54 protein-coding genes, 1 tRNA gene and 2 pseudogenes (1 of these 57 only partly in view) are annotated in these 55,677 nt (G+C 62.8%); 29 read left to right on the forward strand and 28 right to left on the reverse strand.

Translation table 11 applies throughout. From position 1 onward, the window contains the following. Positions 1-322 precede the first annotated feature (322 nt). Together BHD06_RS11785 and cueR are read left to right on the forward strand one after the other, a co-directional pair. The gene (locus BHD06_RS11785) at positions 323-2,782 is read left to right on the forward strand and encodes a heavy metal translocating P-type ATPase (RefSeq protein ID WP_080457213.1); all 2,460 of its coding nucleotides are present in this window, start codon (positions 323-325) and stop codon (positions 2,780-2,782) included. Next, positions 2,779-3,207: a Cu(I)-responsive transcriptional regulator gene (gene cueR / locus BHD06_RS11790; RefSeq protein ID WP_080457214.1), complete on the forward strand. Its 429-nt coding sequence runs from the start codon at positions 2,779-2,781 to the stop codon at positions 3,205-3,207. Before BHD06_RS11785 ends, cueR begins: the two co-directional genes overlap by 4 nt. A 50-nt stretch (positions 3,208-3,257) precedes the next feature. On the opposite strand, the gene ggt is transcribed toward cueR, so the two are convergent. The 3 genes from ggt to BHD06_RS11805 are packed head-to-tail and all read right to left on the reverse strand — an operon-like array spanning position 3,258 to position 7,144. Next, positions 3,258-5,024: a gamma-glutamyltransferase gene (gene ggt / locus BHD06_RS11795; protein ID WP_080457215.1), complete on the reverse strand. Its 1,767-nt coding sequence runs from the start codon at positions 5,022-5,024 to the stop codon at positions 3,258-3,260. Between the two features lie 13 nt (positions 5,025-5,037). Beyond that, the gene (locus tag BHD06_RS11800) at positions 5,038-6,150 is read right to left on the reverse strand and encodes a class I SAM-dependent RNA methyltransferase (RefSeq protein ID WP_080457216.1); all 1,113 of its coding nucleotides are present in this window, start codon (positions 6,148-6,150) and stop codon (positions 5,038-5,040) included. A gap of 7 nt (positions 6,151-6,157) precedes the next feature. Continuing rightward, on the reverse strand, positions 6,158-7,144 hold the full coding sequence (locus BHD06_RS11805; protein ID WP_080457217.1) for a D-glycerate dehydrogenase: 987 nt from the start codon (positions 7,142-7,144) through the stop codon (positions 6,158-6,160). Between the two features lie 103 nt (positions 7,145-7,247). Here BHD06_RS11805 and BHD06_RS11810 point away from each other — a divergent pair, with 103 nt between their 5' ends. Both BHD06_RS11810 and BHD06_RS11815 read left to right on the forward strand, forming a co-directional pair. Further along, positions 7,248-7,748, forward strand: coding sequence for an SH3 domain-containing protein (locus BHD06_RS11810; RefSeq protein ID WP_080457218.1), 501 nt, complete (start codon positions 7,248-7,250; stop codon positions 7,746-7,748). Between the two features lie 84 nt (positions 7,749-7,832). After that, positions 7,833-7,907: transfer RNA gene (locus BHD06_RS11815), tRNA-Gln, on the forward strand. 280 nt (positions 7,908-8,187) lie between these two features. Here the strand turns inward: BHD06_RS11815 and BHD06_RS11820 are convergent. The 3 genes and pseudogenes from BHD06_RS11820 to BHD06_RS11830 all read right to left on the reverse strand — a co-directional run. Further along, entirely contained in the window at positions 8,188-9,129 is a 942-nt protein-coding gene (locus tag BHD06_RS11820) for a TerB family tellurite resistance protein (RefSeq protein WP_080457219.1), read from the reverse strand. A gap of 1 nt (position 9,130) precedes the next feature. Beyond that, positions 9,131-9,610, reverse strand: coding sequence for a hypothetical protein (locus BHD06_RS11825; RefSeq protein WP_080457220.1), 480 nt, complete (start codon positions 9,608-9,610; stop codon positions 9,131-9,133). Between the two features lie 245 nt (positions 9,611-9,855). Next, positions 9,856-10,026 (reverse strand): annotated as a pseudogene (locus tag BHD06_RS11830) (transposase); the annotation flags it as partial. Between the two features lie 131 nt (positions 10,027-10,157). On the opposite strand from BHD06_RS11830, the gene BHD06_RS11835 reads away from it, so the two are divergent. Genes BHD06_RS11835 through BHD06_RS11850 form a run of 4 tightly spaced genes read left to right on the forward strand, consistent with a single transcriptional unit; the run spans position 10,158 to position 12,210 of the window. Further along, positions 10,158-10,487, forward strand: a complete 330-nt coding sequence (locus BHD06_RS11835) for a helix-turn-helix transcriptional regulator (RefSeq protein ID WP_254892393.1) — start codon at positions 10,158-10,160, stop codon at positions 10,485-10,487. Next, positions 10,484-11,542, forward strand: a complete 1,059-nt coding sequence (locus BHD06_RS11840; RefSeq protein WP_080457221.1) for a permease — start codon at positions 10,484-10,486, stop codon at positions 11,540-11,542. Before BHD06_RS11835 ends, BHD06_RS11840 begins: the two co-directional genes overlap by 4 nt. 42 nt (positions 11,543-11,584) lie before the next feature. Beyond that, positions 11,585-11,821: a thioredoxin family protein gene (locus BHD06_RS11845; protein WP_080457222.1), complete on the forward strand. Its 237-nt coding sequence runs from the start codon at positions 11,585-11,587 to the stop codon at positions 11,819-11,821. Beyond that, positions 11,818-12,210, forward strand: a complete 393-nt coding sequence (locus tag BHD06_RS11850) for an MBL fold metallo-hydrolase (protein ID WP_080457223.1) — start codon at positions 11,818-11,820, stop codon at positions 12,208-12,210. Before BHD06_RS11845 ends, BHD06_RS11850 begins: the two co-directional genes overlap by 4 nt. Here the strand turns inward: BHD06_RS11850 and glp are convergent. The 6 genes from glp to BHD06_RS11880 form a co-directional block, all read right to left on the reverse strand. Continuing rightward, positions 12,207-13,295, reverse strand: a complete 1,089-nt coding sequence (glp, locus tag BHD06_RS11855) for a gephyrin-like molybdotransferase Glp (protein WP_176214340.1) — start codon at positions 13,293-13,295, stop codon at positions 12,207-12,209. The genes BHD06_RS11850 and glp overlap by 4 nt on opposite strands. A 65-nt stretch (positions 13,296-13,360) precedes the next feature. After that, positions 13,361-15,826 carry an arsenate reductase (azurin) large subunit gene (locus BHD06_RS11860; RefSeq protein ID WP_080457225.1) on the reverse strand — a complete coding sequence of 822 codons (2,466 nt, stop codon included), beginning with the start codon at positions 15,824-15,826 and terminating at the stop codon, positions 13,361-13,363. Positions 15,827-15,839: 13 nt separating this feature from the next. After that, positions 15,840-16,361, reverse strand: coding sequence for an arsenate reductase (azurin) small subunit (locus BHD06_RS11865; RefSeq protein ID WP_080457226.1), 522 nt, complete (start codon positions 16,359-16,361; stop codon positions 15,840-15,842). A gap of 157 nt (positions 16,362-16,518) precedes the next feature. Further along, positions 16,519-17,748, reverse strand: a complete 1,230-nt coding sequence (locus BHD06_RS11870) for a sigma-54 dependent transcriptional regulator (RefSeq protein WP_080457227.1) — start codon at positions 17,746-17,748, stop codon at positions 16,519-16,521. Then, positions 17,741-19,168, reverse strand: a complete 1,428-nt coding sequence (locus tag BHD06_RS11875; RefSeq protein ID WP_080457228.1) for a sensor histidine kinase — start codon at positions 19,166-19,168, stop codon at positions 17,741-17,743. The genes BHD06_RS11870 and BHD06_RS11875 overlap by 8 nt, the downstream gene beginning before the upstream one ends. Continuing rightward, on the reverse strand, positions 19,169-20,020 hold the full coding sequence (locus BHD06_RS11880; protein ID WP_080457331.1) for a PhnD/SsuA/transferrin family substrate-binding protein: 852 nt from the start codon (positions 20,018-20,020) through the stop codon (positions 19,169-19,171). It lies immediately after the preceding gene. 509 nt (positions 20,021-20,529) lie between these two features. Between BHD06_RS11880 and BHD06_RS24300 the strand changes: the two are divergent. The 3 genes and pseudogenes from BHD06_RS24300 to BHD06_RS11890 form a co-directional block, all read left to right on the forward strand. Beyond that, positions 20,530-20,637, forward strand: a pseudogene (locus BHD06_RS24300) (IS110 family transposase); the annotation flags it as partial. Between the two features lie 111 nt (positions 20,638-20,748). Next, positions 20,749-20,898 carry a DUF6525 family protein gene (locus BHD06_RS24305; protein WP_254892394.1) on the forward strand — a complete coding sequence of 50 codons (150 nt, stop codon included), beginning with the start codon at positions 20,749-20,751 and terminating at the stop codon, positions 20,896-20,898. A 394-nt stretch (positions 20,899-21,292) separates the two neighbouring features. Further along, complete coding sequence (locus BHD06_RS11890) at positions 21,293-22,189, forward strand: isopenicillin N synthase family oxygenase (protein ID WP_080457229.1); 897 nt, start codon at positions 21,293-21,295, stop codon at positions 22,187-22,189. A gap of 272 nt (positions 22,190-22,461) precedes the next feature. On the opposite strand, the gene BHD06_RS11895 is transcribed toward BHD06_RS11890, so the two are convergent. The 5 genes from BHD06_RS11895 to glnH form a co-directional block, all read right to left on the reverse strand. Continuing rightward, entirely contained in the window at positions 22,462-23,328 is an 867-nt protein-coding gene (locus BHD06_RS11895) for a MurR/RpiR family transcriptional regulator (protein ID WP_217805659.1), read from the reverse strand. A gap of 46 nt (positions 23,329-23,374) precedes the next feature. Continuing rightward, the gene (locus BHD06_RS11900; protein WP_080457230.1) at positions 23,375-24,394 is read right to left on the reverse strand and encodes a C45 family peptidase; all 1,020 of its coding nucleotides are present in this window, start codon (positions 24,392-24,394) and stop codon (positions 23,375-23,377) included. Next, on the reverse strand, positions 24,387-25,112 hold the full coding sequence (glnQ, locus tag BHD06_RS11905; protein WP_080457231.1) for a glutamine ABC transporter ATP-binding protein GlnQ: 726 nt from the start codon (positions 25,110-25,112) through the stop codon (positions 24,387-24,389). The genes BHD06_RS11900 and glnQ overlap by 8 nt, the downstream gene beginning before the upstream one ends. Continuing rightward, complete coding sequence (glnP, locus tag BHD06_RS11910) at positions 25,109-25,765, reverse strand: glutamine ABC transporter permease GlnP (protein ID WP_080457232.1); 657 nt, start codon at positions 25,763-25,765, stop codon at positions 25,109-25,111. Before glnP ends, glnQ begins: the two co-directional genes overlap by 4 nt. A 77-nt stretch (positions 25,766-25,842) precedes the next feature. After that, positions 25,843-26,670 carry a glutamine ABC transporter substrate-binding protein GlnH gene (gene glnH / locus BHD06_RS11915; protein ID WP_217805660.1) on the reverse strand — a complete coding sequence of 276 codons (828 nt, stop codon included), beginning with the start codon at positions 26,668-26,670 and terminating at the stop codon, positions 25,843-25,845. 35 nt (positions 26,671-26,705) lie between these two features. Between glnH and BHD06_RS11920 the strand changes: the two genes are divergently transcribed. The 5 genes from BHD06_RS11920 (at position 26,706) to BHD06_RS11940 (ending at position 30,773) form a co-directional block, all read left to right on the forward strand. Continuing rightward, entirely contained in the window at positions 26,706-28,031 is a 1,326-nt protein-coding gene (locus BHD06_RS11920; protein ID WP_176214346.1) for an aspartate aminotransferase family protein, read from the forward strand. A gap of 71 nt (positions 28,032-28,102) precedes the next feature. Next, positions 28,103-28,603 (forward strand): 3-keto-5-aminohexanoate cleavage protein, encoded by a 501-nt coding sequence (locus BHD06_RS11925; RefSeq protein WP_307718127.1) that lies wholly within the window; start codon positions 28,103-28,105, stop codon positions 28,601-28,603. Then, on the forward strand, positions 28,603-28,782 hold the full coding sequence (locus tag BHD06_RS24675; protein WP_307718128.1) for a 3-keto-5-aminohexanoate cleavage protein: 180 nt from the start codon (positions 28,603-28,605) through the stop codon (positions 28,780-28,782). The genes BHD06_RS11925 and BHD06_RS24675 overlap by 1 nt, the downstream gene beginning before the upstream one ends. An 816-nt stretch (positions 28,783-29,598) precedes the next feature. Then, positions 29,599-30,108, forward strand: a complete 510-nt coding sequence (locus BHD06_RS11935; protein WP_080457235.1) for an antitoxin Xre/MbcA/ParS toxin-binding domain-containing protein — start codon at positions 29,599-29,601, stop codon at positions 30,106-30,108. Beyond that, positions 30,105-30,773: an RES family NAD+ phosphorylase gene (locus tag BHD06_RS11940; protein WP_217805661.1), complete on the forward strand. Its 669-nt coding sequence runs from the start codon at positions 30,105-30,107 to the stop codon at positions 30,771-30,773. The genes BHD06_RS11935 and BHD06_RS11940 overlap by 4 nt, the downstream gene beginning before the upstream one ends. 782 nt (positions 30,774-31,555) lie before the next feature. On the opposite strand, the gene BHD06_RS11945 is transcribed toward BHD06_RS11940, so the two are convergent. Beyond that, positions 31,556-33,199 carry an ABC transporter substrate-binding protein gene (locus tag BHD06_RS11945; RefSeq protein WP_080457236.1) on the reverse strand — a complete coding sequence of 548 codons (1,644 nt, stop codon included), beginning with the start codon at positions 33,197-33,199 and terminating at the stop codon, positions 31,556-31,558. A 264-nt stretch (positions 33,200-33,463) separates the two neighbouring features. Here BHD06_RS11945 and aroC point away from each other — a divergent pair, with 264 nt between their 5' ends. Then, positions 33,464-34,567, forward strand: a complete 1,104-nt coding sequence (gene aroC, locus BHD06_RS11950; protein ID WP_080457237.1) for a chorismate synthase — start codon at positions 33,464-33,466, stop codon at positions 34,565-34,567. A gap of 53 nt (positions 34,568-34,620) precedes the next feature. Here aroC and BHD06_RS11955 read toward each other — a convergent pair whose 3' ends face one another. From BHD06_RS11955 to BHD06_RS11965, 3 genes are all read right to left on the reverse strand, one after another. Continuing rightward, positions 34,621-35,490 carry a DMT family transporter gene (locus BHD06_RS11955; protein ID WP_080457238.1) on the reverse strand — a complete coding sequence of 290 codons (870 nt, stop codon included), beginning with the start codon at positions 35,488-35,490 and terminating at the stop codon, positions 34,621-34,623. Between the two features lie 133 nt (positions 35,491-35,623). Further along, positions 35,624-35,911 carry an HU family DNA-binding protein gene (locus BHD06_RS11960; RefSeq protein ID WP_080457239.1) on the reverse strand — a complete coding sequence of 96 codons (288 nt, stop codon included), beginning with the start codon at positions 35,909-35,911 and terminating at the stop codon, positions 35,624-35,626. Positions 35,912-36,042: 131 nt separating this feature from the next. Continuing rightward, positions 36,043-37,527: an AMP nucleosidase gene (locus BHD06_RS11965; protein ID WP_080457240.1), complete on the reverse strand. Its 1,485-nt coding sequence runs from the start codon at positions 37,525-37,527 to the stop codon at positions 36,043-36,045. Positions 37,528-37,611: 84 nt separating this feature from the next. On the opposite strand from BHD06_RS11965, the gene BHD06_RS11970 reads away from it, so the two are divergent. Together BHD06_RS11970 and BHD06_RS11975 are read left to right on the forward strand one after the other, a co-directional pair. Further along, on the forward strand, positions 37,612-38,055 hold the full coding sequence (locus tag BHD06_RS11970; RefSeq protein WP_080457241.1) for a glyoxalase: 444 nt from the start codon (positions 37,612-37,614) through the stop codon (positions 38,053-38,055). After that, the gene (locus tag BHD06_RS11975) at positions 38,052-38,807 is read left to right on the forward strand and encodes a class II aldolase and adducin N-terminal domain-containing protein (protein ID WP_080457242.1); all 756 of its coding nucleotides are present in this window, start codon (positions 38,052-38,054) and stop codon (positions 38,805-38,807) included. Before BHD06_RS11970 ends, BHD06_RS11975 begins: the two co-directional genes overlap by 4 nt. A gap of 22 nt (positions 38,808-38,829) precedes the next feature. Here BHD06_RS11975 and BHD06_RS11980 read toward each other — a convergent pair whose 3' ends face one another. Continuing rightward, positions 38,830-39,348, reverse strand: coding sequence for a glutathione peroxidase (locus BHD06_RS11980; protein ID WP_080457243.1), 519 nt, complete (start codon positions 39,346-39,348; stop codon positions 38,830-38,832). A 126-nt stretch (positions 39,349-39,474) separates the two neighbouring features. Here BHD06_RS11980 and msrB point away from each other — a divergent pair, with 126 nt between their 5' ends. The 3 genes from msrB to BHD06_RS11995 are packed head-to-tail and all read left to right on the forward strand — an operon-like array spanning position 39,475 to position 41,405. Continuing rightward, on the forward strand, positions 39,475-39,924 hold the full coding sequence (gene msrB / locus BHD06_RS11985; protein ID WP_080457244.1) for a peptide-methionine (R)-S-oxide reductase MsrB: 450 nt from the start codon (positions 39,475-39,477) through the stop codon (positions 39,922-39,924). Further along, on the forward strand, positions 39,921-40,433 hold the full coding sequence (gene msrA / locus BHD06_RS11990) for a peptide-methionine (S)-S-oxide reductase MsrA (protein WP_080457245.1): 513 nt from the start codon (positions 39,921-39,923) through the stop codon (positions 40,431-40,433). The genes msrB and msrA overlap by 4 nt, the downstream gene beginning before the upstream one ends. 18 nt (positions 40,434-40,451) lie before the next feature. Next, positions 40,452-41,405, forward strand: a complete 954-nt coding sequence (locus BHD06_RS11995; protein WP_080457246.1) for a DMT family transporter — start codon at positions 40,452-40,454, stop codon at positions 41,403-41,405. Positions 41,406-41,646: 241 nt separating this feature from the next. Here the strand turns inward: BHD06_RS11995 and BHD06_RS12000 are convergent, their stop codons facing one another. From BHD06_RS12000 to BHD06_RS12020, 5 genes are all read right to left on the reverse strand, one after another. Next, positions 41,647-42,972 carry an FAD-binding oxidoreductase gene (locus BHD06_RS12000; RefSeq protein WP_080457247.1) on the reverse strand — a complete coding sequence of 442 codons (1,326 nt, stop codon included), beginning with the start codon at positions 42,970-42,972 and terminating at the stop codon, positions 41,647-41,649. After that, entirely contained in the window at positions 42,969-43,784 is an 816-nt protein-coding gene (locus BHD06_RS12005) for an ABC transporter permease (RefSeq protein WP_080457248.1), read from the reverse strand. Before BHD06_RS12005 ends, BHD06_RS12000 begins: the two co-directional genes overlap by 4 nt. Positions 43,785-43,863: 79 nt before the next feature. Beyond that, positions 43,864-44,754: an ABC transporter permease subunit gene (locus tag BHD06_RS12010; RefSeq protein ID WP_080457249.1), complete on the reverse strand. Its 891-nt coding sequence runs from the start codon at positions 44,752-44,754 to the stop codon at positions 43,864-43,866. Then, the gene (locus BHD06_RS12015) at positions 44,751-46,136 is read right to left on the reverse strand and encodes an ABC transporter ATP-binding protein (RefSeq protein WP_080457250.1); all 1,386 of its coding nucleotides are present in this window, start codon (positions 46,134-46,136) and stop codon (positions 44,751-44,753) included. Before BHD06_RS12015 ends, BHD06_RS12010 begins: the two co-directional genes overlap by 4 nt. Before the next feature lie 71 nt (positions 46,137-46,207). Continuing rightward, positions 46,208-47,302 (reverse strand): polyamine ABC transporter substrate-binding protein, encoded by a 1,095-nt coding sequence (locus BHD06_RS12020; protein ID WP_080457251.1) that lies wholly within the window; start codon positions 47,300-47,302, stop codon positions 46,208-46,210. Positions 47,303-47,449: 147 nt separating this feature from the next. Between BHD06_RS12020 and BHD06_RS12025 the strand changes: the two genes are divergently transcribed. Further along, a complete protein-coding gene (locus BHD06_RS12025; protein WP_080457252.1) occupies positions 47,450-48,145 on the forward strand; it encodes a GntR family transcriptional regulator in 696 nt (231 codons plus the stop codon). 87 nt (positions 48,146-48,232) lie between these two features. Continuing rightward, entirely contained in the window at positions 48,233-49,630 is a 1,398-nt protein-coding gene (locus tag BHD06_RS12030) for an aspartate aminotransferase family protein (RefSeq protein ID WP_080457253.1), read from the forward strand. A 55-nt stretch (positions 49,631-49,685) separates the two neighbouring features. Here BHD06_RS12030 and BHD06_RS12035 read toward each other — a convergent pair whose 3' ends face one another. Further along, the gene (locus BHD06_RS12035) at positions 49,686-50,870 is read right to left on the reverse strand and encodes a M24 family metallopeptidase (protein ID WP_080457254.1); all 1,185 of its coding nucleotides are present in this window, start codon (positions 50,868-50,870) and stop codon (positions 49,686-49,688) included. Positions 50,871-51,035: 165 nt separating this feature from the next. Here BHD06_RS12035 and eutB point away from each other — a divergent pair, with 165 nt between their 5' ends. From eutB to BHD06_RS12060, 5 genes are all read left to right on the forward strand, one after another. Continuing rightward, positions 51,036-52,037, forward strand: a complete 1,002-nt coding sequence (gene eutB, locus BHD06_RS12040) for a hydroxyectoine utilization dehydratase EutB (protein ID WP_080457255.1) — start codon at positions 51,036-51,038, stop codon at positions 52,035-52,037. After that, positions 52,027-53,016: a cyclodeaminase gene (locus tag BHD06_RS12045; RefSeq protein WP_080457256.1), complete on the forward strand. Its 990-nt coding sequence runs from the start codon at positions 52,027-52,029 to the stop codon at positions 53,014-53,016. Before eutB ends, BHD06_RS12045 begins: the two co-directional genes overlap by 11 nt. Then, complete coding sequence (locus tag BHD06_RS12050; protein ID WP_080457257.1) at positions 53,013-53,777, forward strand: nitrilase-related carbon-nitrogen hydrolase; 765 nt, start codon at positions 53,013-53,015, stop codon at positions 53,775-53,777. Before BHD06_RS12045 ends, BHD06_RS12050 begins: the two co-directional genes overlap by 4 nt. A 7-nt stretch (positions 53,778-53,784) precedes the next feature. Continuing rightward, positions 53,785-54,258: an Lrp/AsnC family transcriptional regulator gene (locus tag BHD06_RS12055; RefSeq protein ID WP_080457335.1), complete on the forward strand. Its 474-nt coding sequence runs from the start codon at positions 53,785-53,787 to the stop codon at positions 54,256-54,258. Between the two features lie 108 nt (positions 54,259-54,366). Further along, positions 54,367-55,677, forward strand: the 5' portion of a protein-coding gene (locus tag BHD06_RS12060) for an NAD-dependent succinate-semialdehyde dehydrogenase (protein WP_080457258.1). The gene runs 165 nt beyond the window's last position; the window shows 1,311 of its 1,476 coding nt (coding positions 1-1,311); it begins with the start codon at positions 54,367-54,369; its stop codon lies off the right edge, out of view.

Consider the following 55,677-nt stretch of genomic DNA (forward strand, 5'->3'; position numbering starts at 1 on the left):
TCGAAGCAAAACCAACCGGAAGCGCCAATCTACCTAGCGCAACCCGCCAATCATACCTCAGATATTTCTAACCGCTTCCCCTCTCAAGACATCCGCCTCAGTCCGGTCCGCGTCCCAGAAGCACATCAGCGCCGCCGGTGAAGGGGCTTTTACGGTTAGCCCCAAAGAGTCGCAAGAGGTTTTTTTCACAAAACTGCAATTTTCTTTCTCCCGCCGGATTTTTCCTCGAAAAGCCCGGTTTTCGCGCAGGTAGCCTCTTGCACCCCTTGACCCTCCAGTGACTGGAGGGCCTATCTGGCAGGGAAATACGCAAGGAGAGGTCATGACCGCCGAAACCACATTGAGAATCGAGGTTCAGGGGATGAACTGTGCGGCCTGTGCCGGGCGGGCTGAACGCGCACTCGGCGCGCTGCCCGGACTCCACGATGTTTCGGTCAATTTTGCCAGTGGTCAGGCGCGCATGGTGGTGCAGGGCACGCAGGCCAGCGACGTGGCCGAGGCCCTCAAGGCCGTCAACTATCCGGCGCGCGAGGCAACGGTGACCCTGAGCGTCTCGAGCATGAGTTGTGCCTCATGCATCAACCGGGTCGAGGCCGCTCTCAAAGCGCTGCCTGCCGTGATCGAGGCCCGCGCCAATCTGGCCACTGAGACCGCACAGGTGCGCTTCCTGCCCGGCGGCACTGATGCCCTGGACCTGGCGCGCAGGCTGAGCGAGGCGGGCTATCCGGCACGGGTAAAGGACGAGGAGGGCGAGGATCAGGCCGCCCGGCGGGCTGCCGAGGTCGACGAGGCCCGCAGGAAAGTCTGGATCGCGGGCCTTCTGACCCTGCCGGTCTTCGCGCTGGAAATGGGTAGCCATGTCATCCCGGGCCTCAACGGGTTGATTGCCGGCACGATCGGCATGGGCACGTCCTGGCTGGTGCAATTCGTGCTGACCACGGCTGTTCTCATTTGGCCGGGGCGGAAATTCTACCGACTGGGCGTGCCTGCGCTGCTCAAGGGCGCGCCGGACATGAACAGCCTCGTGGCTCTGGGCGCAAGCGCCGCCTGGGCCTATTCCACGGTCGCGCTTTTTGCCTCCGGGCTTTTGCCCGAGGGCACCCGCGCGGTGTATTTCGAGGCAGCGGCGGTGATCGTCACGCTGATTCTCACAGGCCGCTGGCTTGAGGCGCGGGCCAAGGGGCGCACGGGGGCCGCGATTCAGCGCCTGATCGGATTGCAGCCCAGGACCGCACGAGTCGAACGAAACGGCGAGATCCGCGAACTGGCCGTCGAGGAGGTGGCGGTCGGCGACCTGCTCCACCTGCGCCCCGGCGAACAGGTGGCAATCGACGGCGAGGTGACCGAGGGCAACTCGTATATCGACGAATCGATGATCACTGGCGAGCCCGCGCCGGAGGCCAAGGGCCCCGGCGACACGGTCGTGGGCGGCACCATCAACGGTGACGGCGCGCTCAGCTTTCGCGCGACGGCAGTGGGGCGCGACACGGTGCTGGCGCGGATCGTCGCGATGGTCGAAGAGGCGCAGGGCGCGAAACTGCCGGTGCAGGCGTTGGCCGACCGAGTGGTGCGTGTCTTCGTGCCCATCGTCATTGCCGTGGCGCTGGTGTCGGTGGCGGTCTGGCTGATGGTCGGCCCTGCCCCGGCCCTGCCCCATGCGTTGATCGCAGGGGTTTCTGTACTGATCATCGCCTGCCCCTGCGCCATGGGGCTGGCCACCCCCACCTCGATCATGGTGGGCACCGGGCGCGCCGCCGAAATCGGGGTGCTCTTTCGCAAGGGCGAGGCGCTGCAACGGCTCGATGAGGCACGCGTGGTCGCCTTTGACAAGACCGGGACGCTCACCCAAGGCAAGCCCGCCGTCACACAGATCACGGTGAGCGATAACTGGGACGAGGCGACGGTGCTGCGCATCGCGGCGGCGGCGCAGGGCAAATCCGAACACCCGATCGCCCGCGCGATGGAAGATGCAGCGACGCGGCAGGAGCTGGCCCTGCCCAAGGTCCAGAGCTTCAACGCCATCGCCGGACACGGGATCGAGGCCGAGGTCGATGGCTACAAGCTACTGATCGGCGCGGCCCGCCTGATGACCCGCGAGGGGATCGAAATCGGCAGGTTTGAGTCTGCGGCGCAGGATCTGGCCGATAAAGGGCAAACCGCGATTCACGTCGCCATCGACGGAGAATACGCGGCCATTCTGGGTATCGCCGATGCGGCCAAACCCTCCAGTCGGGCGGTGATCGAGGCGCTGCATGCGCGCGGCCTCAGGACCGCGATGATCACCGGCGACAGCTGCGCGGCGGCGCAGGCCATCGCCGATGAGCTTGGCATCGACCATGTCGAGGCCGAGGTACTGCCCGAGGGCAAGGTCGATGCGCTGCGCGGCCTGCAGAACCGTTTTGGCGCCACCGCCTTCGTCGGCGACGGGATCAATGACGCACCGGCCCTTGCACAAGCCGATATCGGCATTGCCGTGGGCACCGGCACCGACGTGGCCATCGAATCGGCCGACGTGGTGCTGATGTCCGGCGATCTGGCCGGAGTGGTCAACGCGCTCGACCTGTCACATCGCACCCTGCGCAACATCCGGCAAAACCTCTTTTGGGCCTTCGCCTACAACACGGCGCTCATTCCGGTGGCGGCGGGGCTGCTTTACCCGGTGACAGGGCTCATGCTCTCGCCGATGCTGGCGGCGGGTGCGATGGCGCTGTCCTCGGTCTTTGTTTTGTCAAACGCGCTGCGCCTGCGCGGGCTGCGCCCTGTGATGGAGGGGCACGCATGAACATCTCGAATGTCGCGAAAAAGACCGGGCTGCCGCCCAAGACAATCCGCTACTACGAGGACATCGGCCTGATCCGCCCGATGCGCGGCGAAAACGGCTATCGCGTGTTCCGTGACAGCGATGTCCACAAGCTGGCCTTTCTCGGCCGCGCCCGCGCGCTCGGCTTTTCCATCGAGGATTGCCGCACACTTCTCGCGCTCTACGAGGATCAGGACCGCGCAAGCGCCAATGTCAAGCGGGTGGCGCAAGACCATCTGGACAAGATTGAGGACAAGATCACACAGCTGCAATCCATGCGGGCGACCTTGCAGCATCTGGTCAGGGAATGCGCGGGCGACAACCGGCCCGATTGCCCGATCCTGAGCGATCTAGCCACGGGCCGAGCCCCGGGGGCGCTGCCCACCCCGGACCTCCGGGATACTTGAAGCCAGAGGAAACATGATGGATTTCTTCTTGGTGAAAATACTCAAATCCTTCACTCACCATAGGCAATCCCCTCACGGCGGGGATCGGCCCCGCCTTGCAGGGTCTCGCCAATCTCGATCATGTGCAGCCCCGAAGTGAGATCGCGCAGCGTCACCTCGTAGCCCATGTCCCGCAGCGGCGCGGCAAGGCGCGACTCTTCCAGAACATAGGGCCCGAAGCGGTTGACCAGATGCGGCAAGGCCACGGCCTCTTGCACATTCATCCCCCAATCGGCCCAGGCGATGATGGTCTTGGCCACGTAGCCGATGATCATGCTTCCCCCCGGACTGCCCAGAACCAGCACCGGCGCGCCGTCCCGGCGCAGGATGGTGGGCGCCATGGAGGAGCGCGGGCGCTTGCCCGGCTCCACCCGGTTGGCGATGGTGCGCCCCTCGTCATGGCTGGCAAAGGAGAAATCCGTCAGCTCATTGTTGAGCAGGAAGCCCCGCACCATGAGCCGTGAGCCGAACCCGTTCTCGATGGTCGTGGTCATGCCGAGCGCGTTGCCATAACCATCGACAATCGAGATATGCGAGGTTGAGGGCAACTCGATGGATTGGTCGTCGGCCCAATTGAGCGCATGTTCGAACTCCGGTCGGCCCGGCGCGACCTGCGGCAGCGCGTCGTCGCCGCGCAACAATTCCGAGCGCGATTTCAGGTAATCCGGGGCCAGCAGCCCCTTGAGCGGCACCGGCACGAAATCGCTGTCGGCGAGGTAACGCCCCCGGTCGGCAAAGGCCAGACGGCTGGCCTCGCCAATCAACCGCCACGCCTGCGGATCATCGGGGCCAAGCCCGGCCAGATCGAACGGCGAGAGCAAACCGAGGATCTGCCCGACGGTCGAGGCGCCTGACGAGGGCGGGCCCATCCCGCAGACCTCATAGCCGCGATAGGGCACGCAGAGCGCAGGCCGCTCCTTGACCCGGTAGATCGCCAGATCGGTCTCGCTCAGCACACCCGGATTACCCGCCGCACCCTGCACCGTGGTCACGATATCCGCCGCGATCTTACCAGTATAAAAGGCGCGCGGGCCATGTGCGGCGAGGGCACGCAGTGTCTCGGCATAGGCCGGGTTGCGTAGCCGGTCGCCCACGGCGAGCGGCACGCCACCGGGCAAGAAATAGTCGCGCGTCGCAGGAAAGCGGGCAAGCCGTTCGGCATCGCCTTCGACCAGCGCGGCCAAACGCGGACTGACCGGAAATCCCTCCTCGGCCAACCGGATCGCATCCGCGAAAAGCCCCGGCCACGGCGCCTGCCCCCACCGGTCATGCGCCGCCTTCAGCAGCGCGGGCGTGCCCGGCGTGCCCACCGAGCGCCCGCCCACCACCGCGTCGAAGAACTCCAGCGGCTGGCCCGTTCCATCCTGAAAGAGTGTCGGCGTGGCATCCAGCGGCGCGGTCTCGCGCCCGTCGAGCGTGGTGATCTCGCCGCTTGTTCCGTCATGCCAGACAAGGAAGGCACCGCCGCCCAGGCCAGAGCTTTGCGGCTCCACCAGCCCCAGCACCGCCTGCACCGCCACCATGGCGTCCGCCGCCGTCCCGCCCACGCGCAGCACCTTCGCACCGGCCTCGACCGCCAAAGGGTGCGCCGCCGCGATCATCCAGTTTTCGGCCTCTACCGGGCGGCCCGCATCCTTGGCCACCTGCGCGTCCGCCAGAAGGGCGGGCACCTGCAAGGCCCCTGTCCCGGCCCCTTCCGGGGCGACGGTATCCGCCGCTTGCTGCGCGTGAAGCGGAGCGCACAGACCAATCCCCAAGGCTAGAAACAGCACGCGCATGTGCCAAACCCTCCTAAAGCGGATCGGTGCGCCAGAGCGTCACCTTAAGCCCACCATGCGCCACCGGCGGCCCGGCTGGCAAGAACCGCAAGCCGGTGGATTTCGCCAATCCTCCGTCGCTGGTCACAAGCCCCACCCGCCAGCCCGTCATCTCGCGCCGCAACACCTCACCAAGGCTGGCATAGAGGCCAAACAGCAGCTTGCGATTGCCGATTCGTGCGCCGTAGGGCGGGTTGATCATCACCAGACCCGGCGGGCCTTCGGGGCGGGTGAGCGCCGAAATCGGCTGACAGGCGAATCGCGTGATCCCTCCCACCCCGGCGCGGGCGGCATTGTCGCTCGCCATGCGCACCGCACCCGCGTCACGGTCAAAGCCGTGGAACCGCAGGGGCGTCTCGCGCGGATCAGGCCCGGCTTTCATCGCCTCCCAGGCCTGCGCATCGAACCCCGCCAGATCCTCGAAAGCGAAACGCCGCGCCCGTCCGGGCTTCAGACCCGTCGCGATTTCCGCCGCCTCGATGGGAAAGGTGCCCGAGCCGCACATCGGATCAAGCACCGGCTCCGACCCGTCATACCCGCATTGCCGCAGGAAAAGCGCCGCCAGCGTCTCGCGCATCGGGGCCTTGCCCACGGCCTCCTTGTAACCGCGCCGATGCAACGGCGCACCCGAGGTATCAAGGCTGAACGTCACCAGATCATCCTCGATCCGGGCCATCAGGCGCAGCGCCGCATCGTCACGCACCTCGACCCCGAGCACCTCGGTGAGTGCGCCGGTGATCCGCTGCGTCGCCGCCCCGGCATGGTAGATTTTTGATTTGCGGCAGGTCACCTCGACCCGCACCGGAACATCGGCACGCAAATGCGCGGCCCAATCGAACTTGCGCGCCCGCTTGTCGAGCTGAGCAAGGTGAAACGCCCGAAAAGAGCCGATCCGCGCCAGCACCCGCCCGGCCCCGCGCAACTCAAGATTGGCGCGCCACACGTCGGGCCATGTGCCCATGACACTCACCCCGCCGGGCAGCGCGGTGACCGCGCCAAAGCCCGCCTCGCGCGCCTCCTCGGCAAGGACGGCTTCATGCCCCGGCGGGGCGGCGAGGAAAATCTCGAAAGGCGTGGGCTGGCTCAATGCAAGGTCACAGCATGGCTGGCACGACCTGATCAGGCGGGCGGTGGCCGTCGTCAAAGGTCTTGATATTGATGATCACCTTCTCGCCCATCTCGATACGACCCTCGACCGTGGCCGATCCCATATGCGGCAATAGCACCACGTTCTTGAGCTCCCGCAGGCGTGGGTTTATCGCCGCGCCGTGCTCGTAGACATCGAGCCCCGCCCCCGCGATTTCTCCGGCGCGCAGCATACGGGTCAGCGCGTTCTCGTCGATCACCTCACCCCGGCTTGTGTTCACGATCACCGCGTCGGGCTTCATCAGTTTCAACCGCCGCGCGTTCATCAGGTGAAAAGTCGAGGGTGTGTGCGGACAGTTGATGCTCAGCACATCCATCCGCGCCACCATCTGATCGAGGCTCTCCCAATAGGTGGCTTCCAGTTCCTGCTCGATCTCGGGGCGCAGGCGGCGGCGGTTGTGGTAGTGCACCTGCATGCCGAAGGCGGCCGCGCGCCGCGCCACCGCCTGACCGATTCGGCCCATTCCAAGGATCCCCAGACGCCGCCCCGCGACCCTCCCGCCCAAGAGCGCCGTGGGCGACCAGCCCAGCCACTCCCCCGATTGCATCCGCGCCAGCCCTTCAGGCAGGCGGCGGGTGACACTGAGAATGAGCGCCATGGTCATGTCGGCGGTGTCATCGGTCAACACGCCGGGCGTGTTCGACACCAGAATGCCATGCTGGCGCGCTGTGTTCACGTCGATATGATCCACCCCCGCGCCGTAATTGGCGATCAGTTTCAGCCGGTCGCTCGCTTGCGCGATCAGCCCGGCGTCGATCCGGTCCGACAGCGTCGGCACGATCACATCGGCCTCGCGCATGGCGCGGGCAAGCTCTTCGCGGCTCATCGGCGCGTCATCCTCACGCAGCGCAACATCGAACAATTCGCGCATCCGCGTCTCGACCGGCTCGGGCAGGCGTCGCGTCACGACAACACTCAGGCGGGCAGATGGCATGAAACGCCTCCTCAAGCTTTCATTTCTCGCGCGTTGCTGCCAGAGTGGCGCAGGAAAGAGCGAGGCACAAGAACCCGCTTGCAGTTTGACGGGCAGAAATCGAATGGCAGTGATGAAATCACGTGGCTTGGCGACGCTTGCGCTGGCGTTCTGGCCGTTTTTTGCCGGGGCTGCGGATCGCGGCCCGGTGACCAACCTGCCACTTCCGCGCTACGTGTCGATGAAGGCATCCGAGGCCAATGTGCGGCGCGGACCCAGCCTGACGCACCGGATCGACTGGGTCTTCAAGCGACGCGACATGCCGCTGATGATCACCGCCGAATACGGCCATTGGCGGCGCGTACAGGATCGCGACGGTGCGGGAGGCTGGATGCATTACTCGCTTCTGTCCGGCGTACGCACGGCCATCGTCGAGGCCGAAATGCTCGACATGCTGGCCCGGCCCGAACCCGGTGCGATGGTGGTCGCAAGACTGGAACAGGGTGTGATAACGCGCCTCTCCGAATGTGGCCCGGACTGGTGCGAGATCTCCGCGCAAGGCTATGACGGCTGGGCCCCGAAGACGGCACTTTGGGGGATCGAAGCGGAGGAAACGCTCGACTGATTCATCCCGCCCCACGAAAGCCGCATATTTTTTACTTTCCGCTCTTGAACCGCGCGAGGCTCCAGAGTAATTAGCGCGGCACGTTGGGGTGTAGCCAAGTGGTAAGGCAGCGGTTTTTGGTACCGTGTACCGTAGGTTCGAATCCTACCACCCCAGCCAGTCACTCGCAGAGCTCGTGACGTCTTGCGCTGCAAGGATCTTTCCCGACTTAATCCCCCGAAGATGCCCCATGCGCTGCCCCAGGTTTGGAGTGGCTTGGATCGAGTGTTGCGTCGCTTTAGAGAGGCGTTTTTGTCCTAGTCCGGGTTCTCGCCGACCTTCTTATCTTTGTTGCCACGTGCTCGTCTGGCATCGCCCCTGAGAGCAAACACTCCCCGTATGAAGGTCAGCATCAGCACCCACTTCAGACCCTTACCGATAAACCAGAAAAGACCTTGCATCACTGCTCCTTGTCGCGCTTCAGGGGTTTACGGATCGCTGATGTGATGCCAGAGACTACCCCGCCCGCAACTTGAGAAGCTGTCTTTACTGCCGTCGTGGCTGCGCGTGAGGCCGACTTGATTCCAGCTCCAACACCGCTCGCCACCTGCGAGGCTGCAGTTCCAACAGGGGCAACCGTCCGCGACACTGAGAACCGCATTTCGTCATTCAATACCTTTTCGATGCGCTCGATCGCCATTTCTTCACGCTCGTCGATTCTGCCGTCCGCTTCCATGACTTCACGGAGGAAAGCCAGGATGTCGGCAAGCATCCTGTCCGCCCTGCAGTCGGGGTTGTCACGGGCAAACGCCCCAAGGGCCGCAGCGGCGGTCTTGATGTGGTAGTCGCCATGTTTCGCGCTCACAAAAGCAAGACCCCGCTCCACGAATGGCTCGGAATACCCCCACGTCCGCACAAAGTATTTTTTGATTGCGGCAAGTTCACTGTCGTCCACGTGCCCATCCACGGCTGCCACCTTGATCGCCAGAGGTGCTATCAGGTCAAAGAGCCCCAATCCGAGCACATCTAGGGGAGTGTTGATGAACTCCGGGATCACTTTGACCTTGCCGCCGTCGTCCTTCAGATACCGGGTGATACCAAGCCAAGCCCCGCCCGAGATGACACTCGCGGCAACGACCCAGCCAATGGGTGTGGCTGCGGTTGCAGTTCCAATTCCGATGGATGCCAGCAGGCTGGGTGCCGCAAAGAACTTCTGTGCAACAAGGGCAGAGCTTGCAAGCTGAGCGCCCGTGGCCGCCACGCCTGCGACGTCCCAAGCTTCGAAGACCGCTTTCTTCAGGCGAGTTGATGTGTAGGCGTCTTCCCCGATGCCGAGCTTCACCTTGAAGCGAAGTTCGTCCTCGACAACATCATTGACACCTTCGAACCAACTCTCGCTCATATCACCCCGCCGACTTCAGGTTTTCGAAAGACGCCATCGAAGTCCTGATCCGGCGCTCAAGTGCTTTGTTTCCAAGATCTTGCATCGCTCCAGCCGCGAATCCGAAGGCGATCGCCAGCGTTCCCACGAAGGGACCGAAAATAAAGCCGATGAGCGGGACGGATGTGACAAGGTAGCCGAATATCGCGCCGAATACCGTCCCCATGCTGGTCATGGGAAATTCGCCAAGCAGAGAGATGATCACGTCCAGAACCTTCCTGCCGATCCTGATGATGAAGTCGCCGACCTTGATCGTGGTCTTGGCGATTGTGAACAAGATCGACTTGGCATCAGCCGAGATGGCGAGGTTGTCCAGTCGCCTCTTCAACGCTTCTTCGGAAAGATCAAAGGAAAGTAGGTCGCGGATTTCGTCATGACTCTCAGCCACGCAATCCATCTCGATGGTTTTCCCGGTCTCGGGGTCGACAGCCTCGACTTTCATGAAATGGAATCCTCCATTAGATTGAGACTATGGCTAGATGCATTCTGCAATGCAAGTGACGGCACTGTGAGCCATTGCAGGATTGTCAGCAAGTGCAGCTTGGTATGCCCGACGGGCGTGGACAAGCCTGGACCTGTCGCGGTTTGATGCCGCTCCTCTGATGTAGCTTGTTACTTTATTGGTGGTTGTGCGTCGAAAATGCCTGATGCTGTGGTCTGCCCCCACTGAGTGATCCGGTGTAAATGCTAGTGCATGGTCGGCCTTTGGTCTATCGGAACGATGCTTTCGGGCGCTGGTGGGCGGTATCCCAGAGCACTGTACGGTCTGACTGTGTTGTAGTGGCGGCGCCACTTCTCGATCAGAATCTGGGCCTCGCGTAGCGAGTAGAAGACCTCACCGTTCAGAAGCTCATCCCGGAAGGGTGCGCCACGCGATTATTTGATCTCCGTTAAAGAAAACACTCCTTGATTGATCTCGATCAAAGAATTGGTCACTTCACATATGCGCACATACGCATATGTGCAGTGACCAATATGAGCTGCGGCCAATGACGGCCTTTGATCTGGATACAAGAAACATGTGGAGCACAATGCAAGAGATTCTGACGGCCCTGTGTGATCCGACCCGTCGTGCAGCCCTTGCCATTCTTTGTGATAGTGGCGAGCACTGCGTTTGCGAATTGATGGCGCGCCTCGACGTGAGCCAGAGCCGGATGTCACGGCACATGAAGGTGCTGCGTGAGGCCGGCCTCGTGCTGGACAGACGCGACGCGCAATGGGTGCGCTACCGCCGGAACCCCGACCTTGCGCTGGAATTCTCGGCAGTGATCGACGCTGTGCTGGCTGCCGAATTCAATCTTGGAAGGAAGGTCGCATGACCGCTCAAACACATGACCCGGCCCCGCATCGCGGCGCGCCCGACTGGCTTTGGTATATCGGCGTGCCCTCCGTGGGCGTGGTCCTCTACCTGCTCTATGGTCAGCTGATCCCGATCTCGGAATGGGTGACGGCGCTGTTTCCAGTGGCGCGCGACAGCCACACGGGCGAGGCCATCGCCTTCTTCGTCTATGACGTGCCGAAGGTACTGCTGCTGCTCACGGGCATCGTCTTTGTCACCGGCGTGCTTCGTAGCTGGTTCAGCCCGGAAAAGACCCGCGCGATCTTGGCGGGCAAGAACCAGATCTGGGGCTATCCGCTGGCCTCGCTTCTGGGCGTGCTGACGCCATTTTGCTCGTGCTCCTCGGTGCCACTCTTCATCGGCTTCGTCTCGGCGGGCATCCCGCTCGGCGTGACCTTCTCCTTCCTGATCGCGGGGCCGATGGTGGGGCCGGTGGGCCTCGGGCTGCTCTACGGCCTCGTCGGATGGGAGATCGCGACGATCTACCTTGTCTTCGGTTTCACCATTGCCACCGTGGCGGGGTTCATCCTCGGCCGCATGGGGCTGGAACGCTACCTTCAGGACTGGGTGCGCGAACTGAACGCGGGCCCCGTCGGCGATCTGCCTGAAGAACGGCTGACGCTGGTGGACCGGTTGAAGATCGGTGTCGAACAGGTGCGCGAGATCGTCGGCAAGGTCTGGATCTGGGTGCTGGTCGGCATCGGCATCGGCGCGGCGATTCACGGCTACGTCCCTGAAGAGATGATGCTGCGGATCATGGGCGGCGAGGCCTGGTGGTCGGTTCCCGCCGCCGTCGTCGTGGGTGTGCCGATGTACACCAATGCGGCCGGCGTTATTCCCATCGTGGAGGCGCTGTTGGGCAAGGGTGCCGCGCTTGGCACGACGCTGGCCTTCATGATGTCGGTGATCGCGCTGAGCCTACCCGAGATGATCATCCTGAAGCAGGTGCTGAAACTTCGCCTCATCGCGATCTTTATCGCGGTTGTCGCGGCCGGGATCCTCGCCACCGGCTCTCTCTTCAACTTCCTGCTGTGAGCGATCCTCCGGGTCGACGCAATTCTCTGAAAGGACAAGCACATGAAAACCGTCAAGGTATACGGCCCCGGCTGCAAGCGCTGCGAGACGACCGAAGCCATGGTCAAGGAGGCCGCCGCAAAGATCGGCGTTGCGGTCGAGGTCGAAAAGGTCACCGATGCGCGATCCATCGCGATGGCTGGCGTCATGTCCACGCCGGGCATCTCGGTCGACGGCAAGCTCGTCCATGCCGGTGGCCTGCCGGATGCGGGGAAGCTCGAAGGCTGGCTCCGCGCATGATCCGCGCTCTGGTCGCCGCCGTTGCCGTCCTCGCTTTTCCAACCGTCGCCCTGGCGGATGTCCTCGAGGCCCAGCCGGTCACGGATGATGTCTGGGCGATCGTCGGCCCACTGGAGCAGCGCAGTCCGGAAAACTTCGGCAACAACGCCACCTTCGGACTGGTCGTGACGCCCGAGGGGGCGGTGCTGATGGATCCGGGCGGGTCATGGCAGGGTGCCGAGATGCTGCACGCGGCCATCCGCACCGTCACCGACCAGCCGGTGAAATACGTCATCAATACCGGCGGACAGGACCACCGCTGGCTGGGCAACGGGTATTGGAAGGTCCAAGGGGCCACCGTGATCGCCTCGGAAGCGGCGGTCGAGGATCATCGCGCCCGCGCCGACTAAGTGACCGGCACATATTCGCAGCGGCCGGTCCGGCGGGCATAGGCAAAGGCCGCAACGGCGGGAATCCATGTGTCCGGCACCTCGCGCAACCCAGCCACCCGGCGCAAGGTGGGGCGCACGATCTGCGAAAAGGTGACTGCCGCGGCATATGGGTTTCCCGGCAGGCCAAAGAAAAGCGCTCCCGCCACGCGGCCCACGGTCAGCGGTTTGCCAGGGCGGATCGCCACCTTGAGCACATCAAGCGCGGCATTCTCGGCCCGAAGCGCATCAAGAATGTGATCCTCCTCGCCCGCCGAAACGCCTCCCGAGGAAATCACCACGTCATGGCCGCGCGCGGCCTCGCGGATCGCGCCCCGAATAGAGGCGGGATCATCGGGCAGTATACCCAGATCGGTGACCTCGGCCCACGATGCAGCCAGAAGTGCGCGCAGCATGACCCGGTTGGAATTGTAGATCTGCCCATGGGCCAGAATACCCCCCGGCTCCACCAGCTCATCGCCGGTGGACAGGATCGCAATACGCACCCGGCGACGCACGATCGCCGCGGACAGTCCACAACCCGCCAGAAGGGCCAGACGCGGCGGTGTCAGCGCAACGCCTGCCGCAAGACATCTGGCCCCCTCGGCCACGTCCTCACCGCGACGGCGGATGTTGGCGCCCGGTGCTGGCAGGGTGTCCAGAATGATCCGTCCGCCCTGGCGGTGCACCGCCTCCTGCATCAACACGCAATCGGCCCCTGCAGGCACCGGTGCGCCGGTGAAAATGCGCGCAGCACAGCCCGGGGCAAGCGCGGTGCCCCCTGTGTCGCCCGCGGCAATCCGGCCCGCCACGGTCAGCGACCACGGCCCCTTGCCGCGCAGCGCCGCGCTGTCGAGCGCGTAGCCGTCCATGGCGGAATTGTCGAATGGCGGCAACGCGGAGTGCGCCGCAGTCGCGTCCGCAAGCACCCGGTCGAGCGCCATGTAGAGGGGGAGCGTTTCGGTCTCGGAGACGGTGACGGCCACCGCTTCGGCCCGAAGCCGCGCTGCATCAACCGACATCGGCGCGCCCGGCTTGCCGGCCGAGCAGGTTGCTGGTTGTCCCATGGCGCCCTCCCTGACGCTTGGGCCCCGCCCCATATTGCGGGGCGGGTCTGTCCTGTCTCGCCAGATCAGAGCGTGACTTCTTTCGACTTGAAGGTGATCCCCGCTGTTTCATGGGTGGCGTTCGAGATCTTGCGGATATCACCCCAGCAGTGCTTGTAGTTCGGCAGCACCAGCTCGTTGACACCCGGGTTAATCACATTGCCCTGGCTGCCCGCCGGTGACCCGAAGACCATCGCAACCTGCCCCCGCTTGGCGGTGGCCGTGGGATAGGCCATGCCCTGCGTCACGCCGTTATCGTTGATGATCTCGATGAGGTCGCCGGGGTTCAGACCCTCATCGACCATGTCGTCCGGGTTCATCTCGATGAACGGATAGGGAAAACGATCCTGCACGAACTCGTTCTTCTGGTCGAGGAACTGGTTCTGCCAGAAGATATTGGCACGTACATTGTTGATCCAGTACTTGTGCGCAGCCTTCTCGCGGGCCTTGCCCGGTGCCTGCCAGCCCCGCCATCCGGCGGCACAGAACAGCGCCTTTCCGTCCTCGCGCCCGTGGCGGTCGAAGGTGCCATCGGCATAGAGCCGCTCGGTGCCGACAAGCTGACCGTTCTCATAGCCAGTCACCGGCTCTTGCACGCCGTTATTGCCCGCCGCGCGCAGCCGCTCATAGGTCACCTCCGGGTTGCCCTGGTGGAAGCCGTCCATGAAGGCGTCCTCCTCGGTCTCCCAGTCGTAGCCCTGGAACTGATCGGCATAGGCGTCCTGGCCCATCTCGCGCAATGCGCGCTCCATGTGCTGCGCAACACCGGCGGCGATCAGGCAGTCGGGCCTGGAGTTGCCGTAGGGGTCCATATAGCGCTCGCTGAGTCGCAGCCGACGTTCGCCGTTCATCGAGGTGAGGTTCATCTCGTTCGACTCGCAGGCCGGCAGGATCACATGCGCGTTCTGACCGATCTGGGTATGGATGATGTCGACATCCACGACAAAGAGCCCACCCGCATTGATCGCCGAGACGATGGCATCGACCAGCTGTTCGCGCGTGCCGCCTGCGGCGGCGTCGATCGCGTCCTTCACCATGTCCGCCCGGCGCTTGTGCACGCGCTTGAATTCGGCGGCGTTGAGCGTGGTCTTATGGTGGTCGCAGGCCCAGATGTGATGAACACCCCCAAGACCCCGGATCAGGAACTGATCGACGTATTCCGCGGGTCGCCCCACATGGCCTTCATTCGGACGGTAGTAACCCTCTTGATGCCCGCCGAGGCGGCAGACCCCGCCGCCTTCGCGCCCTACATTGCCGGTGGCGAGTGAAATGTTCACCAACGCACCGATGGTGCGATAGTTGTCATTGCCCCAGATTATCCCCTTTTCATAGGCCGTTGCGCATTTCCGACGGCTGCCGTCGTCATGTGGCTTGGCGATCCATTCGGCGGCCTGCCGAATGTCGGCCACGGGCACGCCGCAGATTTCCGCCGCCTGCTCCAGCGATGTCCGGCAATCTTGCATCGCATGGTCGAGACTGCCCAGGCTGGCGGGATGCGCACTATCCTGTGCCACCGCTTCGCCGCCTTGAAAGGCGGAGGCGGCGATGAAGTCGTCATCGGTCCAGCCCTGATCGACGATATGGGTCAGGATGGCGTTAAAAAGCGCCATATCCGTACCTTCGTTGATCGCGAGATGCAGGACATTTTCCTTGCCCGCCCACTGCTCGGCGGAATGCACGGTGACGGTGCGGCGCGGGTCGACCATGATGAACTTCGCACCATTCTGGAGCCCGGGCACCATGTGATTGAGATAAAGGTTAGTCTGCGTCTCCATCGAATTGGCGCCGACCATGAAGATCGTGTCGGTGATCTCGTAATCGGAATAGCTGTTGTTGAGCTCGCCCACGCCCATGTCGCGGGTCGAATGCACCTCGGAATTATAGGCCGGACGGTTGTGGATGCGGCAGTTCTTGACCTTCATGCTGTCGAAATAGAGCTTGCCTGTGCCCCAGGTATTCTCGTACCCCCCCGCACTGCCGCCATGGTCGAACATCGACACGACAAGATCGTCCTCGGACCCTTCGGTCACGACCTGCGCGGTCACCCGCGCGACAAGATCGAGCGCGTCGTCCCACGACGTCGGCTGCCATGTCCCGTTGCGCCATACCAGCGGGTCACTGAGCCTTTGCAGCTGTGTGCCGGTCACCCGCGAGGGCCGGTTTTCGGCCATGCGCGCACCGCGGATGGAGCCAAGACCGGAATTAACCACGCAATTTTCATCGGGCTTGACCACGAGGTGCACGTCCTTCCCGTCCTGCTTGACGATGTTGTACATTGATGGCGCGTACCAGGCCGCGCTATCCTGAAACTGTTGTTCGCTGAGATCGACGCCGAACTTGTTCTGTTCAGGGGCCGTGCCGCCCTGCTTGTTCATCGGCCATGTATAGGCCTTGTAGCCGCATCCGACGATGCAGTAATGGCAGGTGACGTTGAATTCCTTTGCGTCTGCGGGAACGATCGGCAGACGGTCCACTTGTCTTTTGTAAGCCATTGATTTTCCTCCCTCAGAGCGTGTTTGACAGGCGGCCGTAGATCAGCTCGTCCACGCCCTCGGCATAGATGTCGCCCGTGTCGTCGACGCGCAGCACGAATTGCGGCAGGTTGTTGGTGGCATGACCCCAGACCTGTTGCCCGCCCGCCTCGGCATCGAAACGTGAATGGTGCCCCGGGCAGTTGAACGTGCGGTCTTCGCCATTGTAGCTCAGATACCAGCCCTTGTGCGGGCACAGGATCGAAAAGGCGACGATATCGCCATCAGGACCCACACCCCCCTCGACCGCCTGCCCCAGCTTGAGCAGAACCCCGGGGCTGTCGGCATCCGGATAGGCCACATCCATCGCCTCGTTGACGGCCAGATCGGCCACATTGGCCAGCCGGTTTGCCGGATACTCCACCCGTGCGAGCGCCGCTTGCGCGCGGGCTTCGCTCGTTCCCATGACAACGCTCGCCGCAGCCCCCGCCGTGGCCCCAAGGCCCCCGCGCAGGAACTGACGACGGCCCGCATCGACCAGTCGATTACATTTCATTGGCTTGGCTCCTCCCTTGCTATGACGGCAAGGATAGAGCCTCCGTCCGCGTGCCACGACAGGGTTAACGTGCATTCTGCAGCGCAGCTAAACCCTGAAAAACATGCAGAAATTCAGATGTTCGGAAATCCGAACATGCCGCGCGGCGCAGGCGGTCTCAGGATAGCCCGTATCGCTGCATCTTCTCCCAGAGCGTGGTCCGAGCGATGCCCAGCATCCGCGCCGCCGCGCCCACCTGCCCACCGCTCCGCTCCAGCGCGGCAATGATCTGCGCGCGCTCGGCCACCTCGCGCACCTCGGCAAGGCTCTTGATACCCGCCTCTCCGGCCTGACGTTCTGGAAACAGATCAGCGGGCTGCAGCAGGTCACCCTGCGTCAACGATAACCCGCGCACCAGCCGCGCGCGCACCTCGCGCCCGCCGCCCGGCCAGTCGTGATCACGCGCCGCCTCAAGGCACAGGGCGCCGATGCCGGTCACAGAAGACGCTTTCTCTGGCGCAAACATGTAAAAAAGCTGCTCAAGCAGCCACACCGCGTCCTCTGGGCGGGTGCCAAGCGGCGGTATCGGGATCTCCATCTGCGCCATTCGGTAATGGAGTTCCGGCGCAAACCCGCCGTCTTGCACCAGCCGCTCAAGATCGGGGCCGCAGGCGGTCACGAGGCGTCCGTCAAGACCGCGCTCGATCTCTTCCACGAGCCGGTGCTGAAGCGACAGCGGCAGGCGGCTGACCGCATTCACGAAAAGCGTCCCCTCACACAGCTGCCGTAACGCGCCGCTTTCCCCAAAGAGCGCGTCCTCCGGAGTACCCTCGCGCGCAAGGTTCACCTCCAGGAACGGTGCGGCCCGCCGCTCGGACATCTCATGGATGCGCCGCGCGACGAGGTCCTTACCCAATCCCGGCCCGCCCCGGATCAGCACTGGCGCGTCACTTTTGGCCGCATGGGCGATCAGCGCCTCCACCTGCTGCGCCGCCGCCGACACGCCCAGTACCGGTGGGAATTCCTGCGCCTCGCCATGTGCCAGAAGCTGAGCGAGACGGTCCAGGAAAACCGACATGTCGAACGGCTTGGTGATGTAATCCGCCGCACCGGATTTGATCAGCCGCACCGCTTGCTCGATGCCCCCCTGACCGGTGATGAACAGGAACGGCGGCGGCGTTGTCGTGCGACACAGCGTGGTAAATAGCTCTTCGCCGGTCCCATCCGGCAGCGCGATATCGCAGATCACCGCGTCGATCCTGCTTTGCGGCGTGCGGATCGCGCCCACCGCGCGGTTCATCTGCTTGAGCCACAGCACCTGTGCGCCCTCCAGCTCCAGCCGCTGCAAGAGCGAACCGCCCATGATCTCGTCATCCTCGACCAGAACGATCCGGCACCCATCAAGCATCGGCACCCCCTTTCCGCGCCGTTAGGAAAACGCGCACCGTCGTAAGACCGTCCGCGCGTGCAAGCTCTATCCTTCCCCCCAACTCCTGAACGAGATCGCGGACCAGGCGCAGGCCGACGCCACCGCCCGGTGCGAGTGCCACATCGCTCAGCAGCCGCGCCTGCGCAGCGTCGGACATCGGCGGGCCGCTATTGGAAATGGCAATCTCGAGTCCGTCGTCATACACCTGCGTTCGAAACATGATGAGCCCTTCGGGTCCGGTCGCCGCAGAGGCATTGAGCAACAGGTTGAGCATGATCTGCCGGACCGGTGCAGCGGGCAGCTCTGGCGAGGGTATGAGGTTCTCCGGCGCACACCAGTCGATCCGCTGTTCCATCCGCTTGAGTTCGGGCAGGATCAGCAGGCGAACGTCCTCGAAATCATCGACCGAGAGCAGAGTTCCGTCCGGCTCAAGACGGTTCTGGTCCAGAGTGACCCGCGCCACGTCCCGCAGGTGTCGCAACCCGCGCTCCAGCAACTCGGCGGATTTCTCGACGACCTCTGGCCTGTCGGAAAATTTCCGGATCGTGTCCGTCGCGTTCAACAGCCCGCCAAGCGGGTTATTGATCTCATGCGCCAGCGACGACGACAGCCGCCCCAACGCCACAAAGCGTTCCCGCTCGGCCAGACGCCGCTCGATCTGCGATTTCGCGGCCACGTCATGCACCATGCTATTGTACGTGCGGGCCAAGCGGGCAAACTCACCATCGCCGGGCGGCACGTCGCGTTCGGCAATGGGCTGCGGCTCTCCCTCGGCCCCTGCCATCTGCTGCGCCAGAGTGGACACGGGTCGCAGCATCTGGCGCATCGCGATGTATCCCAGCCCCGCAAGAATGGTAGTCGCAAGTGCGTTGCCCGCCAGCAGCAGCCACACCGCGCGCAACCGCTCACGCTGCAGGTCGGATACATCCAGTTCGGTGACGATGCGGCCCACCGTGCGCCCCTGGTACTCGAGCGGCGCAATCAGGCGAACGATGCTTTCGGACGTGCCCACCGACAACTCGTCAAGCGGCACCGCCTCTTCGGCGACCCGGTCGATCGCGCTATCCACCGGCACCCGCCGAGGATCCGTCGCGGCCAGAACCCGACCGGCATCGTCGGCCACCGCCGTCAGGATCATGCGCCGCCCCTCGCTCTCGCTCGACGCGCGCTCCAGCGTGTCATAGACCTCCCAGACGTCCCGGCGCAGGACCAGTGGGCCGAGCGCCACCGACAGCCCCTCGACATGCAGCGCCGCCAATTCGCGCAACCGTGCGTCCTGCACACGCCCCAACGCCGACAATACCTGTTGCGACGCGACAACCCCGACCAGCACCATCATCGCCGCCCCGAGCAGAGGCAGCCTGAGCGACAGCGGCAGACGACGCAAAATCCGGGGCATTCACGTGTCCAACAGGCGCATGCGGGCCGCAATGCCGTCGAATATGCCCTTGGGGGCCTCCTGGAACCCGTCCAGTTGCAAGGCTGCCAGCGCCGCGCGCCCCGGCTCGGACCGCGAAAGCCCCATCAGAGCGCCCCGCAGCGCCCGAACCGGCTCCGCGTCCGCGACATCCTTGCGTGCGCAGACAGGTGGAAAGCCCAGCCATTCCGACTTGCCGATGACGCGGGTGCGCGCGGTCAGGTCCGGCTCCACCTTTTCCAGTGCCTCCCAGACATAGCCGTCCACGCTGCCCGATTGCACCAGCCCGTCAGCCACCGCGCGCACCACGTTACGGTGCCCGTAGGTAAAGATCGCGCGCGAAAACCACTGCTCGGGCCGCGCACCCATGGCAATCAGATCGCTCGCTGTGACCAGATAGCCGGAATTGCTGTCGGGATCGGAAAACGCATGCGTCGCCCCGCGCAGATCGGCGAGGCTCGCGGCCTCGGCGCGCGCTCCCACGATCAGGTAGGATTGGTAAAGCGGCTTGCCGCGCCAGACCGGCACCGCCACCAGATCGAGCGCATCTCGATGCTGCAGATACGGATATCCGCACAGCCATGCCGCATCGAGCGAGCGCTCCAGCAACAGCCCCGTCACCTCCTCGTAGGTACGCCGCTGCACAAGCTCGATCTCGCGCCCCATCGCGCCCGCCAACGCCTGCCGCAGCCGGTCGATGATCACCGCGTCATTGTCGAGAAAGACCGGCGTAAGGCCCAGCCTGAACGGGGTTTGAGCGACACTGCGCATCGGCAGCGTCGCCAATGCGACCCCTCCCATCATGATCGCCGCGCGCCGTGTCAACCATTTCATGCCGTTCTCTTCGTTCCGCCGCATTGCTGCACTGTACCTTTGATACGCCGCTCCCGGTAGGAAATGTTTCAGCTTTGCCCTGTATCAGATTGAACGCGCCAAGAGGTGAAAATTTAAGCGGAGGCTCTCTGGTATCTCGCGAACGGCATTCATCGAAGCCCACAAATGGGTAAAATCTGCCGACGATATCCTCGCCGCAGTCAAAAGGTTCTGCCAACGCGCGCAGAAACCCCTATGCAGCGAACTTTGGGGTCAGGTGACAAGGCCGTGATCAAGCTCACCTCAATGTCAACTACCACTCCCGTTTGTGACAACATAGTACTCCGTCACCTCGAGTTCCAATTGATTGGGTAGTGTCGAGCTACATCTTGTCAAAGCATGGATGTCCGCTCTGGATATCTGCGATCAACCAATGGTACGCGCAGCGAATGCCCGGAATCCGCCGTGACTGCGGGACCGTCACGAACGGCCCTTAGCCGACGCTTCGAATATGTAGTAGGGAACGACGGCTTGCCGCTCGGCGTGGCGCAAAGTGCGCCAAGATTGCCCTCGCGAGGAAATTAGCCGTCATCATGCACCGGATTTGGGTGGACGGCACAGAGTTCGGAAAAGCCTGACAGACAAGGAACACCCATCCTTCCGCAAGGAAGGCGGCCCTGAAGCGACTTGATGAGGGAAACCCGCCTCGTTCTTGTGCTTGACCCGGTATCTGACCCGGAAGTTGAAGCATGAACCGGAATCTCGGGCGCAGCAGCCTGCGCCGAAAAAAGCGCTGTAGCGACGCAATGGCCGAGTATGGCAACTTGCCTTCGCCTTTAAGGCAATGGCTGTCGGAAGCTGCTCTTCCGTGGTCTCCAGCTTCGGCGCGGCGTTTCTAGGCGAAGTCCCCCGCCAAGGGTTTGTCACCTGAAGAAACGCTGCAATCGCTGGCTTTGGCAGAAGCGCAAACACTCGCCCGAGACCAGCATTCGCCTTCGTTACAAATCCACTCTCACCCCTGACCAGCCTGCCTGCGTACTTGTTGCCCCACTGGCTCTTGCAGAGGGCTTTTGGGTTTGCCGGGAAAAATCAGGCCGCAGAGGAAATTTCCGCCACGTCCGGGATATCCTCCCCCTTCAAGTTTGAGCGCTTTCGTGACACTGAGCCGCATTGAGAAGCCTCAAGAATGTCATCAGATGTGGCAACGCTGGCGCTCGATGAGCACGGTTGCCCTTCGGCTTGGCTGACCAGCCCAGCCATATTGGCCCGAAGACCTGCGTGAAAGGCGAGCAGATGATCCCGAGAGTTGATGCAAAAGCCCTTTTGGCGGGCGACCCTTACGCGGTCGATGCCGTGCGCCGATGGGCGCCGGAAATAGGCTTCATAACACTCTACAACACGCCGATCTCCGAGTCGCATGTGCGCGATGTGATCAAAACCTACCGCGCCTTCTTCAAGCTACCCGCCGATCAGAAGGCGCAGGCCGACATGGCCCGGACGAAGGCCAACCGGGGTTGGGGCGGGGCGCAGTCCGAACAGGTCGACCCAGACGCCCACCCCGATTACAAGGAGGTCTTCGATTGCGGTTTCGAGGCGCCGGAAACGGGCCTCCGCACCTACGCGCCCAACCTCTGGCCGGATCAGCCCGAGCGCTTCCGCCAGACCATCGAGGGCTATTACAACGAGGCGTGCGCGTTCTCTGTGGACGTGCTGGGGGCGATCGCGGGGGCGATTGGCGAGGACGAGAGCTATTTCGCCGACAAGTTCGACCGACCCATGGCGCTCCTGCGGGGCAATTATTACCCTGAGCGGCCCGAATGGGCGGGGGAGCATGATTTCGGCATCGCTGCGCATACCGACTATGGCTGCCTCACGTTGCTGGCCACCGATGGCACACCCGGGCTTGAGGTGCGCACGCGCGACGGCGATTGGCTTGCCGTGAATACGCAGCCCGGAGAGTTCATCATCAATTTCGGCGAGATGCTTGAAATGTGGACAAGTGGCCGGGTCGTGGCCACGCCGCACCGGGTCATTGGCAGCAGCGACGAGCGCATATCTGTGGTGCTCTTCTTCAACCCCAACCACGACACCAATGTTGCGCCCATCGGCTCGCACCGGACCATTCGCGCGGTTGATCACCTGCAAAAGCGGTTTGATGAGACCTATTTGCATTTGCAGGACAAGGCCTAAGTTTTCATTCCCGGCATCTGATTGTGAAACGGCTCCGATACGTGACCCACTTTGATGTTGGCCTAAAGGACTGAAATTGTGTTGTTATCCAGAGTTTCGGAGGGGTCACAATCGGCGCCGGGCGTGATCCCCACCCAACCGGATATTTCTTATTTGAATTCAGCCACTTGTGCGGAAAGTCGCCGGGGTCAAGATTGGGCGCCGACTCACAGCCGATCCTACAGGCGCCAGTCAGCAGTGGTTCAGTGTACTGCGCAACCTGCCAAAGTGCTCTATGATATCTCGATGTCGAGTTTCTTGATCATGTCGTCCCGGGCCGTGAGGGCCTGCTTCGCCTCTTCCGGCAAGGCCGCCGCGCAGCCGTTTATCAGGCATTCGGCAGCCAGGGTGAAGGTGGTCAGGGAATTCGACAGGAAACTGGTTTCATGCGGTACAAGGATGGCCGCCTGCGAAACTGCGGCGAGTGGGGAACTGGCCCGGTCGGTGACGGCGACAATGTTGATGTCGTGGTCGGCAGCTGCGCGGGCTGTGGCCGCGACCTGTGTCGAATATGGTGCGCAGGAGGCCGTGATCAAAACGTCCCTCGGCCCCATTGAAGCGAGGCCCTCGGCAATGCCGAGGTTGCTGGAATCCAGCATATGCACATCCGAGCGGATCATACGCAGGCCGTAGACCAGAAAGCTGGCAAAGGCGTGGAATTGGCGAATTCCGTGGACCATGATACGCGGGGCTGAGGTGATCAGGGCGGTTGCCTGTTGGAATTGTCCAACGTCGCAACCTTCGATGAAGCGTTCGATATTGGCCTGATTCTCCCGGCACAAGCGGGCGATACCGCCCATTCCGGTAGCATCTTCACCGGCCAGTGCAGTTTCTGCCTGTCGGGTATAGAAATCCCCGGGGGCCGACATGGAGGCATCAAGCAGGACCTGCTGAAAGGCACCGAAACCGGAATAGCCAAGAGTACGCGCCAGCCGGGTCAGGGTGGAAGGGTTGACCGACAGTTTTTCAGCAAGAGCTGTAATTGACAAAAGCGCGGGATCGCCGCGTAGGTCAATGATGTTGGCCAACGCCGTCTGCGCTTTCGGCCCCAGTGACAGATGGGTGTCCCCGCGCGAGATGCGCAACATGAGGTCGCGCATCTCTTGTACATTGCGCGGGGGGAAGGTCTGCCCCCCACGGGCACTGTCAGGGGTTTGCAAATACCGGGGTGTCCGAAGTTTGGTCATAAACGCTCCAATCCACAGTGGATGATCCTACGCGGAATACGGCGGACGCAAGGGTATTCTCGTTGTCGGGGTCCTTGGCGTGGCATCTGTGAACCGGAAGGCCGGCGCCGCCGGTATCGCGCAGAATGTGCAAGGGATTCCTCACACCTTCGGCCAACATATCGGTGCCACGCGCCTGACGGTCGCGGGACGAGGCCGTAACCAATTGGTCCTTGGCGCCGTTGCCCATGTGAAGGGCGTGGTTTGCGTGAACTGATGGCGTGTCAATTTCTTTGGTCGAACAATCGCCCCCGCCGAACTCAATGCTCATCAGGCGGGGGTCGCCCACCTGTGCAAGTGTCATGTGAAACCCGCCGCAGGCATTATTGCGTGCCAACAATCGCAGGGCGTCGTCCAGTGTCGTGCAGGTCAGAAGGGCCCGGCCCACCCCCATACGGGGCAGGCTGGCATCAACGCTCCGTAGGCGCAGGTTGTTGACCGCTTGCACCAGTCCGGCGGCATTGGTGGAAAAGGTATGGCCGGGAATTGACCCGGGATAGCAGAACGACAGGAAGGCCGGGCCGTCATCGGGGGCGACTTTGGCCAGCATGGCATGCCCCCGGAAATCGGGCAGGCCGTCCTCGTTATGGCCGATCACTGGAACATCGCCAGGTATTTGTACCGTGGTGCAGCCATCGGGCACGTTCGACATCAGGTCGCCCCGGCAGTTCCACGCAACCACCTGTTCCAGCGGCAGGTTCAGCCCTTCGGCCAATCCCTGCAACTCTTCCCAGATGGCAGGAAACAGGGTTCGAAGGTTTTCCGCCATGACCTGCACATTGTCGGCATGGGCCGGGTCGGTCACCGCCAGCCAATAATCGACTTTAGTCAGTACATCATGCACCGCGTCGCGGCCTGCTTCGCCCAAGGTCCGGCCTATTTTGCGCGGGGTGCCCCGGGCCATAACCTGCCGCAATTCGGATACAGTGCTGTCAGACATGTTGTAGAAAGTCCTTCATCCTGTCGTTAGCCGGTGTATCGATCACCTCGCGCGGGTTGCCATCGACGGCGATATGCCCGTGCTCCATGAAGATCAGCCGGGTGCCCACTTGTTTGGCGAAGCCCATCTCATGGGTGACGACGACCATGGTCATGCCGTCTTCGGCAAGCGCGCGCATGACGTTCAGCACTTCCTGCTTGAGTTCGGGATCCAGCGCCGAGGTGGGCTCGTCGAACAGCATCACCTTGGGTTTGACCGCCAGTGCGCGGGCAATTGCCACCCGCTGTTGCTGACCACCCGATAGTTCCGATGGGTAATGCCCGGCCTTGTCGCGCAGTCCGACCTTTTCCAACAAGTCCAGCGCCGTTTCCCGTGCCTGTGTCTTGCTCAGTCCGCGTACCTTAGACGGCCCTAAGGCCACGTTTTCCAGTGCGCTGAGTTGCGGAAACAGGTTGAATTGCTGGAAGACCATCCCGGCCTCCTGCCGGATTTCGCGCAGTTGCTTGGAACTGCCGGTCACGCTTAGCCCGTCAACGATCAGGTCACCGCCGGTGATGGTCTCCAGCCCGTTGATACAGCGCAGCAAGGTGGACTTGCCCGAGCCGGAGGGGCCCACGAGAACCACGACCTCGCCCGCATCAATTGACAGGTCGACCCCGTCGAGAACCTTGAGCGGGCCGAAATGCTTGGAGGTGTTCTTGAAGTCGATGATGCTCATAGGATCCTCATACGTTTTTCGATGGTGCGCAGGATCAGGCTCAGCGTGCCGGTCATGACAAGATAGATGATCGCGACCGCCGTCCAGATTTCGACTGCGCGAAAGTTCGAGGCCATGATCTCCTGTCCGGTACGGGTCAACTCACCCACGCCGATGACGATGAACAGCGAGGTGTCCTTGAGGCTTACGATGAACTGGTTGCCCAAAGGTGGGATCAGCCGGCGAAAGGCCAGCGGCCCAACGATATACGTCAGGACCTTCCAATGCGGCAGGCCGATGGCCAGGCCCGCCTCGGTCAAGCCCTTGCTTATCGACAAAAAGGCACCGCGGACGATTTCCGCGATATAGGCGCCTGCGTTGACGACGATGGCAAGGACGGCCGCACTCATTGGGTCAATGCGCAAGTCGGCTAGGACGGGCAGGGCAAAATACAAGAACATGACCTGCACCACGATGGGCGTGCCGCGGATGACCTCGATATAGGCGAAGGCGATGGCGTTCAGGATGCGCCCGCCGTAGGCACGCATCAGCCCGGCAAGCGTGCCCAGTACGAGGCCGCCGATCAGCCCGACCACTGTGATGTAAACCGTCGTTTTCGCGCCCTCAAGAAGTTGGGGCATGAATTCGACGATGACGGACCAGTCCGTATCCATGGAAGGCCTCCGTTATTGGGTGTCAAAATAGGGGAAGGGATGGTCGGACCAAAAGCGGCCCGACCTGGTCAAGCGGATCAGTTGTTATCGCCAAACCATTTGGCGTAGATCGCGTCATAGCGACCGTCTTCGCGCATCTTGGCCAGTGCCTCGTTTACCGGGCCCACCAGTTCGCTACCCTTGGGGAAACCGATGCCGTATTGGTGTGCCATTTGCTGATCGCCCACGGCTTTCACATCTCCGTCGCCCGCAGTGGCGATGTAATAAAGCACGTTGGGTGTGTCATGCATTGCGGCGTCCACGCGGCCGGTGCGCAATTCAAGATAGGCGTTGTCGATGTTGGGGAATTTGCGCAACTCGGTGTCGGGCAGGTTTTCCTCGGCCCAGTCAGAAGCGGAGGTGCCGGTTTTTACCGCCAGTGTCTTGTCGGCCAGATCGTCCCATGTGGTGATATCACTGTCGGACGGGACCATCAGGCGAAAGCCGCTGTCATAGTATCCGTCAGAGAAGTCGATGACTTCTTCGCGCTCGGGTTTGATGGTGATCCCGGCCAGCGCCACATCCACCTGACCAGTCTGAAGCGCAGGAATGATGCCCGAGAAATCCATCGGGCGCAGTTCGTACTCAACGCCCAGTTCCTCTGAGATGGCTTGCCACATTTCGATGTCGAACCCTGTGTATTCGCCATCTTGCTTGAATTCAAACGGAACAAAAGCGGTGTCGGTGGCCACGACGATGTCCTCGGCTTGGGCTGTGGTGGCGCCGAAGGCCAGAGCCGCTGTGGCGGCAAGTTTCATTAGCGTGTTCATGTCAGCTCCCAGTTGATTGATTGCAAATAGATCGCGCATTTTATTTTCGCGCTGCAAAATAATTTGCACATCGTGCCATGAAATGCAAATCTCCATTTGACGAGGCAAATTTTCATCAGCCGGAGGACCCCATCATGTCGGCGCTTTTTCATCGTTCGTGCAACGCTGCCCTGCCTTGGGCAGATCAGGGCGAAGGGTGTTATATCGTTGATCGCAATGGAAAACGTTATATTGACGCCTGCGGCGGGGCGGCTGTGTCCTGCCTTGGGCATTCCGATCTGGGGATAAAGTCCGCGATCGCGACGCAGCTTGAAAAACTGCCTTTTGCCCACACCGGTTTTTTCACGACTGAGGCCGCCGAATCATTTGCCGACACCTTGGCGGCCAATGCGCCAAAGGGGCTGGACCGGGTCTATCCGGTGTCCGGCGGGTCCGAGGCGATCGAGGCCGCGCTCAAGCTCGCGCGTCAGTATTTTCTTGAACGTGGCGAACCCCAGCGGACGCGTTTCATTGCCCGGCTGCAAAGCTATCACGGCAATACCCTTGGCGCGCTTTCAACGGGGGGCAATGCCTGGCGGCGAGAGCCCTTCGCACCTTTGATGATCGAGACCAGCCATATTTCACCTTGCTATGAATACCGCGGGCGACAAGAGGGTGAAACGCCCGAAGCCTACGGACTGCGGGTGGCCGATGAGCTTGAGGCCGAGTTGCAGCGCGTTGGCCCCGAAACGGTGATTGCCTTCGTCGCCGAGCCAGTGGTCGGGGCCACGCTGGGCGCGGTGCCCTCGGTGCCGGGGTATTTCAAGCAGGTGCGCGAGATTTGCGACCGGCATGGCGTCCTGTTGATCTTGGATGAGGTGATGTGTGGGATGGGCCGGACCGGAACGTTGTTTGCCTGCGAGCAGGAGGATATCGTGCCCGACATCGCCACCATCGCCAAAGGGCTGGGGGCCGGGTATCAGCCCGTCGGCGCGATGCTGTGTTCAGCGCAAATCCATGACACGATTGCAGGGGGAACGGGCTTTTTTCAACACGGGCATACCTATATCGGGCACCCGATGGCCATGGCTGCCGCCGGGGCGGTTCTGGACCGCTTGACCGATGGAAAGGTATTGCCGGGCGTTCTGTCCACAGGTGCCGTGCTCAAGGATCGTTTGACCGATGCGTTCGGCCAACACCCCAACGTTGGCGACATTCGGGGCCGGGGGCTGTTTCAAGGGCTGGAGCTGGTGCGCGACAGGGAAACCAAAGCGCCATTTGATCCATCGCTCAAACTGCACAAGCGGGTTAAGGCGGCGGCAATGGACGCCGGGTTGATGTGCTACCCGATGGGCGGCACGATCGATGGGCGGCAAGGGGACCACGTTCTTCTGGCACCGCCCTTCATCTTGACAGAGGGACAGGTTGACGAGCTTGTTGGCAAGCTTGAGACAGCCCTGAAGGTGGCCTTGTCATGATTGATTTGCCGCACCTGATGGTCGCACCGAACGGCGCCCGCCGTACGAAGGCCGATCACCCGGCCTAACCGATGGCCTTGCCTGAGATTGTCCAGACGGCGAGAGACTGTGCGGCGGCGGGGGCGGATGGGTTGCACCTGCATCTGCGCGATGACGAAGGGCGCCATGTGCTGGATGCCGGTCTGTACCGCGAGGCGTTAGCTGAACTGCATGTGACGGTGCCACAGATGGCGCTCCAGATTACGACCGAGGCGGCGGGCCCTTATGCTGCCCCGCATCAACGCGCGGTGGCGCTGGAGCCGGGGGCGGGCTTGGTTTCGGTTGCGCTACGCGAAATGGTTCAGGACACCGAAGATGCTGTGGCGAGGGCGTTTTACATGGAATGCCACTCACGAGACATTTTTGTGCAACATATCCTGTATGGTGCAGCGGAAATTGATCTCTTGGCGCGGTTATTGCCCGATGAGTTGCTCTGTGACCCGGGCCTGCAATTGATCTTTGTTCTTGGCCGCTACAGCAAGGATCAGGATAGTGCGCCCGACGATCTGACGCCCTTCCTTGCGCGCAAGTGATGCCTGATTGGGCGGTCTGTGCCTTTGGTCGGGGCGAAACCGATTGCCTTTGCGAGGCGCACCGGCGGGGCGGCAAGCTGCGGGTTGGGTTCGAAAACTCGTTGTGGAATGCCGATGGGCGCCTTGCGCAAGACAATGCAGAACGTGTTCGTCAGGTGCGTGCCGCTTGCCTACGGTGAAAACTTGGCCTTGACCCAACTTTGCAAAGCCCGTTTCCTGCGCATTGCTGCCCTTGACGAATAGTGCTGCATCGTTGCAATGATCAAAGGGGCAGTGAATGACTGCTTGTTCCTCTCTGATACGAGCCACTCGCAGTTGCGGCGAACTTCCGGAATGCCGCCGACTCAGCCTGAGAGACTTGGCGGTCGCGGCGAAACCGAGCGCTCGAAGCGAACGGCGGGAAGGCTGCGAAGCGCACAGCCATTGAGGCCGCTATCGCGCAGGCAGACTCGGGGACGTTCATTTCCGCCGTGGCGATGAATGACTGGATCGATTCCTGGGACAATGCCGATGAGGTTTCCACCCCGAAAGCGGACACCACGCCCGACAGCGCATGAAGATCGTATTCCTCGAAGATACGGTGCGTGACATCCAATGGTTCCGCTACCACTACCGTTCTTTCATTTGCGCAAGATGTTGGCTTGAGGCGATCTTGTAATGTGGGTTTGCTGATTTGATTGTTCAAAGCTGGAAGGGATAACGGATCGGTAAATTTTGCTTACGCAAAATACAAAGAAAACCTACCAACCTTTCCATAAGAGTTTCTCGACAGCTCGGCCGAGCTTAAATCGAGTATGTTGAATCTTATCAAGCCCCTCTGCGCATAGATGTCGGCTTCCCATTCTCACAAGTTCGAATTCGTCACCTGGAAGGCCCAGACTGATACTGCTTGAGGGATTCCGCCTTAACGACGCCAAAATATGCCCAACCTCCGTGCTGCCGTTGCTCAAAGTCCAGATATGGACTATATTTCCAAATAACAACGGAGACTCGATATGACCATTCTTCAGCTTCCCGAGACGGCCGGCGCGGAGCCCGTCCCACAACAGATCGACACCGCCGCGCGCCGCCGTGTAAGTGGCCCGGGTCTGCGGACCTTCCTCGCGATCGCCGATCGCTACGGCATCCCGACACGCGACCGGGTGACCCTCCTGGGCGAACCCTCGAGCTCGACCTATCACGAGTGGGTCAAAAAGGCCCGCGCGGAGGCGCCCCTGGCGCTGCCGCTCGACACGCTGACCCGAATTTCGGGCATCCTCGGGATTCACAAGGCCTTGGGCATCCTGTTTCCGGTCGAGGCGGAGGCGATGACCTGGCTCAAGGGATCGCATCGCGGCGAGGTCTTCGGCGGGCAGGCCCCGCTTGCGGTGATGATCGAGGGTGGTCTCGACGGCATTCTCACCGTGCGGCGCTACCTCGATGGCTGGCGTGGCGGGCTGCGCGGTGGCCCCGGAGACGGCGCGGATATCGAGCCGGTGTCTGAGACGGACCTCGTTTTCACGTGACGCGCCTGTCCCATGCGCCGGAGCGCACGTACCGCATGATCCCGTCGCGCTTCCCGCCGATCAACGCGTTCGAGACGGTGACGCGCCCGGACGACCTCGAGCCCGTCCTCGAGCTCGAGGGCTGGACCAATGACCGTCTGGTGGCGCCGCGTCTCCGGCGGCTTGCGAAATCCGAATGGGTCTACGGTCGCGCCAATGCCGGCGTCGTCATGGCCGCGTTTCTGCACGGCGCACCGCAGGGCACCCGATTTGCCGGGCCCGAGCTCGGTGCCTGGTATGCCGCGAGCGCGCTCGAGACCTCGGTTCTGGAGGTTGTGAACGGCATCCGCCGCGAGATCGCGCTGAGCGCGCTGCAGCAGAAGACCGAGGAACTGCGCGAATACACCGCGCGCCTTGAGGGCGCCTTCGTCGATATCCGCGGCACGCGCCCCGACCTGCACGATCCGGACCCTGCGCACTATCCGACCAGCCAGGTCTTCGGCCGAGCCATCAGGGCGAGCCAGCATGCCGGGATTGCCTATGACAGCGTGCGTCATGCCGGCGGCGTCAACTGGGTGTCCTACCGGCCGGGCCAAGTGCGCGACGTGCTCCAGGCGCGGCATTTCCGGGTCGTGGTGCCGCTGTCGGGGAAGGTTGTCGTGGAGGAGATGCGCGCCCGCGCCTGAGCCGCGTCAAGCGTGCGCCTTGCGAGCATTGCCTCAGAGCTTGTAGCCTACGTTTTATCAGCCAGCCCCGCGTCGTGGGAGCGCCGGTGCTCGATCTCGCAACAGCCCCGCTTGCGCCGGTCATCGCCCAGCGCAATGAAGGACATTTGGAAAGCGCAAGCGCTCAAAAAGCGCCAAGCACGCAGCTTAATTTGCCGCGATCTTCTCGACCTCTGCGAAGCTGAAACACGATCTGGTGCACATTATTGTTTTTTCGCACTGAGCATTGACACCATATACTTATATTCCATATTTTTATAATGTAAGTCAATTACTTATAAGATAGTCCTACCACCCCAGCCATGATTTCCCATTCAGACCAAAAAGCCCAAGAATATTGGGTCGGCAGGAGACGTCGTGCATCCTTCGTTCGCGACGACGACGCCCAAACGTCGCTCGCCGACAGCTCCTTCCGTGCGATTTCAACCGCCACCAACACCTCCACCGTTTGAGGTCAGTGATTCAGATTCCCACGTCGAAAGGAACCCTCCGAGAGTCAAAGGCTTGGGCCGTTGGTATCAGTCGTAATTCAACACGTTGCGCGGCCTCTCAAATCGCCAGGCCGCCGGACGGCGTCATGCCGGAGGCATGCCTCTGGCATGACAATCGCGCGACACCGTCGGTGCGTTTCACGCGGGATGCGGTGACGGCAGTTCAAGGCCAATAATACACCAGTGCCCCGCGCCATGAAACGCGAACGGGCCACCCTCGCAAGGGCGGCCCGTCTTTTCAAGTATAAGCGATCAGGCGTCGAGCCAGACCTTCTCGTAATGCATCTCGCGGAACTGATGCGCGCTCACATTCTTCACCTTGTCGGTGTGATGCAGCGCCTGATTGCGCCAGAACGGCTGAATGATCGCCCCGCTATCCTGCAACATCGCCTGCAGCTTGGCCGAATAGTCCCGCCGCTCATCGGCGTCAAACACGCCCAGAGCCTCATCCAGAAGCGCATCGAATTCCGGGTTCGAGTGGCCGCTCTCGTTCCACGCCTCGCCCGAACGATAGGCCAGCGCCAGCACCTGCACCCCCAGCGGACGCGGACCCCAGTTGGTGGTCGAGAACGGGTACTTCGTCCAGTCGTTCCAGAACGTGTTGCCCGGCATCACCGTGCGCTTGACGTTGAATCCCGCCTGCCGCAGCTGCGCACCGATGGCATCTGTGGTGGTAGTGCGCCAATCGCCGTCGATCGAGATGATGTCGATCTCGGTCTCGGCATGGCCCGCCGCCGTGGCCATTTCCATGGCCTTTGCCGGATCGGGCGCGATTTTCGGCAGTTCGGCATATTCCGGGTGGAACGGCGCGACATGGTGGTTCTCCGCCGGGATCCCCTCGTTGTTGATCGAGATCGCCAGCAGCACCTCGTTGTCGCACGCGAGCTGAATGGCGTTGCGCAGCTCCTTGCTGTCATAGGGCGGTGTGTCGGCGCGCATCCGCGCGACGATGGTGTTGGCGGTGGGTTTGGAGGATTTGACCAGCCCGAGCGCATCATAGGCCTCGATGAAATCGGCGGTGGATTCGTCGTTGATGTCGATCTCGTCCCCGTCAAACGCCGCCACGATCGAGGCGTTGTCGGTTCCGAAATCAAGGAAGCGGATACCGTCGAGATAGACATCACCGCCCCACCACTTTCCGTCCTCGCGGCGCTTGACCTCGGCCATGGTGCCGATCTCGATGGAAACAAGCTCGAACGGGCCGGTGCCGATAGGGGATTGTGCCAGATCGCTGTCATCGCCATGGCTGCGATGCACGCAGAGCGCGGGATAATCCGACATGCCGGCGATCAGCGTGATATCGGGGCGCGGCAGGTTCAGCTGCACGGTGAAATCATCGACCTTCTCGATGGCCCCCTCGATGGCCTTGTTGGTGTCGGGGTCGATCAGCGTGCTCATGCGCGCGGCCATCGAATTGCCCTCGACCGCCTTGTCGCACCAGCGGTTGAGGTTGTGAATGATGTCGTCGGCATTGAACTCATCGCCATTGGTCCAGACAGCACCCTGACGCACCTTGAGCGTGTAGGTTTGCGCGTCATCGCTGACCTCCCAGCCCTCCAGCAGCATCGGCTGAAAGCTGAAATCCGACGCCCAGCGCACCATCGGCTCGCAGAACTGACGGCTGATATTGCCCGGTTCAGTCCAAGCGAACTTGCGCGGGTCGGTGATCTCGAGCACGCGGGAGGCGACACGCAGCACACCGCCTTTCTTGCCCTCCTGGGCCTGCGCCGGGGTCGGCACGGCCAGGCCCAGGAGGCCATACGCCGCAGCCGATGAGGCCCCGAAAGTCGAGGCGAGCGCGATGAATTCGCGGCGGTCCATCTTGCCGGCCTTCGTGTCCTTGGCCAGTTTGCGCACGATCGGGCGCACGTTCTCTTCGGGAAGTGAGTGGGTCATGTTGTTCCTCCGTGTTGGCCTTTGGCCGGGTCGACCGGTGTCGTTTTTCGACAGCTCCGGTGCCAGTGTTAGCAGGGTTTGCCTCCCGCGCCAGTGTTTTTTAAGGCCGGACAGATGTCGTTTTTGCACCTTTTCACGTCCGGTCCAAGGCAAGAGAGTATAGCGATTCCCCCACCCATATCGCCTGTTTGCGACAAATGCCGGCCAAAATGGCTTGAGGCGGGCGCGGCCCACGGCTAGATGAGCGGCAAAGGAGCCAAGCGCATGAGCCTCAACACTTTCGGTCATCTCTTTCGGTTCACCACCTGGGGCGAAAGCCACGGCCCGGCCCTGGGTGCCACGGTGGACGGCTGCCCGCCGGGCGTGTGCCTCGATGAGGCGATGTTGCAGCACTGGCTCGACAAGCGGCGGCCCGGCCAGAACAAGAACACCACCCAGCGGCAGGAACCAGACGCAGTGCGTATCCTCTCGGGCGTCTATGATGGCCAGACCACCGGCACGCCGATCCAGCTGATGATCGAGAACACCGATCAGCGCTCGCGCGATTACGGCGACATCGCCCGCACCTTCCGCCCCGGCCATGCCGATATCACCTATCACCTTAAATATGGCATCCGCGATCCACGTGGCGGCGGGCGCTCCTCGGCCCGCGAGACGGCGGCGCGGGTAGCAGCAGGCGGCGTCGCGCGCGCGGCCCTGGCCGCGCTGGTGCCGGGGCTCGAGGTCAAGGGCTACATGGTCGCCATGGGCGAGATGCAACTGGACCGCGCGCGCTTTGACCGGGATGCCATCGACAGCAACGATTTCTGGCTGCCCGATGCCAGCGCCGCGCCCGAGTGGGAGGCCTATCTGCAAGCCCTGCGCAAGTCCCACGATTCAGTAGGGGCCGTGATCGAGGTGGTGGCGCGCGGCGTGCCCGCCGGTCTCGGCGCGCCGGTCTATGGCAAGCTCGACACCGATCTGGCCTCGGCGATGATGTCGATCAACGCGGTCAAGGGCGTCGAGATCGGCGAGGGCATGGCGGCGGCCACCCTCACCGGCAGCGCCAATGCCGACGAGATCTTCATGGGTAAGACCGGCCCCGAATTCGCCTCCAACCACGCGGGCGGCATCCTGGGCGGCATCTCCACCGGGCAGGAGGTCGTGGTGCGCTTCGCGGTCAAGCCGACCTCCTCAATCCTGACGCCGCGCCGTTCGATCACCGTCGACGGCGACCCTATCGAGGTCGTCACCAAGGGCCGCCACGATCCCTGCGTCGGCATCCGCGCGGTGCCGGTGGGCGAGGCGATGATGGCCTGTGTGATCCTCGATCACCTGCTGCTGCATCGCGGACAGGTGGGCGAAGGGCCGCGCGGCACCATCGGCTGACACCATTTTCTTGGAAAGAAAACGAACCGGAATTTTTCAAAATTCCGGCCACCTCAAACGCGCTTCTGCCGGGACAGTTGCACCGCCAGAATGCCGCCCATGATCACCGCCACGCCGATCAGATCCTGCGCGCTCAGTGTCTCGCTCAGAATCACCGCGGCGATGGCCACCCCAAGAAACGGGTTGAGAAAATGGAAGGTCGCGGCCTTGATCGCCCCGATCCGATTAACCAGCAGGAACCAAACCAGCGTCGCCGCCAGCCCAGGCACCAGCGTGGTATAGATAAAGGCCGCGACCAGCGTCCAGGACCAGGCGATTTCGATGGTCTCGAGCCCCGCCGCCGCGACCCCCAGCACCGCACTGCCCACCAGCATCTGCAAGCCCACGACCATTAGGAAATTGCCGCCCGACGTAGCCCCGCGCACCGCCAGCGTGGCAAAGGTCAATGCGATCACGCCCACCACGCAGAGGCTTAACCCAAACAGATCGACACCGCCCTCAAGCCGCGCCCCCATGATGATCGCCACCCCGATCACCCCCGCGACGAGGCCCAGCATCCCCATTGCCCCGATCCGCTCACCGAAGATCAGCCAGCCCGCCAGCCCCACCAGAAGCGGCATGGTCGAGGCGATGATCGCGGCCAGCCCGGCCTCGATGGTCTGCATGGCGACAAAGTTCAGCCCGAGATAGAGCGCGTTCTGACAGACCCCGAAAATGATCGTCGCGCGCCACTGCCCGCGCGTCAGCTTCCAGGTTTGCCCAAGTATGCGGGCGATCATAACCCCCAGAAGCCCCGAGATCAGGAACCGCAGGCACAGCGCGGTGAGCGGCGGGGCCGAGGCGACGATGATCCGCGCCGAGGTGAAGGCCGAGGACCACATCACCGCAAAGGCCAGCCCCATCAAAATCGCTCGAATATCCATGCCCTGTCCCGCCTGCCTCGTTTTGCCGCGACCATTGTGGATTTCGCGGGCGGGTGCAACCCGGCATCACCGGTCCCGAAACGCGAAAGGGTCGCCCGACAGGCGACCCTTTGCAAAAACTCGAAAGAGCGGATCAGCCGTTGACGCTGTCCTTGAGCGCCTTGGCGATGGTCATCTTGACGACCTTGTCGGCCTCTTTCTTCATCTGCTCACCGGTGGCGGGGTTACGCACCATGCGCTCGGGGCGCTCGCGGCAGTAGATCTTGCCGACGCCCGGCAAGGTCACGGCACCGCCGCCGGACACTTCCTTGGTGATCACGTTGACCACGGCGTCAAGCGCGGTGCTCGCGGATTTCTTGTCACTGCCCATTTCCTCGGCCAGAGCGGCGACGAGTTGGGTTTTGGTCATGGGTTTTGCCATTTCTTGGTCTCCTTCAACTGCCCGTCTCTGGGGCCTCATGGGCGCGAGTTAACGCTATGATGTGGTCAAACACAATGTCTGGTGGGCAAAAGCAAGCATTTTTGGCGGGTTTTGTGCGGATTTCTGTCGGTTTACAGGAACGCCGTCTCCTCGAAGGAGCGTAATTTGCGGCTGTGGATGCGCGAGAGCGGCATCTGGCGCAATGATTCCATCGCACGAATCCCGATCATCAGGTGCCGTGAAACCTGGGATCTGTAGAAATCCGAGGCCATGCCGGGCAGCTTCAACTCGCCCTGAAGTGGCTTGTCCGAGACGCAAAGCAGCGTGCCATAAGGCACCCGAAAGCGAAATCCGTTGGCCGCAATCGTGGCACTTTCCATGTCGAGCGCGATGGCCCGCGACTGGCTCAAGCGCTGCACCGGACCGGACTGGTCGCGCAACTCCCAGTTGCGGTTATCGACACTGGCCACGGTGCCGGTGCGCATCACCCGCTTGAGATCGAACCCATCAAGCTGGGTCTCCTCCGCCACCGCCTCCTGCAACGCGATCTGGATTTCCGCCAGCGCCGGGATCGGCACCCAGGCGGGCAGATCGGCGTCGAGCACGCGATCCTCGCGCAGATATGCATGCGCCAGCACGAAATCGCCAAGGCTCTGCGAATTGCGCAGCCCCGCACAATGGCCGACCATCACCCAGGCATGCGGGCGCAGCACCGCGATATGATCGGTCGCGGTTTTCGCATTGGAGGGCCCTACCCCGATATTGACCAGCGTGATCCCCGACCCATCGGCACGCTTGAGGTGATAGGTCGGCATCTGCGGCAACCGGGCCGGCATGGGCAAGGGCGCGTCGGGCGCGGTGATCTCGGCATTGCCGGTGCTGACAAAGGCGGTGTAGCCGCTCGTCTCATCAGCCAGCATCCGCCGCGCGAACCCCTCGAATTCCGAAACATAGAACTGGTAGTTGGTGAACAGCACGTAATTCTGGAAATGCTCCGGATCGGTGGCCGTGTAATGCGTCAGCCGCGCCAATGAGTAATCCACCCGTTGCGCGGTGAACGGTGCCAGCGGTGCGAGACCATCCGCCCCCCGCTCCCAGGTGCCGTTGACGATATCGTCATTGGTGGTCGAAAGATCCGGCACGTCGAAATAATCGCGCAGGGTGAACTCCGCCGCTCCCTCTTGCGGCACGCTCAGCGCAGCATCATTCGCCACCGCGAAATGCACTGGCATCGGCGTGTCCGAAATGCCGATCGACACCGGCACGCCGTGGTTTTCCATCAGCAACCCGATCTGCTGTTCGAGATAGACACGAAACAGATCGGGCCTTGAGATCGTCGCTCCATAGGTGCCGGGATAGGAGACATGGCCGAAACTCAACCGGCTGTCGATCTTGGCATAGGTGGTCGTGGTCAGGCGAATCTCGGGGTAGAATGCCCGTACCCGCCGCGCCGGGACATCGCCCGTGAGGGCGCGCGCGAAGGCGGCGCACAGATGCTGCGTCGCGCCATCGTAGAGCAGGCACAGCCGGTCCACCGCCGCGCGCACATCGGTGAACGCCTCGGGCCCCGGCAAGTCGGGCGGAAAGATCGGTGCGTCGGGATCGGAATGGCTCATGCGCGCGTCCTGTGCTCGGTCAGAGGGGACACGTTGACACGGGCCAAGCGAGCGATCAAGCTGCGAGGCCAAGCGAGGCGCGCCATGGATTACGAAACCGTCACCCCAGAGGAGTTCGGGGCCAGTCTGCGGGGCTTTGGCCTCAACATCCTCGTGCGCGACGTGCGCGCGCAGGCGGCCTTTCTCAGCCACGTCTTTGGCGCGGTGCCGCATCGGCTGAGCAACGATTTCGCGATCATCGCCTATCACGGCCACCTGATGCAACTGCATGCCGATCACACCTATGGCAGCCATCCGCTGCTCGGTCTTGTGCCCGAGAGCCCGCCGCGCGGCGCGGGCGCGTCTCTGCACATGTTCGACAGCGACCCCGATGACGCCGCCGCGCGCGCCGAAGATGCGAACGGGGTGATCCTGCAATCCCCCGCCAACAAACCGCACGGGCTGCGCGAATGCTGCATCCTGTGCGAAAACGGCTATGCCTGGGTCGCCTCGCGACCCCTCACCGATGATGAAAGGACAACGACATGAGCGTGACCAACCTGAAACCCAACATCGAGCATTGGCAAGAACGGGTCGACCTTGCCGCCGCATTCCGCTGGACCGCGCGGCTCAATATGCACGAGGCCGTGGCCAATCACTTCAGCCTCTCGATCAACGAGGACGGCACGCGCTTTCTGATGAACCCCAACCAGATGCATTTCGCCCGCATCCGCGCCAGCGACCTGATCGTTGTCGATGCCAACGACCCCGAGACGCTGAACGAACCGGGCGCCCCCGACCCTACCGCCTGGGGCCTGCATGGCGGGCTGCACCGGCATTGCGCCCATGCGCGCTGCGCGATGCATGTACATTCGACCCACGCCACCGTGCTCGCCTCGCTTGCCGACAGCCGCCTGCCGCCCATCGACCAGAACGGCGCGATGTTCTACGGCCGCCACGTGGTAGATGAGGGCTATGGCGGGCTCGCCTTCGAGGATGAGGGCGAACGCTGCGCGCGGCTCTTCCATGATCCGAAACAGAAGGTCATGATCATGGGCAATCACGGTGTGATGGTGATCGGTGACACGGTCGCGGACACGTTCAACCGGCTCTACTATTTCGAGCGCGCGGCAGAAACTTACATTCGCGCGCTCCAGACCGGGCGGCCCCTGCGGGTGCTGTCGCACGAGGTCGCGGCCAAAACCGCCGAGGAGATCGAGAACTACCCCGAACAGGCCGACCGGCACCTGACCGAGATCAAGGCGCTGCTCGACGCCGAAGGCTCGGATTACGCAAGCTGAGGCGCTTCGATCGGGGCGTTTGCTATCGCAGCAGCGCCTCGATCAGCCCGGTGATTTCGCGCGAGGTCGGGCGCGCGCCCGATCCCCATGTGGCCGCAACCACGCCATCGGGCGCGATCAGCACCTTGTTGAAATTCCACGAGGGCGCAAATCCCGTCTCTTGCGCCAACGAGGCGTAGAACGGGTGTGCCTGTGATCCGCGCACCGGGGTAATCGTGGTCATCGGGATATCGAGGCCGAAATTGACCTCGCAGAATTCCTTGACCTCTGCCTCGCTCGACAATTCCTGCCGGAAATCATCGGAAGGCACCGCCAGAACCACAAGACCCCGGTCGCGGCAAGCATCGTAAAGCGCCTGCAATCCGTCATACTGACCGGTAAAGCCGCAACGCGAGGCGGTATTGACCACCAACACCGGCTGCCCGCGCCAATCACTGAGGCGCAACTCGCCCCCGTCGATATTGCCGAACGGCGCATCGAGATCGAGCGCGGCTGCGGGCAGGGCGAAAATCAGGGCGATAAGACCTGTGATCAGGCGCATTCTATTCTCCATGTGTCTGACAGGCTTACGCAGGCAAGACCGCTGCGGATCACCCCCGCGCCCTATTTCATTTTCCAGCCCGCACCCCATCTGATACTCTGGAACATAGCACAGGAGGCGCGAGACGTGACCGAATACCGCAAAGACCCCGACAGGATCGCCGCCCTCTCACCCGAGGAATACCGGGTGACCCAGAAAAGCGGCACCGAACGACCCGGCTCGGGTAAATACCTCAACAACAAGGAGCCGGGCATCTACGTCGATATCGTCAGCGGCGAGCCGTTATTCGCCAGTTCCGACAAGTACGAGTCGGGCTGCGGCTGGCCTAGCTTCACCAAGCCGATCGAACCCGCGCATGTGGCCGAAATCAAGGATTTAACCATGGGCATGATCCGCACCGAGGTGCGCAGCCGCGATGGCGACAGCCACTTGGGCCATGTCTTTCCCGATGGCCCCCGCGATCGGGGCGGCCTGCGCTATTGCATCAACTCGGCAAGCCTGCGATTCATTCATCGCGACGACATGGACGCGCAGGGATACGGCGCGTATCTCGATCAGGTGGAGGATGTGACATGAGCGAACGTGCAGTTCTGGCAGGCGGTTGTTTTTGGGGCATGCAGGATCTGATTCGCGCGCTGCCCGGCGTGATCTCGACGCGGGTGGGCTATACCGGCGGCGATGTGCCCCATGCCACCTATCGCAATCACGGCACCCATGCCGAAGGGATCGAGATCATCTTCGACCCCGCGAAACTCAGCTATCGGCGCATCCTTGAGGTGTTCTTCCAGATCCACGACCCCACCACCTATAACCGGCAGGGCAATGATGTGGGGATGAGCTATCGCTCGGCAATCTATTATTGCTCCGACGCGCAGAAGGCCGAGGCACTGCGCACCATCGCCGATGTCGAAGCCAGCGGCCTCTGGCCCGGCAAGGTGGTGACCGAGGTCGAACCCGTTGGCGATTTCTGGGAGGCGGAGCCGGAGCATCAGGATTACCTGAAACGCTTTCCGCAGGGCTATACCTGTCACTTCCCGCGCGCCGATTGGGTGCTGCCCCGCACCGAGGCAGACACCGACGCCTGAGCCGGACCCGAGACCGACATGACACACCAGAGGGGCGATGCACCCAAACACACGCGCCCCCTGACCGGCATCCTGCTCAAGCTGTGTTCGGTGATGCTGTTCATCACCATGTCTTCGCTGATCAAGGCGGTGTCGGACCATGTACCACCTGGCGAATCGGTGTTCTTCCGGTCCTTCTTTGCCATCCCGGTCATTCTGCTATGGCTGACCCTGCGCGGCGACCTGCGGACCGGCTTGAAAGTGCGCGCGCCGATGGGCCATGTCTGGCGCGGGGTCGTGGGAACGGCGGCGATGGGTCTGGGCTTTGCCGCGCTCGGCCTCTTGCCCCTACCCGAGGTGACGGCGCTGACCTATGCCGCGCCGCTCCTCGTGGTGATCTTCGCCGCGATGTTCCTCAACGAAGAGGTGGGCGTGTTCCGCATCAGCGCCGTTGCCCTCGGGCTTGTCGGCGTCCTGATCGTCCTCGCCCCGCGCCTCACGGCGCTGAGCGGCCCGACGGTCGAGACGATGCAGGCCGTGGGCGCGATGCTCGCCCTCACCGGTGCGATCTGCGCAGCACTCGCGCAGATCTACGTGCGCAAGCTGGTGCAGAGCGAGGAAACCAGCGCCATCGTCTTCTATTTCTCGATCACCTCGACCGGCCTGTCCCTGCTCACCATCCCGTTCGGCTGGGTGCTGCCCTCGGGGCCGGAATTCGGCCTTCTGGTCCTCGCCGGGCTTCTCGGCGGTCTGGGGCAGATTTTCCTCACCTCCTCCTACCGCTTCGCCGATGCCAGCGTGGTGGCCCCGTTCGATTACGCCTCGATCCTCTTCGCCCTCGGAATCGGCTATTTCATCTTCGACGAGGTGCCGACGCGCGCGATGCTCACCGGCGCGTCGCTGGTCATCCTGGCCGGAATCATCATCATCTGGCGCGAGCGTCAGCTGGGGATCAGACGTAACCGGGCAAGGTCAGCGCGATCGCCGGAATAGGGTTGGGCTTGGTCTGGAGCGGACATCAGATTGAAGCACCTGCGCGAAACGCGGCCGAAGGCCGCCGCGCATCGCCGGGCCGTCCCCCGGCACGGCGATTTGGCCACAACCTGCTCTGCGCTCTGATGTTATTCGGATTTGGTTGATATAAAGCACTACAAAACTGAGGTCGGATCGCCGCACCGCGGCCCGTCGATGCGCGGCTCACGGCAACGACCGCTCCAAGCCAAAACACCCCCGCCTATCCCCCGGTCAACGTCGCCAATGCATAAGGCGGCCAGAGCATCGCGCGGCGCATCCGCCCCAAAGGCCAGCGCCCCGGCGGCTTGCGCAGGATCTCCGGATAGAGACGCCCCGGCACCTGGTCCATCGCCAGATCGGCCAGCAGCGCCCCGGCGTAACTCCCCATGGAAACCCCGTTGCCATGATAACTCAGCCCGGTGAACGCCCCCGGCATGCCCGGGATAGGCCCGGCATAGGGCGTCAAATCGGGCGACAGCGACAGTAGCCCATTCCAGCTGTGCGGCGTCTCGACATGGGCCCACGCCGGGAACATCCGCTCGAAATGCGCCCGGATCGTGCGATGCATCCGCGCATCGAACCGGGCCGAGGAAAACAGCCCACCGCGCATGCCGAACAGCATCCGGTTATCCGGCATCAGCCGGAAATAATGCAGAAAAAACCGGTCGTCATAACACATCTGCCGCGTGGTCCAGCCTTGGGCGGCCAGTTCATCATCACTCATCACCCGCGTCACGATAACGTTGGATTGCGTCGGCAGATAGCGCGCCCGCATCCACCCCGGCAGGTCATCGGACGAATATCCGTTGGTCGCCACGATCAGCCGCCGCGCGGTGACCTGCGCCTGTGGTGTGGTCAGGTAAAACGCGCCGTTCTGCCGGATCGCAGTTACCGGGCAACCGCCATGAAGACGCGCGCCGACGCTTACCGCGGCCTGCGCAAGCCCGACCGTATACTTCATCGGATTGAGAGCCACGCCGATGGGCGTGGTGAGCGCCGCGTGGAATGGGCCGCGCATGCCCACCCGCGCCAGTTCAGACCCGGCGATGAACTCCGGCACCACGCCATAATCGGCCTCGATCCGCTTGGCCCGCGCGCCAAACCCCTGCGCCGCACGCGGCGTATGCGCCAGCAGCGTCTCGCCCTCGGAATGCAGGTCGGCCTCAATTCCATACCGCGCAATGAGGTCGCGGGCAAACCGCGCCGCTTCGACCTCGGCAGTGCGATACTCCCGCCGCGCGTCCTCGCCATGGGTCTTGCGCAGGATCGTGTCAGACGCGGCAGAGCCCCCCAGACAGCAGAACCCGCCATTACGCCCGGACGCCCCCCAGCCGGGCGTCTGCGCCTCGAACACCCGCACATCCTGCCCCGCCTCCGCCAGATGCAGCGCGGCCGACAACCCGGTGACCCCTGCACCGATTACCGCCACATCGCAGGTGATCCGCCCCTCCGCCGCCGGGTAGTGGGGCGGCGTGACAGTGATGGGCCAGTAACACTGCGCGCGCGGCCCCTCGCCATAGGCATACGCCGGATAGACCCGGCTCATACGTGCACGGCAGCGCGTTCGTCGGCCTGTTGACGCAGGCTGGCACGCTTGGTGATCAGCGACGCGGTGATCACCCCCACCGCGACGATGGCGATCATGATGGTCGAAAGTGCGTTGATCTCGGGGCTGACGCCCAGCCGGATCGACGACCAGATTTTGATCGGCAGCGTCGTGGCCGACGGCCCGGCGGTAAAGGACGCAATCACCAGATCGTCAAGCGACAGCGTGAAGGCCAGCAACCAGCCGGAAATCACCGCCGGTGCGATGATCGGCAGGGTCACGAGGCGGAACGCATCGAAATGCGAGCACCCCAGGTCAAGCGCCGCCTCCTCGAGCGAACGGTCAAAGGTCACCAACCGCGAGGACACCACGACCGAGACGAAGGCCATCGAAAAGGTGGTATGCGCGAGGATGATGGTCAGGATACCCCGGTCCAGCCCGATCCCGATAAAGAGCAATAGCAGCGACAGGCCGGTAATCACCTCGGGCATCACCAGCGGCGCATAGATCATGCCGGAAAACAGCGTGCGCCCATAAAACCGCCCCGCTCGCACCAGCACCAGCGCAGCCATCGTGCCCAGCACCGTCGCGATGGTCGAGGACACGACCGCCACCTGAAGCGTCACCCACGCCGCGTCAAGAAACGCGTCGTTCTGGATCAGCGTGCCATACCACTTGGTCGAGAACCCGGCCCAGACTGTCACCAGTTTCGATTCGTTGAAGCTGTAGACGATCAGGATCAGCATCGGCAGGTAGAGAAAGGCAAAGCCGAGCGTCAGCGAAGTGGCGTTGAACCATGTCAACCGTCTCATGCACAGCCCTCCCGGGTGCCGATTTCTTGAGAAGAAATCAGATCGAAATCTCTTGAAGATTTCGGCGGCCAACGTCGCGTCATCCTTCGGCCTCCCGCTGTTTCTGCTCGTTGCGCTGAAAGAGCACGATGGGGATGATCAGAATGAGCAAGAGCACCACCGCCACGGCACTCGCGACCGGCCAGTCGCGGTTGTTGAAGAACTCTTCCCACAACACCTTGCCGATCATCAGCGTCTGCGACCCGCCCAGAAGCGACGGGATCACGAATTCGCCGATGGTCGGGATAAACACCAGAAAACAGCCGGCGATGATGCCGGTCTTGGACAGCGGCACGGTGATCAGCCAGAACGCCTTGACCCGCGAACAGCCCAGATCCTCGGCCGCCTCCAGCAGGGATCCGTCCATCCGCTCCAGCGCCGAATAGATCGGCAGGATCATGAAGGGCAGATAGGTGTAGACGATGCCGATATAGACCGCCACGGGCGTGTTGAGGATCGTCAGAGGCTCCGAAATCAGCCCCATGCCAAGCAAGAGCTGGTTCAGATAGCCCTCGGTCGACAGGATCCCCATCCACGAATAGACCCGGATCAGGAACGAGGTCCAAAACGGCAGGATCACCAGCATCATCAGCGTGGGACGCCAGTGATCGGGCGCGTTGGCCATGCCATAGGCAATTGGATACCCCACCAGCAGCGTGCAGAACGTGGCGATGGACGCGATCTTCAGCGACGAGAGATAGGCTTTCCAGTAAAGATCGTCCGTGGTCAAAAACACGAAATTCTCGAAATCGAGCCCAGCGAAAAAATTCCTGATCCCCTGCCAGCCCGCCGAGAAATCGAGCGTCGGCGTATAGGGGGGAATCGCCAGCGCGATATCCGACAATGATATCTTGAGCACGATGACGAACGGCACCAGAAACAGCGCCAGTAGCCAGAGATAGGGCAGAAGGATGAGCGTCGCGCGTCTCATTCGCTCAGCACCACACCGGCGGTCTCGCGGAAACTGATCCAGACCTCGTCTTCCCAGGTGATGTCACGTTGCGCGACACGGCGGGTGTTGGCCAACTGCGCCTTGACCATAAGGCCATTGGCCAATTCGACATGATAGGTCGACAGGTTGCCCAGATAGGCGATGTCGATCACCTTGCCCTTAAGGGCGTTCGCCGACTCCGGCCTGTCCTTGGAAATACCCAGCTTTTCAGGCCGCAGCGCCAAGGTCACGCGCTGCCCGGCCAACGCCGGATCACCATTGCTGACGATAAGCGGCGGCTGCCCCTCCGCCCAGTGAATGGTGATCCCGCCCGGAGCGATCACATCAGGCCGCGACGCGGTCGCGGCTGCTTCGCTTTCCCCAGGTGTCGGCGGGGGCAATTGCTTGGGGGCGTCCTCGCGCGCGCCGAGAATGTATCTGAAGAGCTTGTCATGCAACCACTTGCCGCGCGCGTTGGGTTGCGGCACGCGGCGTTCAGATGCTGCGGCGGGGGCCTCGTGTTCCGACAGCTTGGCCGCCTCGGGCTCTGCCTGCTTGGCCGCCTCCGGCTCTGCGGGCGCGGTCTCCTGCGCACCCTTCCGCGCCTCCGCCACCCCGTCAATCAGGTTCACGTCGCCAATGAAATCAGCCACATAGCGCGAGGCCGGAGCCTCGTAGATCACCTGCGGCGTGTCGGCCTGAATGATCTTGCCGTTGTCCATCACCGCGACACGGCTCGCCACCGTCATCGCCTCTTCCTGATCATGGGTGACGATCACGAATGTGGTGCCGGTCTTTTCCTGGATATCCATCAATTCGAACTGCGTCGCCTGCCGCAGCTTGGCGTCGAGTGCGCCCAGCGGCTCGTCCAGCAACAACAGCTTCGGCGCCTTGGCAAGACTTCGCGCCAGCGCCACCCGCTGCCGCTGCCCGCCGGAGATCTGATGCGGCTTGCGGCGCGCGAATTGCTCCAGCCGCGTCAGCTTGAGCATTTCCTCCACCCGCGCGGCGATCTGGTCTTTTGATTTGCCGTCGCGCTTCAGGCCAAAGGCGATATTGTCCCACACCGACAGATGCGGAAACAGCGCGTAGGACTGGAACATCATGTTCACCGCCCGCTTGTTGGGTGGAAACGGCGCGATATCCTGCCCGCCCAGCAGGATCGTGCCCTCGGTCGGCGCCTCGAACCCCGCGAGCATCCGCATCATCGTCGTCTTGCCGCAGCCCGAGGGCCCCAACAACGCGAAGAACTCCTTTTCGTAGATGTCAAAGCTCTGATTGTCGATCGCTACGAATTCGCCGAACCGCTTGGTGACGTTCTTGAATTGTATCAGCGGCTTGGCGTTCGGATCGTTCCACGGCTCAAATGCGATTTGTGACATGCCTGTCCCTGCCTGGCTTCCAAAAGACCCGCGCAAGGACTGGCCTTGCGCGGCTCGGTCATGTCACCCGATCAGGTGCCGGACTTGATCTTGGTCCACAGACGGGTCACCGTCCGCTGCACCCGCGCATCATAGGGCGTTTTGATGTAGGTATTGTCGAGCGCCTCTTCCGAGGGATAAATCGCCGGATCGGTGATCACGTCCTCATTGAGATATTCCTGCGAGGCCTTGTTACCATTGGCGTAATAGACATAGTTCGACGCCGCGGCCATGTTCTGCGCATCCATGATGAAATTCAGGAACTTGTGCGCGCCGTCGGGATTGGGCGCATCAACCGGAATCGCCATCATGTCAAACCACATAACAGCACCCTCCTTGGGGGCGTTGTAGGCGATCTCAACACCGTTATCGGCCTCATCGGCCCGGTCGCGCGCCTGCAACACGTCGCCCGACCAACCGATCGCAACACAGATATCACCATTGGCCAGCCCGTTGATATACTCCGAGCTGTGGAACTTCTGCACATAGGGACGGACCGACATCAAAAGCTCACCCGCCTTCTCCAGCTCGTCGGCGTCGGTGCTATTGGGATCAAAACCCAGATAGGTCAGCGCGGCAGGTATCACCTCGTCCGGCGCATCGAGGAAATGCACCCCGCATTCGGCCAGCTTTTCCATGTTCTCCGGCTCAAAGATCAGTGCAAGACTGTCGATCGGCGCATCCGCACCCAGGGCCTCCTCGACCTTGCCGGTGTTCACACCAAGCCCGGTCGTGCCCCACATGTAGTTGATCGCATAATCGCTGATCTTCACGTCGGACCCATAGCCTTTGAGGCGCTCTTTGATCACGTCCCACAGGTTGTCGGAGTTGGGCAACTTGTCATAGTCGAGCTTCTGGAACGCACCCGCCTGAATCTGCCGCAGCAGGAAACTGCCAGTTGGGACAACCACATCATATCCTGAGCCGCCTGCCAGCATCTTCGTCTCGAGCAATTCGTTGCTGTCGAACACGTCATAGGTCAGGTCAAGCCCGGTCTCCTCTTCGAACTGTGTCAACAGGTCCTCGTCGATATAGTCGGACCAGTTATAGACACGGACCTCCTGCGCAGAGGCGGCGGACGCCGCAAGCGCAAGCGTCGCAGTGGTGGTCAGCATGAGGTTTCGCATTATCTTCTCCCGTTGGTTTCGGCATGTTCTCTGCCTTGGCACGGATTTGATCAAAAAATACCACGCCTGGCAATATGGTAATGTTTTCACGCAGTCGTTAAACTCGCAAGGTCAGAGATTGAGAGCAGTGATCGGGGTACCCCCTCCATGCCTAAAGCCGCACAGAAATTCAGCACCACCACCAACCCAGAACCGCGCATGCCGGCGCATGAGTTGATCTATCGGCAGTTGCGTGCGCTGGTGCTTTTCGGTGATCTTGCACCCGGGCAGGCAGTGACCATCCAGGGGCTCAGCGAGCGGCTCGGAGCGGGCATGACCCCGGTGCGCGAGGCGATCCGCCGTCTCATCTCGGGCGGCGCGCTGGAATTCCAGGGCAACAGACGGGTCAGCGTGCCGCTTCTGACACCAGACAATATCAGCGAATTGATCGTTGCACGTCAATGGCTTGACCCTCACCTGACGGCCCGCGCCACCGAGTGCGCATCGCACGAGGACCTGGCCCGACTGACAACTCTCGACAACGAATTGGATCAGGCCATCGCGCTGGGCGATCTGCGCGCCTATCTCGAACTTAACTACCGCTTTCACACACGGATCTACGAGTTGGCAGGGGCCCCAATCCTCGCCGATGTGGCGGATGGGCTTTGGCTGCGATTCGGCCCCTCGCTGCGCGTGGTCTGCGGGCGCATGGGAACGCAGAACCTGCCGGACAAGCACAAGGACATGCTCGCCGCGATGCACGCGGGCGATGCCGAGGCCGCCGCGCGCGCAATCCGCGAGGACGTGACACAGGGAATGGAGCAGGTGCGCCAATCCATCGCCCCTCAGGGCCGCGCGTACTGATTCGATTGACAGCGGAAAATTTGATCATATTCTTGGGAAAACGCCCGCGCCTCTGCGTCGGGCCAGTCATTCGCGAGAGGTACTGCCATGAGCACGATCACCAACCACATGCCCACAGCCGAGCTTCAGGCGCTGGATGCCGCGCATCACATGCACCCCTTCACCCATGGCGACGAACTCAGGACCAAGGGCGCGCGTATTATCACTCGCGCCCGTGGCGTCACCCTGACCGACAGCGAGGGTAACGAAATCCTCGATGCGATGGGCGGGCTCTGGTGCGTCAATATCGGCTACGGACGCGAGGAACTGGCCGATGTCGCCGCCCGCCAGATGCGCGAACTGCCCTATTACAACACTTTCTTCCAGACCAGCCACGTGCCCGCCATCGCCCTCTCGGCCAAGCTCGCGGAACTGGCGCCGGGCGATCTCAACCACATCTTCTACGCCGGGTCGGGATCCGAGGCGAACGACACCAATATCCGCATGGTACGCACCTATTGGGCCGAGATGGGCGAGCCCGAGCGCACCGTGATCATCAGCCGCAAGAACGCCTATCACGGCTCCTCGGTCGGCAGCGGCAGCCTCGGCGGCATGACCGGCATGCACGCGCAGGGCGGCATGCCGATTCCCGACATTCACTATATCGACCAGCCCAACTGGTATGCCGAAGGCGACGACACCGACCCCGATGAATTCGGTCTGGAACGCGCCCGCCAGCTTGAGGCCAGGATCGAGGAGTTGGGCGCGCACCGCGTCGCGGCCTTCATCGCCGAGCCGGTGCAGGGCGCGGGCGGCGTGATCGTGCCGCCCGACAGCTACTGGCCGGAAATCCAGCGGATTTGCGACAAATACGGCATCCTTCTCATCGCCGACGAGGTGATCTGCGGATTCGGTCGCACCGGCAACTGGTTCGGCAGCCAGACCTTCGCGATCCGCCCCGACATCATGACCATCGCCAAGGGGCTTAGCTCAGGCTATGCGCCCATCGGCGGCTCGATCGTCTCGGACAAGGTGGCGCAGGTGATGAACGCTTGCGAATTCAACCACGGCTACACCTATTCCGGGCATCCGGTATCCTGCGCCGTGGCGCTGGAAAACCTGCGCATCCTCGAAGAGGAAAAGATCGTCGAGCGCGTGGCAAAAGACACCGGTCCCTACTTGCAGGAAAAATGGCGCGGCCTTGCCGAACACCCGCTAGTAGGCGAGGCGCAGATCGTCGGCATGATGGGCTCCATCGCGCTCACCCCGCACAAGGACAGCCGGGCCAAGTTCGCCTCGGAGCCGGGCACCGCCGGGTATATCTGCCGCGAACGCTGTTTCGCCAACAATCTGGTGATGCGCCATGTCGGCGACCGGATGATCATCTCGCCGCCGCTGGTGATTTCCAAGTCCGAGATCGACACGCTGATCGAGCGCGCATGGCAATCGCTCGACGAGGCCGAGCGCCAGATCCGGGCCGAGGGATTGATGCAAGCGGCGACGTGAGGGGCCAGCCCCTCACACTCCCCGGAGTATGTCCGGAACAATGAAGCCAGGGGTTTCAGTCTTTCACATACATCTTGCGAGGGCGGTTGCAGAAGGTTTCCGCCGGTCCGCTCTCCTTGATGAGGATCGACTCGGTGATTTCCAACCCCCAGTCGGACATCCACAGCCCCGGCATGAAGTGAAAGGTCATGCCCGGTTCCAGAACGCTCTCGTCCTCGGCGCGCAAGCTGATGGTGCGCTCACCCCAGTCGGGCGGATAGCTGAGCCCGATGGGATAGCCGCAGCGCGCACCGCGCTCGATGCCCGCGCGTTCCAGCGGGGCGGCCAGCGCATTGGCCACATCACAGGCACGATTGCCGGCCTTTGCGGCCTCGAGCCCGGCCTCCAGCCCCTCGACCAGCGCATTTTCCGCGTCGAGCAGGAACTGCGGCGGCTTGCCGAGGAAAAGCGTCCGGCAGAGCGGCGCGTGATAGCGACGGTAGCAGCCTGAAATCTCGAAGAAGGTCGCCTCGCCGGTGGCAAACTCACGCCCGTCCCATGTCAGGTGTGGGGCGGCAGCGTCTGAGCCCGACGGCAACAGCGGTACGATCGCCGGATAATCGCCCCACGCGCCCTCGACGCCGCGGATCGCGTCACGGAAAATCTCGGCGACGATTTCGTTCTTGGCAACCCCCGGCTCGACCCGCTCGAACAGGCCATCGGTGATCTTTTCCGAGATCGCGGCGGCCTTGCGAATGAAGGTCAGTTCCTCGTCCGATTTCACCCCGCGCTGCCAGTTCACAAGGCTTGTCACATCGAGAAACGTCGCACCGGGCAGCTCCTCGCGCAGGGTCTGCATGGCCTTGGCGGAGAAATAGTAATTGTCCATCTCGACGCCGATCCGCTTGTCCGCCAGCCCCATGCCGGTCAGGCGTTCTGCCAAATCCTGCATCGGATGGCGGTCGGTGGATTGCACGTAGTTGTCGGGATACCCGATCACCCGGTCATCGGTCATCCAGACCGTGCGCACGCCGCCATTGGCATCCTGATTGCGGCCCCACCAGATCGGATCTGCATCGGGAAAGACCAGCACGCCCTGATGCACATAGAAGGACCATCCGTCATAGCCGGTCAGCCAATGTTGGTTCGAGGGATCAGTGACGAAGATCACGTCGAGATCGCGCGCGGCCATGGCGGCGCGGGTTTTCTCGAGGCGGCGCTGATATTCCTGGTCAGAGAAGGGAAGGTCTTTTTCGATCATTGCAGGGCCCGTCGGTTGGATATTCGGCTCGGTTAAGAGGTTTTTAGCCGGGCTGCCCCAAGAAATACGCCACTGCATGTCGTTTTCAGGCCATGTGATGACGCAGAGTTGACGGTAGGCTGCACCGCGCGCAGATTGCGCACAAATTGCTAAAAGGAGACAGCGATGCGCCCGGTTCTGGCCGATGTTCACGCCGCCGCAAAGGTGATCGCCGGGGTGGCCGATGCCACGCCGCTGGTGCCGTCGCCGCATATGAGCGCGATTTGCGGCCATGATTTCCTGCTCAAACTGGAGAACATGCAGCCCATCGGCGCGTTCAAGCTGCGTGGGGCGTTGACTGCCGTGGCCGGGGTGCACGAGGCTGCGGGCGTCACCTGCTGCTCCACCGGCAATCACGGGCGCGGCGTGGCATACGCGGCCCGAGAGAGGGGCATTCGCGCCGTCATCTGCATGTCGGAACTGGTACCGCAGGCCAAGGTCGACGGCATCCGTGCCCTGGGGGCCGAGGTCTGCATCATCGGGCGCAGTCAGGACGCGGCGCAGGCCGAGGCCGAGCGGCTGGTGGCCGAGGAGGGGCTGACGGAAATCTCGCCTTTCGATGACCCGAAGGTGATCGCGGGCCAGGGCACTATCGGGCTGGAGATCATGGCCGCCCGGCCTGATATCGAGGTTCTTCTGGTGCCTCTCTCGGGCGGCGGGCTGGCGGCGGGCGTGGCGATGGCCGCGAAGGCAATCAAGCCGTCGCTCCGCGTGGTGGGCATCAGCATGGACCGGGGGGCCGCGATGCACGAGAGCCTGCGCGCGGGCCACCCCGTCGAGGTCGAGGAGGTGGCGAGCCTCGCCGATTCTCTCGGTGGGGGCATCGGCATGCAGAACCGGCTGAGCTTTCCAATGTGCCGCGATCTGCTGGACGAGGTTGTGCTCGTCACCGAGGATGAAATCTACCACGCCATGCAGGTGCTCTATTACGAGGATCGGATCGTGGCCGAGGGGGCCTGCGTGGTGGGGCTGGCGGCGGTGCTGTCGGGCAAGCTGAGCGTGGGTGCCCCGACCGCCACCATCATCACCGGCCGCAATCTGGATATGGAGATGTTCACCCGGGTCATCACCGGGCAGGACGTGAAACTGGGCGACATGGTGATCGAGGGCAAAGCATATGGCACATGACATCCGGATCGTGACCGAGGCGGAATTGCGCACCGCTGTGACGCTCGACCGCGACACCGTGAAGGTGATCGAACAGGCGTTCGGTGCGCTCTCGGATGGCGGGGTGGTAATGCCGCCGGTGATGTCGATGGACCTCGCCGAGGCGCATGGCGAGGTGGATGTGAAATCCGCCTATATCCCGGGATTCGACGGGTTCGCAATCAAGGTCAGCCCCGGATTTTTTGACAATCCCAAGCTGGGCCTGCCCAGTCTCAACGGGTTGATGATCCTGTTCTCGGCCAAAACCGGGCTGGTCGAGGCGGTGTTTCTCGACAACGGCTACCTGACCGATCTGCGGACCGCAGCGGCCGGGGCTGTCGCGGCACAATACCTCGCCCCCGAGACGGTGCAGACGGCAGGCGTGATCGGCACCGGCGTGCAGGCCCGGCTTCAGGCGCGGGCGGCCTGTCTGGTGCGGCCCTTTGAGCGGCTGCTGATCTGGGGGCGGGACGCAGAAAAGGCGCGTGCGTGTGCCGGTGACTTGTCCGATCTGAATTGCGATATTCAGGTGGTCGACACCCCCGCCCATCTGGTGCGCGATAGCCAATTGGTGATCACCACCACCCCCGCCAAGGCGCCGGTGATCAAGGCTGAGTGGCTGCACCCCGAATTGCACATCACCGCGATGGGGTCGGATCAGGCCGGCAAGAACGAGATCGACCCGCAGGCGCTGGTGCAGGCCGATCTCTACGTCGCCGACCGCGCCCCGCAGGCGCAATCGCTGGGCGAATTGCGCGCCGCATTGGAGGCCGGGCTCTGGGCCGGGGATAGTCCGGTCGAACTGGGCGATGTGATCCGGCATCGCGCGCGCGGGCGGCGTCACGCATCCGAGGTCACGATCTGCGACCTCACCGGCACCGGCGCGCAGGACACGGCGATCGCCACCCATGTCATGGCACGCCTCGCGGGCCGTGAGGTGGGCACGGTGATCCATACATGAGGCTGGGTGTCTATCAATGCGATGCCGCCGGGCGCACCCCCGAGGCGCGGTTGACGGTGCTGGATCGTCTGCTGACCGGGCGCAGCCTCGATCTGCTGGTCTGCCCGGAACTGTTCCTGTCGGGCTATGACGCGGGTGAGGCGCATGAACGTCTGGCCGAGGAACCTGAAACCGGGCCATTCGCGTCCGGCATCAAGGCGCTGGCCAAGCGGCACAGCACCGCCATCGCATATGGCTATCCCGAGCGCGGCGACGGCGTGCTCTTCAATGCGGCGGCGCTGGTCGATGCGCGCGGCGCGTTGCTGGCCAATCACCGCAAGCGCCTGCCTTCGCCGGGCAGTTTCGAAGAAAGCGCCTTTGCCAATGGCGAAGCGGTCACCTTCGCCGATCTGGGTGGGTGGCGACTGGCGATGCTGATCTGCTACGAGGTCGAGTTTCCCGAGAGCCTGCGACAGGCCGCATTGGGCGGGGCCGATCTGGTGATCGTGCCCACGGCGCTAGGGGCCGATTGGGGCGTTGTGGCAGAGCAGGTGGTGCCGACCCGTGCCTTCGAGAACGGGCTGTGGCTGGCCTATGCCGGGCACGCAGGCGAGGAAAACGGTGCGCGCTACTACGGCGGCAGCCGCATCGCCGATCCTCTTGGTCACGTGCTGGCCGATGCGGGACAGGCCGAAACAGTGATCGAGGCGGAACTGAGCCGCGACGCGGCGACCGCCGCGCGAGCCCGCCTGCCCTATCTGCGCGATTGCGCGCGGTTGTGATGCCATGCTGAAACTCGACGCACGCGATCTCGATATTCTGCGGGTGCTGGCCGATGAGGGGCGCATCACCAAGGCGCAATTGGCCACCCGCGTCGGCCTGTCGGCGAGCCCCTGCTGGGAGCGGTTGAAACGGCTGGAAGGGGCCGGGCTGATCGAGGGATATCACGCCCGCATCAGCCTCAAGAAGCTGGGGCCGCATGTCACGGTTTTTGTGGCGGTGGAACTGGCTGACCACACCCCGGCCAGCTTCCGCGCCTTCGAGGACAGCGTACAGCATTACGGTGAGGTAACGGCCTGTTGGGCCTTGGGCGGCGGGTTCGACTACCTGATGCAGATCGTGACCCGTGACATCGACGCCTATCAGCGGCTTATCGACGAGATGCTGGAGGCCCGGATCGGACTGGCGCGCTATTTTACCTATATCGTGACCAAGCCGGTCAAATCCCCGCGGCTGCCACCGCTGGATATGTTTTTCAGATGAATCGTCTTTTAGCATAAGGTTTTTCGCTAGAAAAATCTTCAACCAACCGCAATGTCAGCCCCACCCTCTGCCCGCACAGTGTATTCTTCTGTGGGAAAGGAGGGCCAAATGTCTGATTCAGCAATCTGGACCCGCAACGGGATCACCGACACGCGCCTCGTGCGCAACTTCGCCTATCTGGGTGGCAAATGGGTGGCCGGCGAAGACGGCGAGACCATCGCCGTGCGCAACCCCGGCGACGGGGCGGCGCTTGGCGCTGTGGCCTCGCTCAGCGCCGATCAGTCGCGCGCGGCGGTGGATGCCGCCCAAGTCGCCTTTGACGACTGGGCGATGACCCTGCCGCAGGACCGGTCCGCCATCCTGCGCCGCTGGTTCGACCTTATGATCGAGCACAGGGAAGACCTCGCGCGGATCATGGTGCTGGAACAGGGCAAGCCCCTGTCGGAAGCGCGCGGCGAGATCGACTATGCGGCGAGTTTCGTGGAATATTACGCCGAGGAGTCAAAGCGCCCCAATATCGAGGGTGTGACCAGCCACCTGCCCGATGCAGAGGTTGAATTGTGGCTTGAGCCGGTCGGCGTCGCCGCCCTCATCACGCCGTGGAATTTCCCCGCCGCGATGCTGACGCGAAAGGCGGCGGCGGCGATGGCGGCTGGCTGCACCGTGGTGGCGCACCCGTCTGGCGAAACGCCCTATTCGGCGCTGGCGCTGGCCGAACTGGCCGAACGGGCAGGCATCCCGGCAGGCGTGTTCAACGTGGTCACGGGGCGCGCTTCGACCGTGGTGGAGCCCTGGACGCAAGATACGCGCGTGCGCGCGCTCAGCTTCACCGGCTCGACCAATATCGGGCAATTGCTCTACCGCCAATGCGCGGGCACGGTGAAGAAACTGGTCATGGAACTGGGTGGCCACGCGCCGGTGATTGTGTTCAGGAACGCCGATCTTGAAACCTCGGTGGAGGAATCGATCAAGGCGAAATTCGCCACCTCCGGGCAGGATTGTCTGGGCGCCAACCGCATCTACGTGGAGCGCGCGATTTATGACGAATTCTGCCGCCGCTTCACCGAGGAGACGCAGAAACTGACCCTCGGGCGCGGCATGGACGACCCCGATATCGGCCCGCTGATGAACGAGAGTGCGGTGCAGAAGCAGGAAGAACACGTGGCCGATGCGCTCAAGCACGGCGCGAAACTGGCCTGCGGCGGGCAGCGCGATGATCTCGGTCCGCTCTTCTATCAGCCCACGGTTCTGACCGATGTACCCGATACAGCGGCGATCATGTGCGACGAGACCTTCGGCCCGGTGGCCGCCATCGCACCCTTCGACACCGAGGACGAGGTGGTGCGCCGCGCCAACGCGACCGAATTCGGCCTGATCGCCTATCTGCACAGCCACGACCCGCGCCGCATCTACCGGATG

Source organism: Roseovarius sp. A-2 (assembly GCF_002072155.1).
Classification (GTDB): domain Bacteria; phylum Pseudomonadota; class Alphaproteobacteria; order Rhodobacterales; family Rhodobacteraceae; genus Roseovarius.

Excerpts from the sequence above, each read along its gene's own strand:
- BHD06_RS11820 (WP_080457219.1), bottom strand. The coding sequence starts at position 9,129 with ATGAGCGAGAGTTGGTTCGAAGGTGTCAATGATGTTGTCGAGGACGAA.
- BHD06_RS11960 (WP_080457239.1), bottom strand. The coding sequence starts at position 35,911 with ATGGCAAAACCCATGACCAAAACCCAACTCGTCGCCGCTCTGGCCGAG.
- BHD06_RS11895 (WP_217805659.1), bottom strand. The coding sequence starts at position 23,328 with ATGCGCGACCTCATGTTGCGCATCTCGCGCGGGGACACCCATCTGTCA.
- BHD06_RS11870 (WP_080457227.1), bottom strand. The coding sequence starts at position 17,748 with ATGCTTGATGGGTGCCGGATCGTTCTGGTCGAGGATGACGAGATCATG.
- BHD06_RS11880 (WP_080457331.1), bottom strand. The coding sequence starts at position 20,020 with ATGAAATGGTTGACACGGCGCGCGGCGATCATGATGGGAGGGGTCGCA.
- BHD06_RS11975 (WP_080457242.1), top strand. The coding sequence starts at position 38,052 with ATGAGCGTGACCAACCTGAAACCCAACATCGAGCATTGGCAAGAACGG.
- BHD06_RS11840 (WP_080457221.1), top strand. The coding sequence starts at position 10,484 with ATGACCGCTCAAACACATGACCCGGCCCCGCATCGCGGCGCGCCCGAC.
- BHD06_RS11980 (WP_080457243.1), bottom strand. The coding sequence starts at position 39,348 with ATGCGCCTGATCACAGGTCTTATCGCCCTGATTTTCGCCCTGCCCGCA.
- glnP (WP_080457232.1), bottom strand. The coding sequence starts at position 25,765 with ATGGATACGGACTGGTCCGTCATCGTCGAATTCATGCCCCAACTTCTT.
- BHD06_RS11845 (WP_080457222.1), top strand. The coding sequence starts at position 11,585 with ATGAAAACCGTCAAGGTATACGGCCCCGGCTGCAAGCGCTGCGAGACG.
- BHD06_RS12030 (WP_080457253.1), top strand. The coding sequence starts at position 48,233 with ATGAGCACGATCACCAACCACATGCCCACAGCCGAGCTTCAGGCGCTG.
- glnH (WP_217805660.1), bottom strand. The coding sequence starts at position 26,670 with ATGGAGATTTGCATTTCATGGCACGATGTGCAAATTATTTTGCAGCGC.
- BHD06_RS24675 (WP_307718128.1), top strand. The coding sequence starts at position 28,603 with ATGCCTGATTGGGCGGTCTGTGCCTTTGGTCGGGGCGAAACCGATTGC.
- BHD06_RS12005 (WP_080457248.1), bottom strand. The coding sequence starts at position 43,784 with ATGAGACGGTTGACATGGTTCAACGCCACTTCGCTGACGCTCGGCTTT.
- cueR (WP_080457214.1), top strand. The coding sequence starts at position 2,779 with ATGAACATCTCGAATGTCGCGAAAAAGACCGGGCTGCCGCCCAAGACA.
- BHD06_RS24305 (WP_254892394.1), top strand. The coding sequence starts at position 20,749 with ATGAACCGGAATCTCGGGCGCAGCAGCCTGCGCCGAAAAAAGCGCTGT.
- BHD06_RS11945 (WP_080457236.1), bottom strand. The coding sequence starts at position 33,199 with ATGACCCACTCACTTCCCGAAGAGAACGTGCGCCCGATCGTGCGCAAA.
- glnQ (WP_080457231.1), bottom strand. The coding sequence starts at position 25,112 with ATGAGCATCATCGACTTCAAGAACACCTCCAAGCATTTCGGCCCGCTC.
- BHD06_RS11875 (WP_080457228.1), bottom strand. The coding sequence starts at position 19,168 with ATGCCCCGGATTTTGCGTCGTCTGCCGCTGTCGCTCAGGCTGCCTCTG.
- BHD06_RS11785 (WP_080457213.1), top strand. The coding sequence starts at position 323 with ATGACCGCCGAAACCACATTGAGAATCGAGGTTCAGGGGATGAACTGT.
- BHD06_RS11970 (WP_080457241.1), top strand. The coding sequence starts at position 37,612 with ATGGATTACGAAACCGTCACCCCAGAGGAGTTCGGGGCCAGTCTGCGG.
- BHD06_RS11925 (WP_307718127.1), top strand. The coding sequence starts at position 28,103 with ATGGCCTTGCCTGAGATTGTCCAGACGGCGAGAGACTGTGCGGCGGCG.
- aroC (WP_080457237.1), top strand. The coding sequence starts at position 33,464 with ATGAGCCTCAACACTTTCGGTCATCTCTTTCGGTTCACCACCTGGGGC.
- BHD06_RS12015 (WP_080457250.1), bottom strand. The coding sequence starts at position 46,136 with ATGTCACAAATCGCATTTGAGCCGTGGAACGATCCGAACGCCAAGCCG.
- BHD06_RS12050 (WP_080457257.1), top strand. The coding sequence starts at position 53,013 with ATGAGGCTGGGTGTCTATCAATGCGATGCCGCCGGGCGCACCCCCGAG.
- BHD06_RS12025 (WP_080457252.1), top strand. The coding sequence starts at position 47,450 with ATGCCTAAAGCCGCACAGAAATTCAGCACCACCACCAACCCAGAACCG.
- msrA (WP_080457245.1), top strand. The coding sequence starts at position 39,921 with ATGAGCGAACGTGCAGTTCTGGCAGGCGGTTGTTTTTGGGGCATGCAG.
- BHD06_RS11860 (WP_080457225.1), bottom strand. The coding sequence starts at position 15,826 with ATGGCTTACAAAAGACAAGTGGACCGTCTGCCGATCGTTCCCGCAGAC.
- BHD06_RS12045 (WP_080457256.1), top strand. The coding sequence starts at position 52,027 with ATGGCACATGACATCCGGATCGTGACCGAGGCGGAATTGCGCACCGCT.
- ggt (WP_080457215.1), bottom strand. The coding sequence starts at position 5,024 with ATGCGCGTGCTGTTTCTAGCCTTGGGGATTGGTCTGTGCGCTCCGCTT.
- BHD06_RS11810 (WP_080457218.1), top strand. The coding sequence starts at position 7,248 with ATGGCAGTGATGAAATCACGTGGCTTGGCGACGCTTGCGCTGGCGTTC.
- BHD06_RS11965 (WP_080457240.1), bottom strand. The coding sequence starts at position 37,527 with ATGAGCCATTCCGATCCCGACGCACCGATCTTTCCGCCCGACTTGCCG.
- eutB (WP_080457255.1), top strand. The coding sequence starts at position 51,036 with ATGCGCCCGGTTCTGGCCGATGTTCACGCCGCCGCAAAGGTGATCGCC.
- BHD06_RS11805 (WP_080457217.1), bottom strand. The coding sequence starts at position 7,144 with ATGCCATCTGCCCGCCTGAGTGTTGTCGTGACGCGACGCCTGCCCGAG.
- BHD06_RS11825 (WP_080457220.1), bottom strand. The coding sequence starts at position 9,610 with ATGAAAGTCGAGGCTGTCGACCCCGAGACCGGGAAAACCATCGAGATG.
- BHD06_RS12000 (WP_080457247.1), bottom strand. The coding sequence starts at position 42,972 with ATGAGCCGGGTCTATCCGGCGTATGCCTATGGCGAGGGGCCGCGCGCG.
- BHD06_RS12035 (WP_080457254.1), bottom strand. The coding sequence starts at position 50,870 with ATGATCGAAAAAGACCTTCCCTTCTCTGACCAGGAATATCAGCGCCGC.
- BHD06_RS12010 (WP_080457249.1), bottom strand. The coding sequence starts at position 44,754 with ATGAGACGCGCGACGCTCATCCTTCTGCCCTATCTCTGGCTACTGGCG.
- BHD06_RS11955 (WP_080457238.1), bottom strand. The coding sequence starts at position 35,490 with ATGGATATTCGAGCGATTTTGATGGGGCTGGCCTTTGCGGTGATGTGG.
- glp (WP_176214340.1), bottom strand. The coding sequence starts at position 13,295 with ATGGGACAACCAGCAACCTGCTCGGCCGGCAAGCCGGGCGCGCCGATG.
- BHD06_RS11900 (WP_080457230.1), bottom strand. The coding sequence starts at position 24,394 with ATGTCTGACAGCACTGTATCCGAATTGCGGCAGGTTATGGCCCGGGGC.
- BHD06_RS11865 (WP_080457226.1), bottom strand. The coding sequence starts at position 16,361 with ATGAAATGTAATCGACTGGTCGATGCGGGCCGTCGTCAGTTCCTGCGC.
- BHD06_RS11850 (WP_080457223.1), top strand. The coding sequence starts at position 11,818 with ATGATCCGCGCTCTGGTCGCCGCCGTTGCCGTCCTCGCTTTTCCAACC.
- BHD06_RS12020 (WP_080457251.1), bottom strand. The coding sequence starts at position 47,302 with ATGCGAAACCTCATGCTGACCACCACTGCGACGCTTGCGCTTGCGGCG.
- BHD06_RS11995 (WP_080457246.1), top strand. The coding sequence starts at position 40,452 with ATGACACACCAGAGGGGCGATGCACCCAAACACACGCGCCCCCTGACC.
- BHD06_RS11935 (WP_080457235.1), top strand. The coding sequence starts at position 29,599 with ATGACCATTCTTCAGCTTCCCGAGACGGCCGGCGCGGAGCCCGTCCCA.
- BHD06_RS11835 (WP_254892393.1), top strand. The coding sequence starts at position 10,158 with ATGACGGCCTTTGATCTGGATACAAGAAACATGTGGAGCACAATGCAA.
- BHD06_RS11890 (WP_080457229.1), top strand. The coding sequence starts at position 21,293 with ATGATCCCGAGAGTTGATGCAAAAGCCCTTTTGGCGGGCGACCCTTAC.